The organism is Chryseobacterium sp. OSA05B (assembly GCF_019970065.1).
Taxonomy (GTDB): Bacteria; Bacteroidota; Bacteroidia; order Flavobacteriales; family Weeksellaceae; genus Chryseobacterium.
The window spans coordinates 115,344-173,014 of record NZ_JAHXYH010000005.1 but is presented as its reverse complement, the minus strand read 5'-3'; the positions used below and the strand labels follow the sequence as shown (position 1 = coordinate 173,014).

The 57,671-nt window shown below is 37.7% G+C and carries 43 protein-coding genes and 1 riboswitch (2 of these 44 cut by a window edge); of the genes, 32 read left to right on the top strand and 11 right to left on the bottom strand.

The window, feature by feature from the left end; genetic code table 11:
• Together LC419_RS18875 and LC419_RS18870 are read right to left on the bottom strand one after the other, a co-directional pair.
• A protein-coding gene (locus LC419_RS18875) for a TonB-dependent receptor (protein WP_223608814.1) crosses the window boundary here: on the bottom strand, nucleotides 1-1,910 show its 5' portion. The gene continues 346 nt to the left of window position 1, outside the view; 1,910 of the gene's 2,256 nt are visible here — the first part of the coding sequence; its start codon is at nucleotides 1,908-1,910; its stop codon lies beyond the left edge, outside the window.
• Between the two features lie 73 nt (nucleotides 1,911-1,983).
• Nucleotides 1,984-4,215: an outer membrane beta-barrel family protein gene (locus LC419_RS18870; protein WP_223608813.1), complete on the bottom strand. Its 2,232-nt coding sequence runs from the start codon at nucleotides 4,213-4,215 to the stop codon at nucleotides 1,984-1,986.
• A 330-nt stretch (nucleotides 4,216-4,545) separates the two neighbouring features.
• On the opposite strand from LC419_RS18870, the gene LC419_RS18865 reads away from it, so the two are divergent.
• From LC419_RS18865 to LC419_RS18850, 4 genes are all read left to right on the top strand, one after another.
• Entirely contained in the window at nucleotides 4,546-7,509 is a 2,964-nt protein-coding gene (locus LC419_RS18865) for a sensor histidine kinase (protein ID WP_223608812.1), read from the top strand.
• 49 nt (nucleotides 7,510-7,558) lie between these two features.
• On the top strand, nucleotides 7,559-8,179 hold the full coding sequence (locus LC419_RS18860) for a response regulator transcription factor (protein WP_223608811.1): 621 nt from the start codon (nucleotides 7,559-7,561) through the stop codon (nucleotides 8,177-8,179).
• Nucleotides 8,180-8,288: 109 nt separating this feature from the next.
• Nucleotides 8,289-9,974 carry a hypothetical protein gene (locus tag LC419_RS18855; RefSeq protein ID WP_223608810.1) on the top strand — a complete coding sequence of 562 codons (1,686 nt, stop codon included), beginning with the start codon at nucleotides 8,289-8,291 and terminating at the stop codon, nucleotides 9,972-9,974.
• A 201-nt stretch (nucleotides 9,975-10,175) separates the two neighbouring features.
• The gene (locus tag LC419_RS18850; protein ID WP_223608809.1) at nucleotides 10,176-11,954 is read left to right on the top strand and encodes a carboxypeptidase-like regulatory domain-containing protein; all 1,779 of its coding nucleotides are present in this window, start codon (nucleotides 10,176-10,178) and stop codon (nucleotides 11,952-11,954) included.
• A 59-nt stretch (nucleotides 11,955-12,013) separates the two neighbouring features.
• On the opposite strand, the gene LC419_RS18845 is transcribed toward LC419_RS18850, so the two are convergent.
• From LC419_RS18845 to recJ, 3 genes are all read right to left on the bottom strand, one after another.
• On the bottom strand, nucleotides 12,014-12,352 hold the full coding sequence (locus LC419_RS18845) for a DUF3817 domain-containing protein (protein WP_223608808.1): 339 nt from the start codon (nucleotides 12,350-12,352) through the stop codon (nucleotides 12,014-12,016).
• A gap of 90 nt (nucleotides 12,353-12,442) precedes the next feature.
• Nucleotides 12,443-13,027: a nicotinate (nicotinamide) nucleotide adenylyltransferase gene (gene nadD, locus LC419_RS18840; protein WP_223608807.1), complete on the bottom strand. Its 585-nt coding sequence runs from the start codon at nucleotides 13,025-13,027 to the stop codon at nucleotides 12,443-12,445.
• Between the two features lie 51 nt (nucleotides 13,028-13,078).
• Nucleotides 13,079-14,791, bottom strand: coding sequence for a single-stranded-DNA-specific exonuclease RecJ (gene recJ / locus LC419_RS18835; RefSeq protein WP_223608806.1), 1,713 nt, complete (start codon nucleotides 14,789-14,791; stop codon nucleotides 13,079-13,081).
• 110 nt (nucleotides 14,792-14,901) lie between these two features.
• Here recJ and LC419_RS18830 point away from each other — a divergent pair, with 110 nt between their 5' ends.
• Complete coding sequence (locus LC419_RS18830; protein WP_223608805.1) at nucleotides 14,902-15,714, top strand: M48 family metallopeptidase; 813 nt, start codon at nucleotides 14,902-14,904, stop codon at nucleotides 15,712-15,714.
• 87 nt (nucleotides 15,715-15,801) lie between these two features.
• Here LC419_RS18830 and LC419_RS18825 read toward each other — a convergent pair whose 3' ends face one another.
• Complete coding sequence (locus LC419_RS18825) at nucleotides 15,802-17,424, bottom strand: ABC-F family ATP-binding cassette domain-containing protein (protein WP_223608804.1); 1,623 nt, start codon at nucleotides 17,422-17,424, stop codon at nucleotides 15,802-15,804.
• Nucleotides 17,425-17,645: 221 nt separating this feature from the next.
• On the opposite strand from LC419_RS18825, the gene smpB reads away from it, so the two are divergent.
• From smpB to LC419_RS18800, 5 genes are all read left to right on the top strand, one after another.
• Nucleotides 17,646-18,104 (top strand): SsrA-binding protein SmpB, encoded by a 459-nt coding sequence (gene smpB / locus LC419_RS18820; protein WP_223608803.1) that lies wholly within the window; start codon nucleotides 17,646-17,648, stop codon nucleotides 18,102-18,104.
• 77 nt (nucleotides 18,105-18,181) lie between these two features.
• Nucleotides 18,182-19,684 carry an OmpA family protein gene (locus LC419_RS18815; protein WP_223608802.1) on the top strand — a complete coding sequence of 501 codons (1,503 nt, stop codon included), beginning with the start codon at nucleotides 18,182-18,184 and terminating at the stop codon, nucleotides 19,682-19,684.
• Nucleotides 19,685-19,778: 94 nt separating this feature from the next.
• Complete coding sequence (locus LC419_RS18810) at nucleotides 19,779-20,519, top strand: YebC/PmpR family DNA-binding transcriptional regulator (RefSeq protein WP_223608801.1); 741 nt, start codon at nucleotides 19,779-19,781, stop codon at nucleotides 20,517-20,519.
• 57 nt (nucleotides 20,520-20,576) lie between these two features.
• Nucleotides 20,577-21,404: a UDP-2,3-diacylglucosamine diphosphatase gene (locus LC419_RS18805; RefSeq protein ID WP_223608800.1), complete on the top strand. Its 828-nt coding sequence runs from the start codon at nucleotides 20,577-20,579 to the stop codon at nucleotides 21,402-21,404.
• Nucleotides 21,405-22,376 (top strand): glycosyltransferase family protein, encoded by a 972-nt coding sequence (locus LC419_RS18800; protein ID WP_223608799.1) that lies wholly within the window; start codon nucleotides 21,405-21,407, stop codon nucleotides 22,374-22,376.
• On the opposite strand, the gene LC419_RS18795 is transcribed toward LC419_RS18800, so the two are convergent.
• The gene (locus LC419_RS18795; protein ID WP_223608798.1) at nucleotides 22,365-22,655 is read right to left on the bottom strand and encodes a GNAT family N-acetyltransferase; all 291 of its coding nucleotides are present in this window, start codon (nucleotides 22,653-22,655) and stop codon (nucleotides 22,365-22,367) included. The two genes, LC419_RS18800 and LC419_RS18795, sit on opposite strands and share 12 nt — an antisense overlap.
• 228 nt (nucleotides 22,656-22,883) lie before the next feature.
• Entirely contained in the window at nucleotides 22,884-23,633 is a 750-nt protein-coding gene (locus LC419_RS18790; protein WP_223608797.1) for an RDD family protein, read from the bottom strand.
• Between the two features lie 27 nt (nucleotides 23,634-23,660).
• On the opposite strand from LC419_RS18790, the gene LC419_RS18785 reads away from it, so the two are divergent.
• From LC419_RS18785 to LC419_RS18755, 7 genes are all read left to right on the top strand, one after another.
• On the top strand, nucleotides 23,661-24,644 hold the full coding sequence (locus LC419_RS18785; RefSeq protein ID WP_223608796.1) for a stage II sporulation protein M: 984 nt from the start codon (nucleotides 23,661-23,663) through the stop codon (nucleotides 24,642-24,644).
• Nucleotides 24,628-25,590 carry a DUF4013 domain-containing protein gene (locus tag LC419_RS18780; protein WP_223608795.1) on the top strand — a complete coding sequence of 321 codons (963 nt, stop codon included), beginning with the start codon at nucleotides 24,628-24,630 and terminating at the stop codon, nucleotides 25,588-25,590. The genes LC419_RS18785 and LC419_RS18780 overlap by 17 nt, the downstream gene beginning before the upstream one ends.
• Nucleotides 25,583-26,380 (top strand): DUF4129 domain-containing protein, encoded by a 798-nt coding sequence (locus LC419_RS18775; protein WP_223608794.1) that lies wholly within the window; start codon nucleotides 25,583-25,585, stop codon nucleotides 26,378-26,380. Before LC419_RS18780 ends, LC419_RS18775 begins: the two co-directional genes overlap by 8 nt.
• A 14-nt stretch (nucleotides 26,381-26,394) precedes the next feature.
• Nucleotides 26,395-27,552 carry a hypothetical protein gene (locus LC419_RS18770; RefSeq protein WP_223608793.1) on the top strand — a complete coding sequence of 386 codons (1,158 nt, stop codon included), beginning with the start codon at nucleotides 26,395-26,397 and terminating at the stop codon, nucleotides 27,550-27,552.
• Between the two features lie 233 nt (nucleotides 27,553-27,785).
• Nucleotides 27,786-28,817: a MoxR family ATPase gene (locus tag LC419_RS18765; protein WP_223608792.1), complete on the top strand. Its 1,032-nt coding sequence runs from the start codon at nucleotides 27,786-27,788 to the stop codon at nucleotides 28,815-28,817.
• 91 nt (nucleotides 28,818-28,908) lie between these two features.
• Nucleotides 28,909-30,231, top strand: a complete 1,323-nt coding sequence (locus LC419_RS18760; protein ID WP_223608791.1) for a DUF58 domain-containing protein — start codon at nucleotides 28,909-28,911, stop codon at nucleotides 30,229-30,231.
• 74 nt (nucleotides 30,232-30,305) lie between these two features.
• The gene (locus tag LC419_RS18755; protein WP_223608790.1) at nucleotides 30,306-30,725 is read left to right on the top strand and encodes an OsmC family protein; all 420 of its coding nucleotides are present in this window, start codon (nucleotides 30,306-30,308) and stop codon (nucleotides 30,723-30,725) included.
• 53 nt (nucleotides 30,726-30,778) lie between these two features.
• Here the strand turns inward: LC419_RS18755 and LC419_RS18750 are convergent, their stop codons facing one another.
• Nucleotides 30,779-33,394, bottom strand: a complete 2,616-nt coding sequence (locus LC419_RS18750; RefSeq protein ID WP_223608789.1) for a glucosidase — start codon at nucleotides 33,392-33,394, stop codon at nucleotides 30,779-30,781.
• Between the two features lie 187 nt (nucleotides 33,395-33,581).
• A riboswitch (SAM riboswitch) is annotated at nucleotides 33,582-33,688 on the top strand.
• Nucleotides 33,689-33,749: 61 nt separating this feature from the next.
• Between LC419_RS18750 and LC419_RS18745 the strand changes: the two genes are divergently transcribed.
• The 6 genes from LC419_RS18745 (at nucleotide 33,750) to metF (ending at nucleotide 42,481) form a co-directional block, all read left to right on the top strand.
• Nucleotides 33,750-34,751 (top strand): alpha/beta fold hydrolase, encoded by a 1,002-nt coding sequence (locus LC419_RS18745; RefSeq protein WP_223608788.1) that lies wholly within the window; start codon nucleotides 33,750-33,752, stop codon nucleotides 34,749-34,751.
• On the top strand, nucleotides 34,748-36,286 hold the full coding sequence (locus LC419_RS18740; protein ID WP_223608787.1) for an NAD(P)-binding domain-containing protein: 1,539 nt from the start codon (nucleotides 34,748-34,750) through the stop codon (nucleotides 36,284-36,286). Before LC419_RS18745 ends, LC419_RS18740 begins: the two co-directional genes overlap by 4 nt.
• A gap of 84 nt (nucleotides 36,287-36,370) precedes the next feature.
• Nucleotides 36,371-37,531, top strand: coding sequence for an O-succinylhomoserine sulfhydrylase (locus LC419_RS18735; protein WP_223608786.1), 1,161 nt, complete (start codon nucleotides 36,371-36,373; stop codon nucleotides 37,529-37,531).
• A gap of 114 nt (nucleotides 37,532-37,645) precedes the next feature.
• A complete protein-coding gene (locus LC419_RS18730; protein ID WP_223608785.1) occupies nucleotides 37,646-38,656 on the top strand; it encodes a homocysteine S-methyltransferase family protein in 1,011 nt (336 codons plus the stop codon).
• Between the two features lie 140 nt (nucleotides 38,657-38,796).
• Complete coding sequence (metH, locus tag LC419_RS18725; protein ID WP_223608784.1) at nucleotides 38,797-41,454, top strand: methionine synthase; 2,658 nt, start codon at nucleotides 38,797-38,799, stop codon at nucleotides 41,452-41,454.
• A 67-nt stretch (nucleotides 41,455-41,521) separates the two neighbouring features.
• Nucleotides 41,522-42,481 carry a methylenetetrahydrofolate reductase [NAD(P)H] gene (gene metF / locus LC419_RS18720; protein WP_090025229.1) on the top strand — a complete coding sequence of 320 codons (960 nt, stop codon included), beginning with the start codon at nucleotides 41,522-41,524 and terminating at the stop codon, nucleotides 42,479-42,481.
• Between the two features lie 50 nt (nucleotides 42,482-42,531).
• Here metF and LC419_RS18715 read toward each other — a convergent pair whose 3' ends face one another.
• Nucleotides 42,532-43,686: a hypothetical protein gene (locus tag LC419_RS18715; RefSeq protein ID WP_223608783.1), complete on the bottom strand. Its 1,155-nt coding sequence runs from the start codon at nucleotides 43,684-43,686 to the stop codon at nucleotides 42,532-42,534.
• An 89-nt stretch (nucleotides 43,687-43,775) separates the two neighbouring features.
• Here LC419_RS18715 and folE point away from each other — a divergent pair, with 89 nt between their 5' ends.
• The 8 genes from folE to LC419_RS18675 all read left to right on the top strand — a co-directional run bounded on the left by folE (nucleotide 43,776) and on the right by LC419_RS18675 (nucleotide 53,375).
• Entirely contained in the window at nucleotides 43,776-44,444 is a 669-nt protein-coding gene (gene folE, locus LC419_RS18710) for a GTP cyclohydrolase I FolE (RefSeq protein ID WP_034725871.1), read from the top strand.
• Nucleotides 44,445-44,451: 7 nt separating this feature from the next.
• Nucleotides 44,452-44,883, top strand: coding sequence for a DinB family protein (locus LC419_RS18705; RefSeq protein WP_223608782.1), 432 nt, complete (start codon nucleotides 44,452-44,454; stop codon nucleotides 44,881-44,883).
• A gap of 121 nt (nucleotides 44,884-45,004) precedes the next feature.
• A complete protein-coding gene (gene cysS, locus LC419_RS18700; protein ID WP_223608781.1) occupies nucleotides 45,005-46,471 on the top strand; it encodes a cysteine--tRNA ligase in 1,467 nt (488 codons plus the stop codon).
• Between the two features lie 568 nt (nucleotides 46,472-47,039).
• The gene (locus LC419_RS18695) at nucleotides 47,040-48,206 is read left to right on the top strand and encodes a T9SS type A sorting domain-containing protein (protein WP_223608780.1); all 1,167 of its coding nucleotides are present in this window, start codon (nucleotides 47,040-47,042) and stop codon (nucleotides 48,204-48,206) included.
• 138 nt (nucleotides 48,207-48,344) lie between these two features.
• Nucleotides 48,345-50,999, top strand: a complete 2,655-nt coding sequence (locus tag LC419_RS18690) for a 4-alpha-glucanotransferase (protein ID WP_223608779.1) — start codon at nucleotides 48,345-48,347, stop codon at nucleotides 50,997-50,999.
• 139 nt (nucleotides 51,000-51,138) lie between these two features.
• Nucleotides 51,139-52,110, top strand: coding sequence for a hypothetical protein (locus LC419_RS18685; protein ID WP_223608778.1), 972 nt, complete (start codon nucleotides 51,139-51,141; stop codon nucleotides 52,108-52,110).
• 179 nt (nucleotides 52,111-52,289) lie between these two features.
• Nucleotides 52,290-52,739: a hypothetical protein gene (locus LC419_RS18680; protein ID WP_223608777.1), complete on the top strand. Its 450-nt coding sequence runs from the start codon at nucleotides 52,290-52,292 to the stop codon at nucleotides 52,737-52,739.
• 126 nt (nucleotides 52,740-52,865) lie between these two features.
• Nucleotides 52,866-53,375 (top strand): ferritin, encoded by a 510-nt coding sequence (locus tag LC419_RS18675; protein ID WP_034725863.1) that lies wholly within the window; start codon nucleotides 52,866-52,868, stop codon nucleotides 53,373-53,375.
• 249 nt (nucleotides 53,376-53,624) lie between these two features.
• Here the strand turns inward: LC419_RS18675 and LC419_RS18670 are convergent, their stop codons facing one another.
• Nucleotides 53,625-56,783 carry a UvrD-helicase domain-containing protein gene (locus tag LC419_RS18670; RefSeq protein WP_368734505.1) on the bottom strand — a complete coding sequence of 1,053 codons (3,159 nt, stop codon included), beginning with the start codon at nucleotides 56,781-56,783 and terminating at the stop codon, nucleotides 53,625-53,627.
• A gap of 168 nt (nucleotides 56,784-56,951) precedes the next feature.
• Between LC419_RS18670 and LC419_RS18665 the strand changes: the two genes are divergently transcribed.
• Nucleotides 56,952-57,671: the 5' portion of a carboxypeptidase-like regulatory domain-containing protein gene (locus LC419_RS18665; RefSeq protein ID WP_223608775.1), read on the top strand. It continues 27 nt past the right edge of the window; 720 of the gene's 747 nt are visible here — the first part of the coding sequence; it begins with the start codon at nucleotides 56,952-56,954; its stop codon lies beyond the right edge, outside the window.

Here is a 57,671-nt window from a genome sequence, read left to right as displayed (position 1 = left end):
GTATTGTTCGATTGAATCACCATACTCGTCGATTTGGTTTTATTGATATAGGTGTCAAAAACCTGTCCTGTCGTTGGATCTGTATTCAATGTTCCGTTATTGATGTTATGCTGAACACCGATATTAAAGTTCGTGGTCAGATACTGCTTGAAAAACGTTTTCTGCATTCCGACCATGGCAGACATTTCCTGCTTGTCACCGAAGTTGGTTCTGATATAAGCTAATTGTCTGTATTTTACATGATCTCTTTCGATCTCTCTCTGCAAAGGTACCTGAGTGATGATATCTTTGAAGTAAGAGTGGTTCAAGATCAGAAAGTATGAGCTTTTAAACATATACGTTAACTCCTGATTATAGGTTGAGGATGATTTTACAAATGGATTGTTCTGAGTATAATTATCCTGAGTAAGGATGTTCTTTACCGGATTTAGCTCCCAGAAGCTTGGTCTTCGCATTCTGCTTGAGAAGGCATATGAAATGTTGTTCTTGTCATTGATGGTATAATTGAAGCTTAAATAAGGCAGGAAGTTATTGTAATTCCTTTCTATTTCCTGATAAGGTGCTTCCGTATTCTGAGGATTGTCAGAGGTTCCTAAACTCTTCGTGATTTCATATCTTGCGCCTACTTTTCCTGAAAGTTTATCGGAAAACTTTTTTTCAAGAGTTACATACACCCCATAAATACTTTCATCATAAATAAAGTGATTGAAATCGGGTTTTGTAGTGATAAGATCTCCGTTTCCATTGTAGGAATAGTTGTAATTTTTGGTATCGTTATCTGTTTTCGTTTTATTAAAGTTCCCGCCAAGAGAAACAGTAAAATCATTTTTAAACTTTTGAATATAATCTACCGTCCCTGAAAAGTTATTGATGACCTGAGGAATGTCCTGGGTAATTTTTTGACGTAATAATGAGAAGTCATTTAAAGTTCCCGGAACTAAAGTCCTGTTATCGGAAAACTGAAACCTTCTGTAGTTGAGATAAGCAGCATTCACATTTAATTTACTTCCCAGAGAATCTGTTTTTAATTCATAGTTTAAGTTCAGGGAATTGTTGTAATAATGTGCATCTTCTCTGTTCTGAGACTTATTTTGTTCAGTCGATTTTAAACTTCCGTCCGTATTGTAATTCCTTAAGGTATTCAATAGATCTACCGTTGAATTATTACTTTTATTGTACCACGAATTCCAGGTAAGTGCTAAATTACTGTTATCCGTTAGCTGATAATCGAAATTTAAATATCCCCCAAGATTTTTATTGGGATCATTAATGTCACCCACAGATTCATTGGAAATTAAACTGGTTCCGTTTCTTAAAACATAAGACTGAGCCTGGATATTTTCTCCCGTAAAAACATTTCCACTGATTCCCAGTTTATCCTTTCTGTAATTCAGAGAAAGTGAAGCGCTGGAGCCATTGAATTTATTCTGCATATTACTCATCCTCATGTTTCCGTTCAGACCGTCACTCAGTTTTTTCTTCATCACGATGTTGATGATTCCATCTGAAGATTCTACCTGATATTCACTCCCAGGAACGGTAATGACTTCAATTTTCTGAATGTTTTCTGCCGGTGTACTTTTCAGAAGCTGTACGAGAGATTCTGCATCCATATTGGTTTTTCTTCCGTTGATATAGATCAGAGCATTGTTTTTTCCTGCAATCTTCAGTGTTTTATCGTCTGTTGAAGAAAGTAGGGGAGTTTGTTTCAACAGGTCGAAAGTGGTATTTCCTTTGGCCACCGGTGAAGCGGCAACATCATACACAAAACGGTCGCTTTGCTTTTTGAAAACCTGTTTTGTAAGCGTGATTCCTTCGATAGATTTTGCTTTTACCGTATCGGATTTCTTTTCCTGAGCAAAAGCTATGCTTCCTGATATAGCTGCTACCAGTATAATGATCTTTTTCATGATTATTCTTATTTAAGTGCCGTTGTGGCACGGGTGTGGTTTGTGGTTGTTTTTATTTTCGGTGGCTGCCTGATTAAGTCCTTGATTTGATAGCGTCGTTGGCAGATTTTATTTCTCTTGCCTTTTTCAGTTTCTGGTTTCCGAAATTGTAGGTCACTCCGATGTTGAGAATTCTTGGGTATTCGAAATTGATCACGTTATTGTAACTTCCGTTAGGTTGTATCCCCTGAATGCTGTTGTAATTTTGGTTAAAGACATCATATACTTCTGCTACAAATGTCCAGTTGCCCATGATTTTCTTTAGACTCACATCAAAGCTCTGTCTTACGCCCAGTGTTCCGCTTTCAATTTTCACTTTACTGCCGTAATAGTAATTCACTCCCAGGAACCAGTCTTTGTTCGAAGAAAGACGAATGTTGTTGTTGATATTCCCTGACATGTTGAAGTTTTTGAAATTGATTACGTAAGGTTCTACAACTTCTGTCTGGCCCTCAACAGGAACCGAGGTTGGATCTGCCGTTACCGATCCTTTATAAATATTGTATCCTAAATTCACAGAGTAGTTGGTTGTCCAGATTTCTTTGAACCATGATTTGTTCATCCCTAAGGTCAGTCCAAACTGTTTGTTGTCACCATAGTTGGTTCGGATATATCTTAAAAACTTCTTCGTGACCATTACCGGATTTCCGTTTTCATCATTTTCCGGACCGGTTACACTTCCCTGAAGCGGTATTTGGTTCGAAGCGTCTTTTACATAATTGAAACTTACATTGGCGAAAAATGCATTTTTGTACATATAACTGATTTCCTGATTGTAAAACTTAGAAGCCAGTACGAATGGATTATTCTGCGTATAATTATTAGGCGTGAAATAAGTTCTTGAAGGATTCAGTTCCCAGAACCTTGGTCTTCTGATCCTGCTGGAGAAACTGTACGTTAGATTATGATCAGAATTGATGGCATAGTTCAGGTTAAGATAAGGTAACAGGTTGTTGTAATTTCTGTCAAAACTTGTTTTTCCAAGAATTTCACCGCTGCTTCTTGTGAGCTCATATCGGGTTCCTATTTTCCCTGAAAATTTATCGCTTAGTTTTCTTTCATACGTAATATAGGCTCCCAGGATTCTTTCTTTATAAATGAAATGATTGGTCTGATTGGTGTCATTGATAATAGCGTTGTTAATAATCTTGTCCTGTCTCGTATCATTATCCGTATTCGTATGGTTGTAGCTTACTCCTAGTAACCAAGTGCTGCCTTTAGGTGTTTTTTTCAGATAGTCGATATTCGCGGCATAGTTATTAATGATCTGTGGAACCGATTGCTGTAATGCACTGTATTTATTGTCAGGATCAGTATTTAAAGGAAAACTTTCATTGGTACTCATTTTATCCCTGTTGAACCATAAATAAGAAACGTTAGAGGTAAGTTTGCTTCCTATAGAATCTGTTTTTATTTCGTAATTTAAATTGAAAGAGTGATTTCTTGTCTGTGCATTTTCATTGTTTACCGTTCTGTTGATAAGCGCTCCGTTTTCCCAGTTCGTTACATCAAGGATAGAGTTGAAACTCTTATTATATCTCATATTGTAGGTAAATCCTAAACTGTGATTTTTATTAAGCTCATAATCAATATTCACGCTTCCGCCCACATTTTTATTAGGATCAGAATTGAATCCGAAAGACTCATTTCTGAAAGTGGAATCTCCGTTGGATAAAGTATATCTTTCTCTGTCGGTCCAGCTTCCTGTATTGAAGTTTGAATTCACAGACCATTTATTTTTTCTGAAGTTGAACGAAGCTCCGGCAGAAGGGTTGTTGTAGTACGCCTGTTCATTATTCATTTTCAATGTTCCGTTGTAGCCGTCATTTTTCTTCTTTTTCATCACAATATTGATGACCCCTTCATTGGATTCTACCTGATATTCACTTCCGGGAGTTGTGATCACTTCTATTTTCTGGATATCTTCAGATGGAGTTCCTTTCAGCATTTCGATCAATGCTTCAGCATCCATATTGGATTTTTTATTGTTGATGTAAATGACCACATCAGATTTTCCCATGATCTTCAGAGATTTTCCGTCGATGCTGGAAATCATTGGAGTCTGTTTCAAAAGATTGAATGTATTGGTTCCCTTTGCAATCGGGGAAGAAGCTACATCATAAACGAAACGGTCACTTTGTTTTTTGAAAACCTGTTTCTTGATATTCACAGCTTCAATATTTTTTACTTTCAGGGTGTCTTTTGTTTGCTGGGCAGCTGCGAGTCCGCTGAAGAATAAGGCGGCAATTAGAATATGAGTTTTCATAATTATTTTGTTTTAGTTGTTTAATAGCTTGTATGGATGATTATTTAACATTACAAAGATATATAATAAAAACAGTATCATGCAATACAAAGTACTTAAAATGTTTTCAAATTATATTTAACTGTCTGTTTATCAGGTGCTAAAATTTTAAATTAAAAATTCAACTTGTTTTGACTTTCTAACTAATTAGACAATTGAGCAAACTTAAATGTTACATTCAAAGAAGAAATTTCTGAAATTATCAAAAAAAGACTAACTTTATTTAAACTACAAATCATGAATTTCCTACTCAAATTTTGCGTTGTCATCGCATTCTTTTGCTTCGCAAAAATGAGTTCACAAAATATGGGTAACTATTCTGTGACAAAGATTACACAAGATGAAGGACTCTCGCAGGGCTCTAATTATTTCTGGTTTGAAGACCGTAAAGGTTTTGTATGGCTGACGTGCAATGATGCCCTCAACCGCTATGACGGCTCATCTGTTAAAGTTTATAATCTCAATTACTTTTTCAAAAACTGTCCGGCGCTGCAACAGGGTTATGGTTTTGCAGAAGATGGAAATCATTTGTACATCGGAAGTACAAGAGGTTTGTATATCTACAATTATCAGTTGGATGAGTTTACCTTAGTCGATATTTATAAACCCTATTCAAAAAATAAAACTGCCATTCCCATTGGTTTTGAAGAAGGTAAGATCTGGATCTTTAATGAAACCTATCAATTGGTAAGTTTTGATGTCACTACCAAAAAGGTCACGCTCGAAGCTCAAATTCCAATACAACACTTAAAGTCAGTGCATATTTACGATAGCGACGGGAATGTCTTTTATTTCAGAATGCCTTTTTTGGATAAAAATCGCAACCTGTGTTTTATGGGAACAAAAGAAATCGTCACCTACAATCTGGATTCTAAAAAAATATCTTTTCCTTTTCACCAATTCCCCATAGATCCTTCCATGACACTTCAGTCTGCGGCATATGATAAAAAAAATGATGCCCTTTACCTTGGAACGGCTGATCATGGGATATTAATTTTTAAAAACCATTATCAGAATATAGAACATCATCAGAAATCTCTTAAGAGAATTGGCGGAATTACCGTTAACGATGATAAAGTTGTTTTTAAAAGTGGCAGTTCTCTTTTTATTTTTGACAAACAGCTAAGGAACAACACTGTTTTTCAAACAGGTTATGAAAGAGTTTTCAATTTTCAGTTCGATAAAATTGGAAGGCTTTGGATCTGTGATGATGGCCAGGGGGAGATTGTTATGGATTTTCGGGGGGCGATGCTTAAAAATACTGCTGATGGAACAGATCCTTTGATGCAGACGTTTAAACAGCGGGGAGTTTCAGATTTTGCAGAACTGCCCGATAAGAAAATCCTCATCAATTCATCTTTTGTTTTTGACCGTGAAAATTTTTCTGTTATCAGATTTGCATCAGATAGAAACAGCTATTATAACAATTCGAGAGGGAAAAGTTACAGCAATCCATACACTGGAGAGGTTTGGATGTTTGAAAATGGAATGAGAGGTAATCAATCTAAAATCGCAGTTTTTAATAAAGATTTAAAATTTAAAACCAGTTATTCTTTTGATCATATCGTAATGGGTAGGCTCCAGCACATGGTTAATTTTCCAGATCTACCTTCTGTATTTTCTTTTTCCACAGGCCTCTGTCTTTTAAATACAACAAATGGGAAATTCGAAAAAATAAACGGTATTCCGGACAAGAATCCTTTTTATATTAATATTTTGAGTGATAACAGAATTGCTGTAAGTTATCTGAATCGGGACATGATGTTGATAAAAATGGAAGGCGAGAAGAGGTATAAAACGATCGGAAAAATTCTTCCTAAAGTACAGAGTTTTTATGTACAGGAAGATGTAAAAAAAAAGCAGTATTGGGTAGGAACCAATCAGGGAGTTTATCTTTTGGATAAGGACTTTAAATCCATAAAAATATTTGACAGCAATAACAATCTGGCCGGAACCTATATTTATGGAATTCTGCTGGATGACTTTGGGAAGCTCTGGTGCAGCCATCAAAGAGGCTTGTCAAGTATCGATACAGAAACACATCTGATCTCTAATTATGATAAAGAAGACGGAATTCAGTATTGGGATTTTAATAACCGTGGTTTTCTTAAAACTTCAGATGGAATGCTGTATTTTGGAGGCGTAAAAGGATTTAATTATTTCAGACCTCCTTTAAAATTCAGTTCATTCTATAAACCTGAGATCTATTTCGATGAAATTTTGATTAATAATAAAAGATATGCCGCCCCAAAAGGAATTAATTTTTTGAAAGAACTTCATCTCAAACATGATGAAAACAACATTTCCATAAAAGCATTGATCAAAGATCTGGAACATGGCTCGCAGAGAAATATGATGTACAGGATTAAAAATATTGATCAGAGTTGGAAGAAACTCTCAAAAAAAACGCCGCTTAACCTTAACAGCTTAGCCCCCGGAAAATATGAAATAGAATTCGGGATCACGGATAAATTTACAGGTAAAGTTTTATCTCAAAAATTGATAACGCTCAATGTTGCCAAGGTTTTTTACCAGACTTTTGTGTTTTGGATTATTCTGGGAAGTTTATTTTCCGGTGTGCTGATTTTAGCGGTAAGTCGGTGGGAATTCATCAAGCAGAAAAATGAATTTAAGGGGAAAATGGCCCTTGAATCCCAAAGAAATAAAATTACAGCGGATTTGCATGACGATATTGGTTCCACCTTAAGCAGCTTGCAGATCAATTCTATGGTTGCCGGAAAACTGATTGAGAAACAAAGAATTGAAGAAGCCCAAAAAGTCCTGAGAAATATTGAAGATCAATCCCGGAAGCTTTCCGAAAATATGAGTGATATCGTCTGGAGCCTTAAACCCAATAATGATTCTCTGATGACACTCTCTACCCGAATAAGAAATATTGCCAGTGAAATTCTTGGGAATACAACTATTAATTATAAAATAGATATTGATGAAACCATTGATGCCGAAATTCTGGATTTTAGTATAAAGAAAAATATTATTCTCATTGCTAAAGAAGCTCTGAATAATATGGTAAAATATAGCAATGCCGATGAGGTTTTTATTAATCTTAAAAAAAATGAAGACAGTTATATTCTTGAGGTTAAAGATGACGGAATTGGTTTTGATCAGTTAAAGATAAAAGGAAATGGCATCGGAAATATGAAAAAAAGAACCCTGGAGATGAATGGTATTTTTGAATTGGAATCACAAAACGGAACGACCATCAAAATTCTAATCCCTAAATTTAGGGATTGATGAAAGCCCGGTAAGACGATAACTTTGAATACATCTAGCAGTACCCACCATGATTAAAATATTTGCCTACGACGACAGTCAGGAACGCCTGAACAGTATGAGAATTCTGATTGAACTTTCAGAGAATATGAAATATATCGGAGAAGCGCTGAATTGTGAACATGTAGAAGCAGAAATGGAAGCATATCAGCCGGACATCGTTCTGATGGATATCAATATGCCGGTGGTAGATGGAATTGCCGGTTTGAAAATCATTAAATCTAAATTTCCACATATTAATGTTCTCGTACAAACGGCTTTTGACGACAGCGAGAAGGTGTTCCGTTCTATTTCCAGTGGGGCAAGCGGCTACATTTTAAAAAGTGATAAACCGATGAGAATTCTCCAGGCTATCGAAGAAATCTATGAGGGCGGAGCATTTATGAACCCGGCGATTGCTAAACGGGTTTTGGAATATTTTCAGCCTACAGCGCAGCAAAAAATTCTGACCCAAAAAGAACATGAAGTCCTGAAATTATTGTCAGGCGGACTAAGCTACAAAATGATTGCAGACCAATTAGAGATAAGCTATTCAACAGTAAATACCCATATCAAACATATTTACAACAAACTTCATGTATCTTCTTTGGGCGAAGCGGTCTCATGGTATTTTAAAAATATAAAGGAATAAAAACGTTGAAAAATTCTGCATTCAGCTTTTGGAACGTCCCTATAATTAGGGATTTTTTTATGTTTTGTTTTAAATGAATTTTGAGAAACAATTCTAAAAACAAAATATTATGAAAAGCAAATTTACTTTTATGAGAAAGACGGCGGTCTTCTTATGGGTTTTACTTTTTGTGACGGCTGGAGCACAGGAAGAGAGACCGGGACAACCCATCAAAGGGGTTATTGTGAAAGGTGGGAAAAATCCCGGAGGAAATCTTCTGGTTTCTGTAGGTGGAGGTGGATTGTTTCCCGGAAATACGTATGGACAGGAGAGCCATGTTGGAAACGGATTTAATGGAAATATTAATCTGTACGTTCCTGTTTTTACATGGAATGGTTCGGCAGCAAATTATACCTCACTGGGGCTGAACGGAGGTGCCGGATTTTTCGGAATGAAAAAAGAATACAAACCTGAAGGACCTTTTTACAATATTGCAGGACAGTCTTCACCATCTTCATTTAAAGCGGAAATAGGTAATGGAAGCCGGCAGAATGGTTTCATAGGAGAAGTAGGGCTTCAGTCTAACTTTTCCTTTAACAAATTTACAATATCACCTATTGTGAATGCCGCCTATATCAGCTCAAAGGAAAGTCAGTTTACAGCTGTTCAGACCTCAAGTATCAACGGACAGACCCGAAGTTTTGAAACTTCGAAAAGAATAGTTTCGAAAACGGATGGCTTAGGAGTTATTCCAAAACTGAGGCTGTCTTATTTTCCCGGAAGAATTGGTTTTTTTGTAGAAGGAAGTTATCTGGCCGGGCCTGATATAAAAAGTAGTACAACGATCTTTAAACCCAACGGTGCTCCCAATAGTGAAGGCTTTTACAGCATTGATCAAATCATGGCCGGAAAATATGAAACTGTAGATACTAAAAATAGATTCAATGCACTTGGACTTAATGTAGGAATAGTCTTCAGTATTCTTTCGAAAAAAGAATATAACTACCCTAAGAACCCTGAAATTACTGATGAACCTCAGTCAAAAACAAATAGTAATTGTATATGTCTTGATTCGCCCACTGCTTCCGTACAGTTTCCTAATACAGGGGGACCGTCAATTAATCCCGGTGGTACTTTGACAATTCCGTATAACCCTGCAAATTCTTCAAAATTCTTAAGGGTTGAAGCATCACCGCATCCATACAATTCATTGAATACAGGAATCTGGTCTTCCATCATCACTATTTTCACCAATGGAAGTCCGAGTACAGTAAGTTCAGGCGGAAATCCATATACCCATAATACCGGGCAGAATTCTTCAGGAAGATTAATCCCTTTTTCGAGTCTGAATGTAGGAACAAATACCATTTGTGTTAATGTGAAATGTCCATCTTCTGGTACGACCTGCTCAATAGGCTGTTTTACGGTTATTGTAGAAGGTCCTCAGGCATCATCCTCAGGTACTGTTACAGCAACGCCTGTTTGTTGTACAAAATTTATTGTTGCGCCGGGAAATCCTCACAAAGAAGTACTCACAGGACAAGTCAGTTTTAAAATGGCAGGAACGGTAGTCAATGCAAAATTGAAAATAGTATCAGCCGGAGGAAATATTGCGTATGAAAACTTTGTGCAGAACGGTTTTACAGGATGCTACACCATGCCGGTAGATATTTCGGTAGTCAGCACTGCCAATCTGCCGGTACCTTCCTCTACTGTAAATAGTTTACCTGTTTATAAATATTCAAACAAATTTGCCTGTAAAGAACTGGGACCAAAATTACCTGTAAAGATACTACCAGGTATAAAATTTCCATAATAGGGCTATCTGAAATAATGATGGGGGAAGTGAGGCAGCCATGTCTCACTTCTTTACTGCTCTCAGTCTTTTTGGCTAAAAACTTTTCACTTCAGAGATTGAAAATTCGTGAGACTTAAAAAAATTAAAATGAAAAATCGAATAAAAGATGGATGTATCCATTTTATGATTAATTTAGTATAAACTAAAAATTAATAGCATATGAGAAAATTTTACCCTCTGTTGTTGTTATTATTGTTAATATTTTCATGTAAAAGTGAAACCTATTTAGACATTGATGACAACAACTCAACCCCTGAATCTAATTTCAATTTTGGAAACACAGTACAAAGAAACTTTCAGGGAATAGTACTTGATACCGACGGAAATCCTGTCAGCGGAGCCACCGTAACCATCGGAACAAATACGGCTCAAACCAATTTCAAAGGTTTTTTTATTTTTAAAAATGCAGAGGTAAAGGAAAACTTTGCCCTTGTGAAAGTGACGAAATCCGGATTTGTAGATGGTTCAAGAGTAATGGTTCCTACAAGTGGGGTCAACCGTGTAAATATAATGATGATCCCCGCAACCACCACTGCAAGTATCAATTCGGGAGCAACTTCTACGGTTTCCTTACCTAACGGAACTAAAGTGAAATTCGACGGAAGTTTCAAAGATGCAAGCGGAAACGCATACAGCGGAAGCGTGAATGTTGCATTGTATAATTTAACATCTTCCAATCAGTATCTGACTGAATTGATGCCCGGTTCTCTGCTGGCAACCAACTCCGGTGGAAACGCAAGAATTATGGAAACCTTTGGAATGGTGCATGTTCAGCTTACAGGAAGCTCAGGACAAAAATTACAGATTGCAAACGGACATACCGCAGAAATGACGGTTCCGATTGATGCTTCACAAACTTCAATGTCTCCGAATATAATTCCGTTGTGGTCATATGATGAAAATACGGGAATGTGGAAGGAAGAAGGCTCTGCAACAAAGATTGGGAATACGTATGTAGGAACCGTAAGTCATTTCTCCTGGTGGAATTGTGATGCTCAGTTTCCACAGGCCATCCTGAAAGTAACGGTGAAGAATCCTGCAGGCTTACCAATGGTGAATACAAAGGTGAGTTTAAAAAGAAGCAGCCAGGCCTATGAAACCTACGGAATGACAGATAATCTGGGTACCGTTTCAGGAATTATTCCAGCGAATGAAACTCTGGTTCTTAAAGTATATGATGTATGTAATACGGTGGTTTATACATCCAATGTAGCACCTGTAACAGCAGGAACTACCATGGTATTACCTGATATTACAGTAACCTCGACAGGGAATCAGTATGTGATACAAGGGAATTTGAAAACCTGTGCCAACACGGATGTTACGGATGGCTATGTGCTTTTAAGACCGGCTGCGGGTACCAATTATTTTCAGTATACATCAGTGCCGGTAAGCAGTACAGGCAGCTTTTCATTTAATGTATACTCATGTACAGCGAATCCACAGTTTATTTTGGAAGGATATGATTATACCAATTTGCAGACTTCAGGAGAAATTCCTTTCACAGCTAATTTACCGGTGATGAATTTTAATAATCTTTCGGTTTGTAATTCAGTCAGTGAATTTATCAGTTATAAAATAGATAATCAGAATGTGAAATACGTTTTGGGAAGTATGTATGCTCAATGGTCAGGACTTACGCCAACATCTCCCAATATGCCTGCCAAACAATTAAGAATTAATTCTACATCACCTGCCGGGAATTCTTTCTTTATGATTCAAAATAATATGCTTGGAACTCCGGGTAGCTTTACTACAGATTATACTTTTGAATTCTCGGGAGGATTTTTCACTCCTTCTACAGGAAACGTAGCGGTTCAGATAACCAATTTCGGAGCAGTAGGAGCATATATAGATTTTACTGTAAACGGAACGTATACGGATACGAACGGAAACCATACTTTTACAGCGAATGGGCATGTACTCAGAGATCTTTAATCGTTATAAATAGCTTAAATAAAAAAGGACCGAAATGGTCCTTTTTTTATATCATATTTTTATTCTCTGTCGAAGCGGGCTAATTTTTTGTCTATCCAAATCGTGGCAAAAGGAAAAAATGCTGAAATTAAAGCAAAGACACTGTCTTCGTCATCCCAGGTAAATATTTTTCTTATCGCAGGGAGAAAGATGAGATACAGTGTAAAAAATAATCCGTGAATACTGCCAATAGTACTGATGTATACAATCGGGACAATACCTTCCGGATCAACGCGTATCCAGATCATCGCTGTGAATAGGAAAAACCATGAAACAGCTTCTGCCAGACAGATTTGTCTAAACCATCTGATAACTTTTTCCTGAGGATATTTTGAGAAAATTTTTTCGATAAATTCCATGTTGTGGGTATAAGTGATGAATTAAAAGTTCACTGCAGTCTTACAGCATCTAACTTCTAATTTCTAGCCTCTAATTTCTGATTTGTAAAATTACTTATAAAAACTGCTTCCGTCCAAATATTCAAAGACTTCCGGTGGAAGCATAGGACGTACATTTTTTCCTTCTTTGATCATATTCCTGATCTCTGTAGCAGAAAGTTCAATAACGGGCGCCTTGATCATGGAAATGTTCTCATGCTGCAAATATTCCGAATCTTTCTTTTCCCCTTCAAATACCCGTGGATACACAATGATATGATGATTTTTGATCAGCAATTCAGAGTTTTTCCATTTATGAAGACTGCTCAGATTATCTTCACCCATGATCAGACTGAAAGAATAATCCGGATATTTTTCATGAAGATAAGTCAGTGTGTCAATGGTATAACTCGGTTTGGGAAGTGAAAACTCTACATTGGAAGCTCTCATTTTAGGATAGCTTTTCACGGCGACCTGAACCATATCCAGCCTGTTGTGATCTTTAAGAAGTGATTTTTTATCTTTAAAAGGGTTCTGCGGGCTTACTACAAACCATAATTCATCCATATCGGTATGCTCCAGAATGTAATTAGCCAGAATTAAATGTCCGATGTGTATCGGATTGAAAGAACCGAAAAATAAGCCGATTTTTTTCATGAGTTGGTAGATCGAAGATGATAGGTAAAAGGTTGCAGATAGCAGCAGCTCCTAATCCCTGAATTTAACATCTCTAATATTCAAATAATGAGTTACATTTCCTTTCCAGTGGTTTTCTTCTAAGGTGAAAGCAAGGTCGAAGTTTTTGTTTTTAAAATCTTCCGCATGCTGTCCGAGTTTGAAGCCTACACACTCTATATTTCTTCCCGTAGATTCCTGTTTGATGTAAAACTTCAGGTGATTGTTGTCTTTCCCCATTGTCTTCACATAGCCGGAAAGCTTCTGGTTGGTGAGTGTAAGGATCGGTTTCATATTGTGAGGCCCGAAAGGAGCCAGTTTTCTGTGGAAATTGATAAACTCACGGTTGATCTCATCCACCTTAATCTCGGAATCAATGGTAACAGAAGGTTCCTGCTGATGTTCCTGGATTTTTTCTGAAACAATCTGTTCAAATTTGATCTTGAAAGCTTCAAACTTATCCTTTTCCATGGAAAGTCCTGCAGCAGCATGGTGACCACCGAATTTCAGGAAATATTCAGAACACATATCAAGCGCTTCATGAACATCAAAATCAGAGACAGATCTGGCTGAAGCCACCATTTCTCCGTTGTTACCATCTGTGAAGACCAAAGTCGGTTTGTAATAAGTTTCGATAAGCCTTGAGGCTACAATACCAATCACGCCCTTGTTCCAGTCCGGATGGTAAACGATGGTGGAATGTTTGCTCTGTTGCTGGGATTCGATGATCTGGTTCAATGCCGAAAGTGTAGAATTCATATCGAGCTCACGTCTTTCATCATTCAAATTCATAATGTCACCCACAATCTGATTCGCATGTTTCAGGTTGTCGGAAACCATAAGCTCTACAGCTGCTTTTCCGTGAGAAATTCTTCCCGCCGCATTGATCTTCGGAGCAATTTCAAAAACAATATTTGAAATTTCAAAGTGCGACAGTTTATCTTCCGGAATTAATAATCTTAATCCAAGGTTTCTTGTTTTTCTGAGAACCTTAAGTCCCATTTTCGCAAATACCCTGTTTTCGCCGGTCATGGAAACAATATCCGCAGCGATGGAAATAGCCAGAAGGTCGGTAAGCTCAAATAACTCGGCCTCCGGAATTTTATAGATGGTATTCAGTCCCTGGCACAGCTTAAAGCCTACACCACATCCTGAAAGTTCTTTAAAAGGATATCTGCAGTCGGTTCTCTTCGGATCCAGAACTGCCGCAGCATTCGGAATCTCGTCACCCGGAAGGTGATGGTCGCAGATAATAAAATCTATTCCCTTTTCCTGAGCATAGTTGATCATGTCAATGGCTTTGATACCGCAGTCCAAAGCGATGATCAGTGAAAAGCCGTTTTCTTTGGCAAAATCAATACCTTCAGTAGAAATTCCGTATCCTTCGGAATTCCTGTCAGGGATATAATAATCTAAGTATTTTTTCTCAACAATTTTGCTGAGGTAAAGGTACATGACGGCAACAGCAGTGGTTCCGTCTACATCATAATCTCCGTAAACCAGTATTTTTTCTCCGTTTTCAATGGCGGTAGCAATGCGCTCTACAGCTTTCTGCATATCTGCCATTAAGAATGGACTGTGTATATCGTTGAGGTTAGGTTTGAAGAATTCTCTGGCCTTTTGATAATTGTCAATTCCCCTTAAAACGAGGAGTTTAGATTCAAAAGTACCAAAACCAAGTGACGAACTTAATCTGTCCACAACTTCCTCATCGGGTTCGGGCTTGTAAATCCATTTCTGACTCATTTCACAAAAATAAGGAAAAAAAACAGCATTTTGAAATGATTAAGGATGAACTTGACTTACTGAATGTTAAAAAAAATTATCTATCTTCGCGGTCCAAATTAAAAATGATTATGAAAAAAATGACTCTCTGCCTTTTATTCTTAGGGGCTATGAATGCTGTATCAGCACAGAAAATCAATCTTGGAAAAGCTGCAGGTATTGTTTCGAAAGGAGCAAAGGCGCTTACTTTTACCAATGAAGACGCAGTAAAACTGTCTAAGGAATCTGTGGATTGGATGGACAAAAACAACGAGGTTGCGGGTCCAAAAGATCCTTATACTGTAAGACTTAACAAACTTTTCGGAAAACACAAATCTCAGGACGGACTTACCCTGAACTACAAGGTTTATAAAGTGAAGGATATCAATGCTTTTGCTTGTGCAGACGGAAGTGTACGTGTATTTTCTTCGTTAATGGATATCATGACGGATGAAGAACTGTTGGCAGTAATCGGACACGAGATCGGGCATGTGAAAAACCAGGACACTAAAGATGCTATTAAATCTGCTTATTTAAAGGCAGCGGCACTAGATGCGGCATCATCAGCATCAGGAACGGTAGCAGCACTTAGTGAAAGCCAGGTAGGAAAAATGGCCAATGAATTCCTGGATGCTTCTCACAGCAAAAAACAGGAATCTGAAGCAGATACATATTCTTATGACTTTATGAAAGCGAATAGCTATAATGTAGTGGGAGCGTATTCAGCATTCAAGAAACTGGCTCTGCTTTCTGAAGGAAGTACTCAGACCGGTTTTCAAAAAATGTTCAACTCTCACCCTGACAGTGAAAAAAGAGCTCAGGCTATTAAGAAGAGAGCAGAAAAAGACGGTTTATGGAAAGACCCGGGAACGATAGCTCTTCCTAAAACGAAGCTTACCAAATAATTAATTCAATCTTCATTTAAATAGAAATTCCTCAAAGTTGTCTTTGAGGAATTTTCTTTATGGGGAGTTGAACGTAATCTTAAAAAATTAAGAATACATTTTTTCTCTGATTTCTTTTACTTTTTTGTCAGCAAGATATTCATCGTAAGTCATTTCTCTGTCAATGATTCCTGTAGGAGTCAACTCGATGATTCTGTTACAGACCGTCTGAAGCATTTCGTGGTCATGAGAGGCTAACAGAAGATTTCCTTTGAAGTTAGACAATGAGTTGTTCAATGTTGTGATACTTTCAAGGTCTAAGTGGTTGGTAGGTTCGTCTAATAAAAGAACGTTGGCTTTCTGAAGCATCATTCTACTGAACATACATCTCATTTTCTCACCTCCTGAAAGTACTTTACAAGATTTTAAAGCTTCATCACCTGAGAAAAGCATTCTTCCTAAGAATCCTCTTACGAACTCCTCGTGACGCTCTTCGTCGTTTTTAGTGAATTGTCTCAACCAATCTACCAGGCTGATATCATCTTGGAAGAATTTTGTATTATCCAATGGCATATGAGATTGGTTTGTAGTCACTCCCCAAGCAACTGTTCCCTGATCTGCCTGAACATTTCCGGCAAGAATTTCGAAAAATTCTGTGATGGCTAAAGAGCTTTTAGAAAGAACAGCAACTTTATCTCCTTTTTTAAGGTTTAAGTCGATGTTTGAGAATAACAATTCTCCATCTTTTGTTTTTTCAAGACCTTTTACATCTAAGATTTGATCTCCGGCTTCTCTTTCCATTTCGAAAATAATAGCAGGGTATCTTCTTGAAGATGGTTTAATATCATCGATGTTTAATTTATCGATCATTTTTTTTCTTGCTGTGGCCTGTTTAGCTTTTGCAACGTTGGAGCTGAATCTTGCGATGAAGTCCTGAAGTTCTTTCTTCTTTTCCTCTGCTTTTTTATTAGCCTGAGCTCTTTGTCTTGTTGCAAGCTGAGAAGCCTGATACCAGAAAGTATAGTTACCTGTGTAAAGGTTAAGTTTCGCGTAATCTAAATCTCCGATGTGTGTACAAACCGTATCTAAGAAGTGACGGTCGTGAGAAACCACGATCACTGTGTTTTCATAATCTGCAAGGAAATTTTCTAACCAGGCGATAGTTTCAATATCAAGGTCATTCGTAGGTTCATCCAGAATCAGTACATCAGGATTTCCAAAAAGAGCCTGTGCCAAAAGAACTTTTACTTTGTCCTGATTTTCAAGCTCGCTCATCATCTGCCAGTGCATACCGTCTTTTATCCCAACGTTTGAAAGCATCGTCTGTGCATCAGATTCTGCAGTCCATCCGCCCATCTCATCATAGATTACCCCAAGCTCACCCGCTTTAATTCCATCTTCATCAGAGAAGTCTTCTTTAGCATATAAAGAATCCATCTCTTCTTTTATTTCGTATAATTTTTTATTACCTCTTAAAACAGCCTCAAGAACAGTAAATTGATCGTAAGCAAAGTGATCCTGCTCCAAAACTGACATTCTTTTTCCCGGCTCCAAAGATACATGCCCCGTAGTTGGATCCTGCTTTCCTGTTAATATTTTAAGGAATGTAGATTTCCCCGCACCGTTTGCTCCGATAATCCCGTAGCAGTTTCCTTTGGTAAACATAATATTTACCTCGTCAAAAAGAATTCTTTTCCCGAATTGTAAAGATAAGTTAGATACTGTTAACATATAGTTTTGTAAATTTGGCGCAAAATTACGAAAAGAATTTGGGTATTTCGTAATAATGTAATAGTCAAGTTTTTAAATATGAGGTATTTTTTCTATATTTCATTAATGAAATAATACACGAAGAGTCCCGAAGGAATGATTTAATGAAGAATGGGACAACCCAATGAATTAATCACGTAATATATTATACAAATATATCACGGTAACTACGAATTTTTAAAATGAAGATCGAGAAAACAGTCAGTATATTAAACAGAAGAGCCCGTTTTGAATATGAAATCCTTGAAGAGTATGAAGCCGGGATGGTTTTGACGGGAACAGAAATAAAATCTTTACGTTCATCCAAAGCATCTATCACAGAATCCTTTTGTCAGTTTATTGATGGGGAGTTATACATTATTAATATGATGATTGACGAGTATAAACTGGGAACTTTTTACAATCACAAAACAAAAAGGGAACGGAAATTGCTGTTGCACAAAAAAGAATTGCAGAAGCTTGAGAAAAAGTTAAAGGATGCAGGGAACACAATTATACCTCTTAAATTATATATCACAGATAAGGGGAAAGCAAAAGTCTTGATTTCGCTTGCCAGAGGGAAAAAACTCTTTGATAAAAGGGAAGCGATAAAAGATAGAGAAAATAAACGTAACCTGGATAGAATATTAAAGAAAAGTTAAAAATCATTCAAAAAACTTTGTATATAAAGAAAAATTATATTTATTTTGCATTATCAATTATTTAATCATTTAATTCTATGAAAAATCTAAAATTAGGAATTTCAGCATTGGCGCTTACTGTAGCCTCTACTGTGTTCGCTCAGACTACCAACAATCCGTGGTTAATCGGGGTTGGTGCTCATGCGGAAAACCACAAGGCAGCACAGACAGGATTCAGTAACACGTTCTCTGCTAATAATTTAACGAAGACGATGTTCAATTTGAACAACTTCTCTATTACACCTCCATTATCTAAATTAACAGTTGCTAGAAACATCGGTAAAGGTTTAGTTATCGACTGGCAGACTTCTGTAGGTAATGTAGATAACAAGAGATTCAACATGGGGAAAGAATTTTTCCTTATGACAGGTCTTGGTTTCCAGGCTAAAGCAGCTGGTCTTTTATGGAATGAAGAATCTTGGTTCGATCCATATTTAAGAGTTGGTGCTAACTACCTGAGACATGATTACACTGCACTTACTTTCCCAAGAAACGATTACAAAGGTGAATCTGTTCCTAACGGAGACGGTGGTAACGAAAACGGTAAAGCTAACCACTTTGCAGTTTCTACAGGTGCTGGTGTTAACTTCTGGGTAACTAAGAACTTCGGTCTTGGTGTACAAGGTGACTATGTGTCAACTCCAGGGGATAAATCTACAGTTGCTAACTTCTGGCAAGCTTCTGCATCGATCTTATTCAGATTCGGTAACAGAGACAGAGATAAGGATGGTATCCTAGATAAAGACGATCTTTGTCCAGATACTCCAGGTCTTCCAGAATTCCAGGGATGTCCTGATACTGACGGTGACGGAGTTCCAGATAAAGACGATCAATGTCCAGAAGTAGCTGGTCCAGTTGAAAACAACGGTTGTCCTTGGCCAGATACAGATGGTGATGGTGTTATCGACAAAGATGATGCTTGTCCTACAGTTGCAGGTCCTGCAGAAAACAACGGTTGTCCTTGGCCAGATACAGACGGTGACGGAATCTTAGATAAAGATGACGCTTGTCCTACTGTTCCAGGTCTTCCAGAATACAACGGATGTCCTAAACCAAAAGAAGTAACAGCTACTGATGTTGAAAAGAATCTTAAGAGTGTATACTTTGATTTCAACAAAGCTACAATCAGACCTGAATCTAAAGGAGCTTTAGATACTGCTTCTGAAATCATTAAGAAAGATGGAGGTAGATTCCTATTAGTTGGAGAAACTGACAAAAAAGGAAGTGATGCTTACAACTTGAAATTATCTAAAGAAAGAGCTGCTTCTGTAGTTGCTGCTTTAGATGCGAGAGGTGTAGATGTTAACGCATTAAAATCAGTTGGTATTGGAGAGCAAAATGCTAAAATTGCAGAATCTGCATCTGATGCTGAAAGACAAGCTGATAGAAAAGTAACTGTTAGATACATTGGTGATGACAGTGAATGGAACAAATATCAAAAATCTGATGTTGTTGCTCCAGCAAAAAAAGCTACTAAAAAAGTTGCAAAAAAAGGAGGTAAGAAGGCTCCTGCTAAAAAAGTAGTTAAAAAGAAAAAATAATTAATTTTTCTAAATAATAAATACCTCCAATTTTTTGGGGGTATTTTTTTTTTGTAGACTTTTAGTTAATTTTGTTGAAAATTTAAAAATTAAAATGGGAAGAGCATTTGAATATAGAAAAGCTTCTAAAATGGCCAGATGGGATAAAATGGCCAAAACTTTTTCTAAGATAGGTAAAGACATTGCATTGGCTGTAAAAGCCGGAGGAACAGATCCTGAAGCCAACCCGGCTTTAAGAAGATGTATCCAAAATGCTAAGGGTGCAAACATGCCTAAAGACAACGTAGAAAGAGCCATCAAAAAAGCAGGTGGTGCTGATGCTGAAAACTATGAAGAAATTACCTATGAAGGATACGGACAAGGTGGAGTAGCATTCTTTGTGGAATGTACAACCAATAATCCAACAAGAACCGTAGCCAACGTAAGAGCGATCTTCAATAAATTTGATGGTAACTTGGGTAAAAATGGAGAACTGGCTTTTATCTTCGACAGAAAAGGTATTTTCAACCTTGATTTATCTCAGATCAAAATGGATTGGGATGATTTCGAAATGGAAATGATTGACGGAGGTGCAGAAGATGTGGAAAAAGATGAAGAGGAAGTAATGATTACGACAGCTTTTGAAGACTTTGGTTCATTGTCACATAAACTGGATGAATTGAAAATTGAAGCAAAAAGCGCAGAACTTCAGAGAATTCCAAACAATATCAAAGAAGTAAATGCAGAACAGTTCAAAGCGAATATGAAAATGCTGGAGCGTTTCGAAGATGATGACGATGTGCAGAACGTGTATCACAATATGGAAATCACAGAAGAGTTGATGAACTCACTGTAAAAAATAATATAGCATTCATATACAGTTAACTTTCAATTAGTTTCTTTGTATAAAACTATGAAAAGAAACGTTGAGTTGGTTGTCATATCGGATGTTCATTTGGGAACTTATGGATGTAAGGCTAAAGAGCTGTTACGGTATCTCAATTCTATCCAGCCAAAAACATTAGTTTTGAACGGTGATATTATCGATATCTGGCAGTTTAAAAAGTCTTACTTCCCTAAACCTCATTTGAAAGTGATTAAAAAGATCCTTTCATTTGCTACCAATAAAAATACACAGGTCTACTACATTACGGGTAACCATGATGAGATGTTCCGGAAGTTTACGGATTTCGAACTGGGAAAACTGAAGGTATGCAATAAGATCTGTCTTGATATCGATCAAAAGAAAACCTGGATATTTCACGGCGATGTTTTCGATGCATCGGTACAGCATTCTAAATGGATTGCAAAGCTGGGTGGAAAAGGCTATGATCTCCTGATTGTCATCAATAACGTTGTCAATTGGTTTCTGGAGAAAATGGGCAGAGAAAAATATTCATTTTCCAAAAAGATCAAAAACAATGTAAAGAAAGCAGTAAAGTATATCGGAGATTTTGAACTGACTGCTTCCGAACTGGCCATCGACAACCACTATGATTATGTAATCTGCGGACATATCCATCAGCCTCAGATCCGTGAAGTTATCAATAAAAAAGGATCATGTACCTATCTGAATTCCGGAGACTGGATCGAAAACCTTTCGGCTCTTGAATACCACGATAAGGAATGGAAAATCTTTTATTACGACGATCACAAAGATTCACTTAAAGATGACGAAGCAGAAGAAATCCAGGATATGGACAGCTCCGAACTTCTGAAAATAGTAACTAATTTTTCTTAAATGAAGGTTTTGTATGCATTTCAAGGAACAGGGAACGGTCATGTTGCCAGAGCACAGGAAATTATTCCTATCCTCAAAAAATATGCTTCGGTAGATACGTTGATCAGTGGCCATCAGTCGCAATTAAAGGCCGATTTTGACATTAATTATCAATACAGAGGCATTTCTCTTCTTTACAACAAAACAGGCGGTTTATCCTATCGCAAAACGTTTACAGAGAATAAATTTCTTGAAGCGGCAAAAACAATTAGGGAATTGGAGCTTTCACAATATGATCTGATCATCAATGATTATGAACCGCTTACCGGATGGGCAGGGAAATTAAAAAAGCTGCCGATGATCGAACTGAGTCATCAGGCTTCCATGAGTTTTGCTGAAACACCGAAGCCAAAACATAAAGATTTTCTGGGTGAACTGATCCTGAAATACTATGTTCCGAGCGAAAGAAAAATAGGTTTCCACTTTGAGAATTATCATCCGCAGATCAAAAAACCTGTGATCAGACATAAAATCCGCAACCTTAATCCTGAGAAAAAAGGCTATTATCTCGTTTATCTTCCAAGTTTTGCAGACGAAAATATCATCAAGGTTCTGAAACAGATTCCGGTACAATGGAAAGTATTTTCAAAACACAGCAAAGTACAGGTGAAGGTGAAAAACGTAGAAGTTTTCCCTATCGACGAGATGCAGTATCTGAAATATTTTGAAAGCTGTGACGGAATCCTTTGCAATGCAGGTTTTGAAACTCCCGCAGAAGCCCTTTTCATGGATAAAAAACTCTTTGTGATCCCGATTCATAACCAATATGAGCAGGAATGCAACGCCTGTGCTCTGGATCTGATGGGTATTCCGAATTCCAAAGCATTAAAACTTCAGGAAATTATGGAATGGGTTGCTTCAGATCATCACTTACAGGTAGATTATCCGGATGATATTGAGGAGATTCTGGTGAAAGATGTTTTAGCTCTTTAAAAAAATATCATCTACATCACTCATCCTGGTCATTACGGCTCGTGCATAAGAACAGTGAGGATAAACCTTCCAGTTGTTTTCTCTTGCAAATTTTATCGCCTCTTCTACCAGATACTTTCCCATTCCACGACCTTCAAATTCAGGGTGTACGAGTACGAATGAAATAATAAATTTACTGTCCTCAGGGAAAATAGTATACGTCAATCTTCCTACTTCTTTGGTTTCGTTATTCAGCATAAATACGCCACCATTTCCTGATTTATTGTTCTCAAATTTCATAATGTTAAGGTTTATATTTAAAGATACAAAAATTGCACCGACAGGGATTTTGGGGATAAGTAATGAATAATAGGTAATGAGTAATGGGGGAAAGTCAATTGTGAATTGTGAATTTGCTTCGCAGTCAATTTTTAACTCGATTAAACTCAAGAACTAATTTTTCTGTAATATTATTAATTGACTATTGACCATTCACTCGCGCACCGAAATTGACTATTGACATTCTCATCAGTTCTCCTTCCCCGTATAGTAATTATAATCCTTGATCACCACATTGATAAACTGTCTTTCCGTCATCTTCTTCGAATCAATTTCCAGTTTTAAAATCCCTTTGATTTTATCCGAAAGTTTGCTGATGATCTGGCGGTCGTCTACTTTCAGCGCTTTGGTGTAATTATCTTTAATAATCCTCATATCATTGTCGCTTAGGGCAATGACCTGAGGGAACGATGGAATATAATCTTCAGTAATATTTTCCAGGATCGTGTGAGAAATATTGATGTTGTTCTTAAGAGAAATCACAGCGGTACCGGAAGCAATATCACCCAGACGCTGATTATTTTTAGAAACAATCATTGAGATTAAACCTACGACACCGGCAGCAGTTGTATCGATCAGGCGGAACATCCATCGGATCAGATAGTCCCCAAAGCTGGCCTGATAGCCGTCAATTTTCACAACGCGGATCTTCATCAGTTTTTTTCCGGGAGTCTGTCCCTCCATAAGGCTTTCCAGAACTACAGGATAAATGTAAACCGGAAAAGTAAGCATAATGTAAACAGCCATGATGGACCATTGATCCAGCCCATCCAATAAATACCCAAGATCAAAAATGTTGAAGAAAAGGTAGAGGACAATAATGACATAAGCCACCTTGATCAGGAAATCGATAATGAAGGCAAGCATTCTTTCTCCGACACTTGCAATATTAAAGTTAATATTTACATTTTGTGAGGTATTTATCGCAATTTGAGACATAATTTTTATTATTTTAGCCTTACAATTATGAGAGAAGTTTATTTCATTAAACAAAATAAAGAAAAATGGTTGGGAATTGAACAGGTTATTCAAGGGAAAGTAAAAAAAAATCCTGATGACCTGTCTTCGCTGTACATCAACCTGATCAATGATCTTTCATTTGCTCAGTCCTATTATCCTAAAAGCAATACTACGGTTTATCTGAATCATTTGTCCTCGCAGATGTTCCAGAAAATTTACAAAACCAAAAGAGTAGAGGAGAACAGGCTGATTTATTTCTTCAAAACAGAAGTTCCCTTGCTGGTCCATCAGTACAGAAGATATCTTTTGTATGCTTTTCTGTTTTTCATTCTTTTTACGGCGATAGGAGTGCTTTCCGGAGCGTACGATAAAGATTTTGCCAATATTATTCTTGGTGAGGAATATGTGAACGAAACCATAGAAAATATTAAAAAAGGAAATGCTGTAGGCGTTTATCAGAGCGGTTCCACATGGGGAAGTACCATTGGGATCATTTTCAATAATATCAGAGTTGGTGCCAGATTATACATTTATGGAGTCACGGGAGGAGTGGGGACATTGTATGCGTTGCTTTCGAACAGTGTCATGCTAGGTTCTTTCCAGTATTTTTTCTATGATTACGGAGCTTTGAAAGACAGTGCAAGAGGAATATGGCTTCACGGTGTTTTTGAGATCTTTGCGATGGTGGTTGAAGCAATGTGCGGATTGATTCTTGGAGCAAGTATCCTGTTTCCGAGAACGTTTTCAAGATTTAATTCTTTTAAAACAGGTTTTAAAGATTCGTTTAAAATTTTCCTGAGTACCATTCCGTTTACCATTTGCGCGGGAATTATTGAAGGGTATGTCACAAGACATGCTTTAAGAATGCCATTGGTTGTCAATTTAACAATAATCATCACCTCACTGGCCATTATAGGATTTTACTATTTCGTTTATCCTTCACTGGTTTATAAAAAAATTAATACCCACACCAATGATGCAGTTTTATAAAAAAAGAGAATTTGGAGCTTTCATCAGTGACAGCTTTAATTTTTTCAAACTATACGGAAAAAATTATTTTAAGAATTATATCCTGATCAACGGGCTGCTGTTAATCTTGACAATCGCTGTGGTGATTTTTGGGTTCAGAGAAATTTTCGGACAATTGATTGGGGGTAATCTCAGTGGTGAAAGTTATTACTTTGAGAAATATTTTTCAGATAATGCCGGAATGCTTACGATAGTGGGAATATTGGTTTTTGTGCTTTTTGTCCTTCTGGGGATTGTCAATTACCTGTATCCTGTTTTTTATATGAAAAGAATCGCTGAAGGAGCTCAAAAGGTAAAAACAGATGAGATCCTTAGTGATTTCAAAACCAATGCAGGACGAATCTTCAAAATGAGCCTCGGAATGCTGTTGATCGTGCTTCCGGTGATTATGATTGTCCTTGGATTTTCTTATCTGCTGCTGCTGATCTTTATAGGATTTTTCCTGATTCTGCTTGTGTATCCTACGGCATTCAATGTTTCGGCATTTTTGATGTACGATTATTTCAATACAAAACGGGGCTTTTTTGAAAGCTTAAGTTATTCCATAAGATCCCAGTTTTCCTATCCGAATGGAAATGAAAAATCTCCCTACTGGAAGTATTGGGGAGCATCCATTATTATGTTCATCATTATGTACATGATAACGTCTGTATTTACATTTGTTCCAATAATATTTATGTACGGGTCCATTCTCACCTCTGCTCCAGATGGGAATTTTGAAGAGAATCCTTTTACGGGAGCAATGGGGATTTTATTATTTTTATTTTATGGGATTTCTATATTGGCAACATTCATACTTTACAATCTGATGTTCATCAATGCGGGGCTGATGTATTATGACAGCAGAACAGACCTTCACACAAAAATTGAACTTGAAGAGATAGAAACTATCGGTATTAATGAATAAATTCCTACTTTTTCTGCTGATCTTTTTCTCCATTTGTCCTGTTTATGCACAGGATGAGGATGGAGGTGAAACGGTGGAAGATTATATCATAGATTCCTTAGGAACGGGACATTACAGGAATATGCTCCGTGCAGATTCTGTGCTGATCCTGAAACCGGTTTCAGAAAATACCCTCTACCCGAAAAAGTTCAAGGAAAATATTCAGTCCAGATATAAAGGAAATGAATTTGATTATTCGGTATCCAAACCGAAAGAGTCTTTCTTCCAAAAGCTGATGCGCAGGATTGACCGGTTTTTACAAAGCATTTTCGGAGAAACCGTTTTTAATAATTCCGCAAAAATAACCACAGTTTTGATCCGCCTGTTTGCCATTATTCTGGTAGGATTTCTTCTTTATTTTATCATTAAATTTCTTCTTGGGAAAGATGGAAATCTGTTCTTCGGAAAGAAAAATAAAAAAATACACATCAATGCGGAAGAGCTTCATGAGAACATCCATGAAATCAATTTCCCGGAAAGTATAACCCAATTTGAAAGGAAAGGAGATCACCGTTCGGCAGTCCGTTATCAGTTTCTGTTTATCCTTAAAAAACTGAGTGATAAAAAACAAATCAACTGGAATCCCGAAAAGACCAATAAAGACTATGTTGCGGAACTGAAAGACGGCAATTTGAAAAGTAAATTTTCAGACCTTTCTTACATCTTTGATTATGTTTGGTACGGAGAATTCAGTATTGATGAAGAAAGCTATCTGAAATTTAAAAACCAGTATCAGGCATTTAAGCCTTAATTAAACTATTAATCATGAAAAAAACCTTCAAAATATATGCTGTGATATTCATCGTTGTGATGGTTATTCTGGCGTTGCTTGAAGTCAATAAAACAGAAAGAATAAGCTGGCGTAAGAATTTCAACATCAATGAGAAATCTCCTTTCGGTCTGTTCGTTTTTAATAATGAGGCCAAAGACCTTTTTAAAAATAACCTGAGAAAAATAGAAGAAGCACCTTACGACTATTACAGCAGGAACAAAAAAGAAGTGCACAATATCGTGGTCATTGAAAAGGAACTGGATAAGCAGTCTTGGAAAAAAATCCTGGATCAGGTGTCAAACGGTTCGGATGCAATGATTCTTGTGAGCCGTGTTCCGAAAGATATTTCAGACACCATCGGCTACCATAGCGCGGATATTTCTTTTGCAGAGGAAAATGTATTGAAGCTTACGGATAAGGAATATCAGAACGATTTTATTAAACTGGATAAATTTCCATCCGGCAGAGGATTTTCATACATCAAACCTAAAGTGGAAGTACTGGGTAAAACCGTGGAAAAAGATAATTCATATCAGGCTAATTTTATTAAAATCAGCTTTGGAAAAGGAACAATCTATGTGCACAGTGAACCGCTATTCCTTACTAATTATTACCTGTTGAAACCGGGAAGTGTAAAATACACTCAGGATGTTTTTTCGTATCTTCAGGATAGGGAAACCATCTGGTTTGTGGAAAATGACACCAAAGTTTCACGCTTCTTTATGAGGTTTGTACTTTCCAATCCGGCATTGAAGTATGCCTGGTGGGTGCTTTTGGGAGGGCTTGTCCTGTTCATTTTCTTTAATGCCAAAAGAAAACAACGGATCGTACCTGTTGTAGAGCCACTGAAAAATACTTCCCTGGATTTTGTAAAAAGCATTGGAAATCTTTACCTTCAGGAAGGAGATTTTCACGATATGATGGCTAAGAAAGGCCAATATTTCCTGAATAAAGTAAGAATGGATTTCCTGATCGATACCCAATATCTGGATGAAGAATTTGCTAAAAAACTTCACCTGAAAACAGGGAAAACACTGGAAATGATCAATGAAGCCATAGCCCTAATTAAAAAAGGTCAGGATCCTTATGCCAACGTCATGAAAGAAGACCTAGCCAGGATGAACAAGCTTCTTGATGACATTTTGAAGTAGTGTAACAATTTAACAATTTAACAATGTAACAATGTAACAATGTAACAATGTAACAATGTAACAATGTAACAATGTAACAATGCATATTGGTAAACTGCCAGACTGATACATTGTTAGATTATAAAAGAAGTAAGAGTCCCAACAGGACGATTTAACAAAAAATCGGATGAAGTCCGATAGATTAAACCCAGATAGATTAGACCTCATAGACTAAAAACCACAGATAGAAAATTATGGAAAACCTTGAAAATCAAAACTTAGAAAATCAAAGTTCTATAAATCTAAATAAAAAAGAAGATCAGTTTCAGTCGAGAATTGATATGATTGAGCTTCGTGCCAGCTTAGAAAAAGTAAAAGCTGAAATAGCGAAAGTAATTGTCGGTCAGGAAAGCATGATCGAGCATCTTATTGCGGCGCTTCTATCAAACGGGCATGTCCTGATTGAAGGAGTTCCGGGAGTGGCGAAGACCATTACGGCAAAGCTACTTGCCAAAACAATAGATGTAGGCTTCAGCAGAATCCAGTTTACACCGGATCTTATGCCTTCTGATATTTTGGGAACTTCAGTTTTCAGTGTAAAAAACTCTGAATTTGAATTTAAAAAAGGCCCGATCTTTTCCAGTTTTATATTAATTGACGAGATCAACAGATCCCCGGCGAAAACTCAGGCAGCTTTGTTTGAGGTCATGGAAGAAAGACAGATCACAATGGATGGAATCCGCTATATAATGGATGAGCCATTCCTGGTAGTGGCTACCCAAAACCCAATAGAGCATGAAGGAACTTACAGGCTTCCCGAAGCCCAGCTGGATCGTTTTCTGTTCAAAATCAATGTAGGATATCCGAATCTTGAACAGGAGATCGCCATCATCAGAAATCAGCACGAAATTGGAAAAGAAGACAAAACAGAAGGAGTAAACCGTGTTATTACTGCAGAGCAATTAAAAAGCTATCAGAATCTGGTAAAAGAGATTATTGTAGAAGCCCAGCTGATGGAATATATTGCGAAAATCATCGTCAATACAAGAGAAAACCAATTTCTGTATCTGGGAGCTTCTCCAAGAGCTTCCCTGGCATTGCTTACAGCTTCAAAATCGTTCGCAGCCATGAGAGGAAGAGACTTTGTAACCCCTGAAGATATCAAAGAAGCAAGCTACGCAGTATTAAGACACAGAGTAATCGTTTCTCCTGAACGCGAAATGGAAGGCTTAACGGCAGATGAAATTATACGTCAGATCTTAGAGGGAATAGAGATTCCCAGGTAGATCGTAGGGATTAGGGTTTAGGTCAAACAGGTATTATTTATCGGAGTTGAGTCCCTAGTTCCTAAATCCTATCCCCTAATCCCTTAAAAAAATGAAAAACCTATACATCAATACACGATTTTTCTTTTCGCTCATTGGAGTGGGGGTACTGTATGTCCTTGCTTTTTTCTTTCCGGTTCTGATGTGGGCAGCGCATATTATGCTTCTCATCTGCGTTCTGGCCGCAATGATCGATTATCTTTTGTTGTTTAATCAGAAAAAAGGAGTACTTGCCCAGAGAATACTTCCGGAAAAACTATCGAACGGGGATGAAAATTTTGTGAAGATTGATATTAAAAATAATTACAGTTTTAAGATCAGCACAAAGATTATCGATGAGATTCCGTTTCAGTTTCAGAAAAGGGATTTTTTAATTAAAAAAAACATAGAACCCGGTAGAAATACCTATTTCCAGTACAGTCTGGAACCCAAAGAAAGGGGAGAGTACAGTTTCGGAAACCTGAATGTGTATGTTTCTTCACCATTAGGATTCGTTTCAAAGAGATTTAATTTCCAGAAAGATGCAATCCTGCCCTCTTATCCGTCTTTTGTACACCTCAGAAAATATGAACTGATGGCACTGCAGAGTGAATTTATGCTTGGTGGAATCAAGAAGATCAGAAAATTGGGGCATACTATGGAATTTGAGCAGATCAAAGAATATGTTCCCGGAGATGATATAAGAACCATCAATTGGAAAGCTACGTCTAAGACCAACCGATTAATGGTGAATCAGTTTCAGGATGAAAGATCACAGCGAATTTTTATCCTGATCGATAAAGGGAGGACCATGAAAATGCCTTTCAACGGGCTGAGCCTGCTGGATTATTCTATTAATGCTGCCATGGCTCTGTCTCATATTATCCTTAAGAAAGGGGACCGTGCCGGAATGATGACCTTCTCTAAAAAGACAGAAAATAAAGTCGCTGCGGAAAATAAATCGGGGCAGCTGAGAAAGATCTCAGAAGCTTTGTATAACATTAAAACAGACTTTTTTGAAAGTGATTTCAACCGCCTTTATCAGGATGTGAAATATTCTCTGAACCAGCGAAGTCTTGTCCTGCTGTTTACCAATTTTGAAACGCTTGATGGATTAAACCGTCAGTTGAAATACCTCCGCGGAATAGCCAAAAACCATCTTTTGGTGGTTGTATTTTTCAAAAACTCAGAACTGCAGACCCTTATTCAGAAAAATCCTGAAAATATGCAGGAGATTTACGATGAAATCGTGGCAGAAAAATTTGAGTTTGAAAAGAAGCTGATCATTCAGGAACTAAGGAAATATGGGATTTACACGGTGTATACCTTACCTGAGAATTTAAATATCGACGTTATCAATAAATATCTTGAGATAAAAGCGCGGGGAATTTTATAATTTTGCATTGATCATAAATCTAATCACTCCGGTTCTGTTCAGAGAGCCGAAGAATCTTACAACAAAATTCGAAAATGAAAATAACACTAAACAGAATTAACGACGATTTTTTATTTGAGTGTACCAATTCACAGGGAAATTCAATTCTCTTAGACAATACCTCACAGCCCGGAGCTAAAGGCGTTTCTCCGATGGAAAGCGTGTTGATGGCTGTTGCCGGCTGCAGCGGAATAGATGTTGTAGCTATCCTGAAAAAACAACGTCAGGAAATCACAGGTTTTCAGGCAGAAGTGGAAGGGGAGAGAGTTCCGGTAGAAGATGCAAAACCTTTTAAATCTATTAAGGTGAGGTTTCTTCTGGAAGGAAATATTGACCCTAAAAAAGCATTAAAAGCTGCTCAGTTATCTTTTGAGAAATACTGTTCCGTGTCAAAAACTTTAGAACCGAATGTAGAAATCGGATACGAAGTTCTTGTGAACGGAGAGAAAGTTTAAATATTTTTTTAATTGATTATAAGCGGCCGGCCCATTCGGGCCGGCCGCTGCCTTTATACTGTTAATCTTGGTTTCATAAGTTTGGCTACCGTTGCCGTCCACCCTGTCTGATGGGAAGCGCCTACGCCACGGCCGTTGTCTCCATGGAAATATTCAAAGAAGGTGATATAGTCCCTGAAATGTTCATCGTAATTAAACTTGGCATTTCCTCCATTAAAAGGTCTTTGTCCGTCTTCATCTTTTAAAAATAACGAACAGAGTCTGCGGCTGATATTCTGAGCCACTTCATCAAGATTCTTTTTCTCACCGCTTCCCGTCGGGAATTCAACTTTTAAGCTGTTGCCATAATAAAAATGGAAACGCTGTAAACTTTCCACAATCAGGAAATTGATCGGGAACCAAATGGGGCCGCGCCAGTTACTGTTTCCTCCGAACATTCGGCTGTCGCTTTCTGCAGGAGTATAATAAACCACATTTTCTGTACCGTGAACTGAGAATACGAACGGATTTTCCTCATATACTTTTGACATAGCCCGGATTCCGTAAGAACTCAAAAATTCATTTTCATCAAGCATTCTCCTCAACACCTTCGTCAATCTGTTCTTACGCAGAATACTCATCAGGTGTTTTCTGCCCTGCCCTTCCTCGTCCCAGTGGGAAACAAGCTTTGTAAGCTCAGGTTTATTCTTTAAAACCCATTCCATTCTTGCCTGAAAATTGGGCATCTTATCCAGTAATTTGTGATCTATGATTTCAACGGCAAACATAGGAATCAGCCCTACAATACTTCTTAATTTCAGAGAAACGCTTTCTCCGTTACCAAGCTGCAGCACATCATAGAAAAAGCCGTCTTCCTCATTCCATAAGCCGTCTTTGCCATCTCCCAGATTCTCCATGGCTTCCGCGATATACAGATAATGCTCAAAAAACTTGATCGCCATATCCTCATACACCTGATAATACTGCGCAAGTTCCATGGCAATTCGCATCATATTAAGCGCGTACATAGCCATCCAGCTGGTTCCGTCGGCTTGTTCCAGATGCTGGCCATCTTTCAGTTCCATATTCCGGTCGAAAGCTCCGATATTATCCAGTCCAAGGAAACCGCCGCCAAAAATATTATTACCGCTTTGGTCCTTTCGGTTCACCCACCATGTGAAATTCAGGAGAAGTTTCTGGAAAACTTTCTCGAGAAATAAAAGGTCAGGTTTACCATTCTGCTTTTCATCAATTTTAAAAACCCTGAAGCAAGACCATGCATGGACCGGCGGATTCACATCGCTCAGATTCCATTCATAGGCAGGAAGCTGGCCGTTAGGGTGCATATACCATTCTTTCGTTAACAGTAGAAGCTGTCCCTTTGCAAATTCACCGTCAATGATGGAAAAAGGCACGCAGTGAAATGCCAGATCCCAGGTTGCATACCATGGATACTCCCATTTATCGGGCATAGAGATGATATCTTTATTGTGAAGATGATTCCATTCCGTGTTTCTTACATAATCATTGAAATTTCTCGGAGCCTGATGATTGGGATCACCTTTCAGCCATTTTCCAACGTTATAGTGATAAAACTGCTTATTCCATAAAAGCCCTGCAAAAGCCTGTCTCTGTACATTTCTTTCATCTTCGTTGGTGGTTTCACTCTGAATTTCTTTGTAAAACTCATTGGTTTCGGCAGTTCTTGCTGCGAAAATTTCGTCAAATTTTTCAAAAGGTTCATCAAGCTCATCTGGGCATAATCTGAAATCAAAAGTTTTTGACTGTCCTGCTCCGATGACCTCATCAATAATAAATGAAGCCTTAGTCCCTCTTTTTTCCGGATTCACCGTATTGCTTCCGTAAATAATATGATCATTGATTCCATCCTTAAAATAAGTATTCCCGGTGTACGGCGTACCATATAATTTCGGTGTGTTTGTTTCATTTTCGCAGAAAGCACTTTTGGCAGCCAGATTTCTTGAATACAGCTTTTTGATCGAAATACTGTCGTGATTGATATCAATGCATCCGTCGTACGAAGCATTCAATTGGGCTTTGTAGGTATTATAACCCCATTTCCAGTTATTCCTGAACCATGCTGTCGGAGCAATCACGATCGGAGCCTCCTGACGGCTTCTGTTATGAACCGTTACCCTTGCCAGAATATCATTGTGATCTGCCTTACAGTATTCAATGAAAATATCGAAATACTCATCATTGTCGAAAATTCCCGTATCAAAAATTTCATATTCAGGTTCCTTTTTGCTGCGTCTGCCGTTTTCAGCAACGAGATCATCATAAGGAAATGCATTGATCGGATATTTATACACCATCTTCATATAGCTGTGAGTAGGTGTATTATCCAGGTAATAAAAGATTTCTTTAATATCTTCTCCGTGATTCCCCTGAGGATTGCTCAGTCCGAAGAAACGTTCTTTTACTATTTTATCTTTTTTGTTCCAGAATGCAAAAGCAAAACAGAAAATCTGCTTCACATCAGAGATTCCTGCGATACCTTCTTCTCCCCATCGGTAAGCGTAGCTTTCGGCATTATTGTGATTCGCGTAGTGCCAGGCATTTCCGTTCGGGCTGTAGTCTTCACGAACATTTCCCCACTGGCGGTTACTGACGTATGGGCCCCAGTTTTTCCATTGGGTATCTTGTAATCTTTCTTTTTCAACAGTCATATTTCATCATTTTTTCAATACGAAGTTAGTTTTTTTGAAAAATAATTCCAATTCCTTTCATCTGAAGAATTCTTAACACAGCCTTGAAACAGTTATGGTTAGAGACTTTTTAAATATTAAATATTTTTTCTTTTTTAATTTAAAAGAAAAGACATATCTTTGCAGAGCGTTCATTCAAATATTGAAAATGTTATCAAGAAAGGTTGAGGGATTAGACCCTATGAAACCTTAGCAACCCTTTGTGCAAACAGAGAAGGTGCTACGTTCTACCAATTTATTTTGGACAGATAACTTACTGAAGTTCTTTTCAGCCATTTCCTGTGGCATTTTCAATTGTATTAAAATAATAATAGAATTGAAAACAGAACTAAACTATATAAATCTTTCGTATCAGACTTATTCCCAAAAGGAATACCATATCCCGTTGACTTATCAGATCTTCGGGAAAGACCTGTTTACAGCACCTGTTATATTGATCAATCATGCCTTAACCGGGAATTCAAATGTTTCCGGAGAAAAAGGATGGTGGAAACAACTGATTGGTGAAAATCAGGTGATCGATACGAATCAATACACAGTTCTCTGTTTCAATATTCCCGGAAACGGATTTGATCATTTTTTAATTGACGACTACGAAGACTTCACGCCTTCAGATATTGCTGAAATATTTCTGAAAGGACTCGAAGCTTTACATATCAAAAATTTATATGCCATTATTGGAGGCTCTCTCGGAGGAGGAATCGCCTGGGAAATGCTTGCCAAGAAGCCAGAGCTTGCAGAGGTTTTTATCCCGATTGCCTGCGACTTCAGAACCCACGACTGGCTTCACGCGCAGTGCTTGATTCAGAAATTTCTATTAAACGGAAACGATGAACCCCTGCAGAAAGCGAGAATACACGCCATGTTGTGTTACAGAACTCCACAGTCCCTAAACGACAGATTTCAAAACAGATACCATCAGGAAAGCAAGCGATTGGAGTCAGAAGACTGGCTCATTTATCACGGAAATTCATTAAACGATAGATTTAGTTTAAAATCTTACAAGCTGATGAACCATCTCCTTATGAATATCAATACCTATGAAAACCAGCTGGAAAAAATCAGCGCACGAATGCACCTGATCGCTGTAGATACAGATTTATTTTTTCCGGCTTCAGAAATTCGAATGTGCTTTGAACAGTTGAAAGAGAAAAATAAAGAGGTTTTCTATCATGAAATACAGTCAATTCACGGGCATGATGCCTTCTTAATGGAATACGAACAATTAAATAATATCATCAACAATATTTTCAGAATGAACAGAAGCGAAAGCGAAATTCCATCTGATAATAACAAACAAAAAGTAAAGAACAGATGAAAAATGCGAACGAAATAAAGTTTTTAAAAAACAGATCGATCATCAAGTTTGAAGGAGAAGATTTCCTAGGGGAAATAGGAATCGACGGAAGAATTTTTAAAGCGCTTACGTTAGCGCGAATCAGTGTAGGAGTAATCTCCCAGCAGGCTATTGAAAACGGGCTTTCTATTCTGGTCAATGAAGCTGATGCAGAAAAAGCAGTGGCCTGCCTGATTGATGAATTTGAAGCAGAAAGAAAATCAGGAAAAGTTTCTCAGATCTATAGCATTAATAATGTTTCCGTCCTTGGTTTTGTAGCGGAAGATTTCAATAAAGTTTTAACAGAACTGGCAAGAAACAATGTTTTCCCGCTTTTATTAAATCAAGTTGCAGGAGAAAACAGAGTCAATATCGTAGTGACCTCTTCACAGGATGAGAAGACCAAGAATGTTATCGAATCCGAAATTTTCAAAAAGCCAAAAACTGTTCATCTGGCGATTATTGGTCACGGAAATGTAGGAAAGACTTTAATAGAACAGGTTTTACGGTCTTCGGAAGAAATTAAAAGACGTAAAAAGATAGATCTTAAAGTAGTTGCAGTAGCAAATTCAAGAAAAATTGCATTCAATAAAAAAGGTTTTGATGCAAATTGGAATGATGAAGTTTTAACGGCAGAACACCCTTCAAATGTTGAAGAACTGATCAACTTCTCAAAAGAAAATCAGCTGGAAAATCTTATCGTAGTAGACAACACAGCGAGCAAAGATTTTGTGAAAAACTATCACGCGCTGGCTGAAAATGGGTTTGACCTTGTTTCTTCTAACAAAATTTTCAACACTCTTCCAATAGAAGAATACCGTAAACTAAGATATACGTTGAGCAAAAATAACAGACGCTATCTGTATGAAACCAATGTAGGAGCGGGACTTCCATTAATTGATACCATCAAATTATTACACCTCTCAGGAGAAAATATTACCCGAATCAAAGGAGTATTCTCCGGTTCATTAAGCTATATCTTCAATAATTTCTCTGTGAGAAACGATAAGTTTTCAACCATTATCGGAGAAGCAATGGAAAAAGGATATACAGAACCGGATCCACGTGAAGACCTTTCCGGAAACGATGTAGCAAGAAAGCTTCTGATTCTCGCCAGAGAATTAGACCTGATCAATGAATTCCAGGATATCAACATTCAGAATTTAATTCCCGAAGACCTTTTGGCTGTTGATAAAAATGAATTTATCTCAAGACTGGATGAACTGGATGAAGAATATAAGAAAATCAAAGAAGAGCAGGAACCGGGCCACGTGCTTCGTTATGTAGGAGATCTTCATGGAGATCTTCAGAAAGAGAAAGGCCAGCTGGATGTAAAACTGGTTTCCGTACCGGGAAGTTCTGCTTTAGGACAGCTGAAAGGCTCAGATTCCATCTTTGAAATCTACACAGAAAGTTATGGTGAAAACCCAATTGTCATCATGGGAGCCGGTGCCGGAGCTCAGGTAACCGCAAGAGGCGTTTTCGGTGATATCTTAAGAGTAAGTGAAACTAAATAATATTAATAATGTAAAAATATAGCAATGTAACAGTCTAGCAATCATTGGTACATTGTTATATTGATTCATTGATAATTAAACTATATGGAAAATTTTGAAACCTCAGCAATAAGAACCCAAACTGAAAGAACGCAGTTTGACGAACATTCCACACCATTATATCTTACATCCAGCTTTATTTTCCAGGATGCGGAAGATATGAGAGCGAGCTTTGCTGAAGAGAAATCTAAAAACCTGTACAGCCGTTTTTCTAACCCGAATGTAACGGAATTCACAGATAAAATCGTAAAAATGGAAGGCGCAGAAGCAGGATATGCATTTGCAACAGGAATGGCGGCTATTTATTCTACGTTTGCCACTTTACTGGATGCGGGCGATCATATTGTAAGCTGCCAGTCGGTTTTTGGTTCTACTCATACCTTATTTACGAAATATTTCCCGAAATGGAATATCGAAACAACGTATTTCAAAGCAGAGGATGCGGAAAATGTTGAACAGTATATTAAACCCAATACTAAAATCTTATATCTTGAAACGCCTACCAATCCGGCTATTGAAATCCTGGATCTTGAGTTTTTCGGGAAAATCGCGAAAAAACATAATCTTATATTTATTGTAGATAACTGTTTTGCAACACCTTATCTGCAACAGCCGATAAAATATGGTGCAGATGTTGTTGTACATTCTGCAACGAAATTAATTGACGGACAGGGTAGAGTATTAGGAGGTGTAGCTGTAGGAAAAGAGGATCTGATCAGAGAAATTTATCTTTTTGCAAGAAATACGGGACCCGCGATGTCACCTTTCAATGCATGGGTTTTATCGAAAAGTCTGGAGACACTGGCTATCCGTGTGGAAAAACACTGTGAAAATGCTTTGAAGGTTGCTGAGTTTTTGGAAAGTCATCCGAATGTAGAATTGGTAAAATATCCTTTCCTGAAATCCCATCCGAGTTATGAGATTGCGAAAAAGCAGATGAAGCTGGGCGGAAACATCGTAGCCTTTGAAATTAAAGGAGGGATAGAAGGCGGAAGAAACTTCCTGGACAAAATAAAGATGTGTTCCCTTTCTGCCAATTTGGGAGATACGAGAACCATCGTTACGCATCCTGCATCCACAACCCATTCAAAGCTGACCGAGGATGAAAGAAATGAAGTGGGCATTACAGCAGGTCTTGTCCGTTGTTCAGTAGGTCTGGAATTTATAGACGATATCATTACAGATCTGAAACAGGCTTTAGATTAATTTGTAGAAATATTTTAGCCGGTTCAGATTATTTGTTTGAAATAAATCAACGAGTCCCAAAGGGACGATTTAACAAAGGATAGGACATCGTCCTATTTATCATATCAAAAACATATGAAAAATTCAGAGCAATTATATAAAGCAATATCAGAGAGAATTTTAATTCTCGATGGCGCAATGGGAACCATGCTTCAGCGCTACAAATTTGAGGAAGAAGACTACCGAGGAGAACGTTTCAAAAACTGGGAACATCCGGTAAAAGGAAATAATGACCTTCTTTCCCTGACACAGCCTCAGGCAATCGAAGAAGTTCACAGGAAATATCTGGAAGCCGGAGCAGACATTCTCGAAACCAATACATTTTCGGGAACCACCATTGCAATGGCAGATTATCACATGGAAGAACTGGTATACGAACTGAACTATGAGTCTGCGAAGATTGCCAGAAAAGTATGTGATGAATTTACCGCTCAAAATCCGGATAAACCGAGATTTGTGGCTGGCTCCATCGGACCTACCAACAGAACGGCAAGTTTAAGTCCGGACGTTAATGATCCTGGATATAGAGCAATTACTTTTGAAGAATTGAGAGTGGCTTATAAACAACAGTGTGAAGCTTTACTGGACGGAGGTTCAGACATTCTTTTGGTCGAAACCATTTTCGATACCCTGAATGCAAAAGCAGCTTTGTTTGCCATTGATGAACTTCAGGATGAAAGAAATATAGAAATTCCAATCATGGTTTCAGGAACCATTACCGATGCTTCAGGAAGAACATTGAGCGGGCAGACGGCAGAAGCTTTTCTGATCTCAGTTTCACATCTGAATTTATTAAGTGTAGGATTTAACTGTGCCTTAGGTGCGGATCAGCTTACTCCTTATCTGGAAACCCTGGCTCATAATTCAGAGTTTTATGTTTCCGCTTATCCGAATGCCGGACTTCCGAATGCTTTCGGGAAATATGATGAAACTCCGGAAGATATGGCCAGACAGATCAAAGAATATGTAGAGAAAGGATTGATCAATATTATTGGGGGATGTTGCGGAACGACTCCGGATCATATCAAAGCGATTTCAGATCTGGTGGCACAATATCCGCCAAGAAAAACGAAAGAGTTTGTATAATCAGGTAGTTTTTAATTAAAATAAGAAATAGAAGCTGGTTTATAAAAAGTTTCCGCTGTTTACAACTTGAAGCAGAGCTATAGATCTGCCGGGACAGAACACAAACAGGGCCTATTATAATTTAGCAGAATAAAAAATTAATGAAATATTTAAGATTATCAGGCCTTGAGCCTCTTATCATAACGCCGGAAAGTAATTTCATCAATGTTGGTGAAAGGACAAACGTTGCCGGTTCCAAAAAGTTTTTAAGACTCATAAAAGAGGAGAAATTCTCTGAAGCACTTGATATTGCCCGAAATCAGGTAGACGGAGGGGCACAGATCCTTGATGTCAACTTCGATGATGGATTGATCGATGGAAAAGCATCGATGATCAAATTCCTGAATTTAATAGCCTCAGAACCGGATATTGCAAGGATTCCGGTGATGATAGATTCGTCCAAATGGGAGATTCTGGAAGCCGGACTTCAGGTGGCACAGGGTAAATGTGTAGTGAATTCCATCAGTTTAAAAGGAGGTGAAGAAGAATTCATCAAACAGGCCAAAGCAGTCAAAAGATATGGTGCTGCGGTTATCGTAATGGCATTTGACGAAACAGGTCAGGCCGACAATTATGATCGTAGACTTGAGATTTCAAAACGGTCGTATGATATTTTGGTTAATCAGGTTGGTTTCCCGGCAGAAGATATTATTTTCGACTTAAATATTTTCCCTGTAGCAACGGGAATGGATGAGCACAGAAGAAATGCTATTGATTTTATTGAAGCTACAAGATGGGTAAGACAAAATCTTCCTTATGCATCCGTGAGTGGTGGTGTCAGCAATGTTTCCTTCTCTTTCCGTGGAAATGATACGGTGAGAGAAGCGATGCACTCCGTATTCCTTTACCATGCTATTCAGGCTGGGATGAATATCGGAATCGTCAACCCTTCCATGTTGGAGGTTTATGATGAGATCAACAAAGAACTTTTAGGTCTTGTCGAAGATGTGATCCTTGATAAAAGAGAGGATGCCACAGAAAGACTTCTGGATTATTCCGAAAAGCATAAATCTGTCAAGAAAGAAATAGTTGAAGATTTAGAATGGCGGACAAGGCCTCTGCAGGAGAGGATTACCCATGCTTTGGTAAAAGGAATCGACCGTTTTATTGAAGAGGATGTTGAGGAAGCGAGACAACAGGCAGCAAGACCGCTTCACGTCATTGAAATTAACCTGATGACCGGAATGGGCGTTGTCGGAGATCTTTTCGGGAGCGGAAAAATGTTCCTTCCACAGGTGGTAAAATCCGCGAGGGTAATGAAAAAAGCCGTTGCTTATCTGCAACCTTATATTGAAGCTGAAAAAGACGGTGCGAGACCAGCTAATGGAAAAATTCTGATGGCAACAGTGAAAGGTGACGTTCACGATATCGGAAAAAATATTGTGAGTGTTGTTTTGGGTTGTAATAATTATGAGATTGTGGATCTTGGAGTAATGGTCCCGGCTGAAAAAATTATTCAGGCTGCCATAGAACATAAGGTTGATGTCATTGGTTTGAGCGGATTGATTACACCAAGTTTGGACGAAATGGTGTACATCGCTTCTGAATTAGAAAGACAAAATCTCAATTTTCCATTATTAATCGGTGGTGCAACAACTTCAAAAGCACATACCGCTGTGAAAATTGATTTAAAATATAAAAATGCAGTTGTTCACGTTAATGATGCCTCCAGAGCTGTGAATGTGGTAAGCTCGCTACTAGGTGACAGAAATAAAGAATATGTTTCAGAACTGAAAGACGAATATTCCGATTTCCGTGAAAAATTCCTGAACAGACAGGTGGACAAAGACTACGTTACTATTGAAGAAGCAAGAGCAAGCCACTTCAATATCGATTGGGAAAACGAAGAGATCTTTACACCGAATAATCTAGGCGTAACCGTACTGGAAGATCAGGATCTGAGAGAATTGCTTCCGTTTATCGACTGGTCTCCGTTCTTCAGAAGCTGGGATCTGCACGGGAAATACCCGAATATCCTGGAAGATGAGGTTGTGGGAGCGCAGGCTAAAGAATTGTTTAAGGATGCCCAGGTTATTTTAAAGAGAATTCTTGATGAGAAATTACTGAAGGCAAAAGCCATCTTCGGAATTTTCAAAGCCAATTCAAATGAAACGGATGATATCCTGATTTTTGACGAAAATAATGAAGAACAGGCTAGATTTCTGACCTTAAGACAGCAGGCACAACGATCCAAAGGAAAAGAATATTTAGCGTTAAGTGATTTTATAGCACCTCAGAGTTCAGGAAAAACTGATTATGTTGGGGCTTTTTGTGTCTGTACCGGATTCGGAACAGATGAACTTTCGGATGAATATGAAAAAGCCAACGATGATTACAATGCCATCATGGTCAAAGCCCTTGCCGACAGATTCGCGGAAGCTTACGCTGAATTTTTACACAAAAAAGTTAGAACAGAATATTGGGGTTATGCCAATCAGGAAAACCTGAGCAACGAAGACCTGATCGCCGAAAAATACAAAGGAGTCCGTCCTGCACCGGGTTATCCGGCATGTCCTGACCATTTGGAAAAGAAAACCATCTGGGATCTTTTAAAAGTAGAAGAAAATACAGGCGTTTTCCTGACAGAAAGCTTAGCCATGTTCCCGACGGCAGCAGTTTCCGGATATTATTTCGGAAGTCCACACGCAAAATATTTTGGACTTGGGAAAATTACAGAAGATCAGCTGAAGGATTATGCAAAAAGGAGAGGATGCTCTATTGATGAAGCAAGAAGATGGTTATCTCCGAATTTAGCTTAAAAAGTTAATGATTGTAAGTCACAACCTATAAGCCATCAACAAAAGATAAAAATAACTAAACTATAAAATGAAGATCACTGAACACATTAAAAACGCCAATGGGAAGACCTTATTCTCCTTAGAGGTAGTTCCGCCCCAGAAGGGAATCGGAATTGAAGATCTGTATACCAATATAGATCCGCTTATGGAGTTTAAGCCGCCTTTTATTGATGTAACCACTTCGAGAGAAGAATATATTTATCTTGATAAAGGAAACGGGTTGATGGAGCGCCGTATCACCAGAATGCGTCCCGGAACCTTAGGGATTTGTTCTGCAATCCAGCATAAATATAATGTAGACACTGTTCCCCATCTTCTTTGCGGAGGTTTTACCAAAGAAGAAACAGAATACCTTCTCGTAGACTGTATGTATCTGGGAATAGAAAATATAATGGCTTTGAGAGGTGATGCTATGAAAGGGCATCAATATTTCGAGCCTACCCCGGGAGGTCATGCCAGTGCGATGGATCTCGTTCATCAGATCAATGATTTAGGAAGAGGGAAATACCTTCATAATGATGAGGAAGCCTGTGATGAGCTTAACAAATTCTGTGTAGGAGTAGCCGGATATCCTGAAAAACATATGGAAGCACCTTCCATGAATTATGATCTGAAATGGCTTAAGCAAAAAGTAGATGCCGGAGCAGATTATATCGTCACACAGATGTTTTTTGACAATAAACGGTTTATTGAATTTGTGACAAAGGCAAGAGAAATGGGGATTACAGTACCTATTATCCCAGGTATCAAACCTATTGCAACCAAAAAGCATTTAAAAATTCTTCCGCAAATATTCAAGATTGATCTTCCTGAAGAGCTGATCAATGAAGTGGAAAAAGCCAAAAACAACGAGGCTGTCAAGCAGATCGGTGTAGAATGGGCCATTAACCAATGCAGGGAACTGCTGGATTTCGGAGTTCCTGTGCTGCACTTTTACTCCATGGGGAAAAGTGATAATATTAAAAAAGTAGCCGGTGAGCTATTCTAATAGAGTATCTAATGAAAGGAGCCCTGTCATTCAATGGCAGGGTTTTTTATTTAAAGGATAGGATGTCTTTCAAATTCTTTATTTCGGTCAAATAAATACCGGTACGTAGCTAGTTTTCTGGTCACAGTGGTATTAAGACTTTCTGCAATTTTTATCATTTTAGGATTAAAATCTCCGATCCACTGAAGTTCCGTCGTCTTGAAATCCGTATGTTTTCTCAGGTGCTGCGTTCCTTCCCAGATCATGTACCCATCAATACCTTTCTTCTGCCATTCCGGAATAACGCCGAAAACCAGACCTACCATTTTTTCGTTCTTCGTGAATTGTTTTATCCACAAAAATTTGAGTTTTTCCACAATCCCAAATCGGCCGTTCAGATATTTGAACCACTGGTTTACATCCGGAAGATTCATCCACATCGCAATTGGTTTTTCATTTTCATACACAAACCAGGAAATATGTTCATTGATGATGGGTTTCATGGTATTAAACATTTTCAGAACTTTTGCTTCCTCCAGCTGCTTACCTTCTCCGTGACACGCCCATGCCTGATTGTAAATTTCCGTAAAATCTTTAGCGAATTTAGGAAGATCATTCTTTTTCATCGGTCTTGCAGAGATGGCGGGATTTCTGCTGTGCTTGGTATGCATGAGCGTAAAAATCCTTGAAACTTCTGCGAAAATGGGTCTTGAAAAACAAAGCTGTTCGAAATATATTTTAAAACCGTAATTCTCAAACAGATCTTTATAGTAAGGGAAATTATAATTCATTCCGAAGAGAGGCTCGGCAAAACCTTCCGTTAAAAGTCCCCAGAATTTATCCCGTTCGCCAAAATTAATCGGGCCGTCCATGGCTTCCATACCTCTTTCCTGGAGCCACATTTTGCAGTGATCGAAAATGAAATCAGCGGTTTTCTGATCATGAATACTGTCGAAAAACCCGATGCCTCCTGTAGGCTGCTTCTGCTCGTAAGGAGTTGAGATGAAAACGGCCACTTTTCCCACCATTTCATTCTGTTTGTTCTTAAATAAAAAGCGGGCACATTCTCCTTCTTTGAAAGATTTGTTTTTTTCAGGATCAAAAATCTCTTCGATGTCCTGATTTCGGGGTCTTATATAGTGTTTGTCGTGCCGGTAAAGTTGGGCGGGAAATTCTAAAAAGTCCTTTTTTTGTTTTTCGTTCTGTACTTCTTCGACAATAATCATAGGCTAAGTTGAGAATGGACAATGTTTTTCGTTCAAATTGAAATCGATGAACAGATTTTATCCGTATTTTTGTTGCAAATTAAATAAAAATGGTTGATTTTACCGATAACGACGATGATATTTTCACTGGAAAAGAACATACGCCTATTAGGAAAGATGCATTTGATAAATCGCCACAGGAAAAAATAGAAAAAATTACCGAACTTTTCGGTGAAATTATGGAAACACTGGGGATGGATATGACGGATGATTCTTTAAAGGATTCTCCGAAGCGTGTTGCCAAAATGTATGTGAATGAAATTTTTGGAGGTCTTCTTCCCGAAAACAAACCGGGAATTTCAACATTTTCCAATAAATATAAATACCGCCAGATGCTGGTGGAAAAGGATATTACCGTGTATTCTTTCTGTGAACATCACTTTCTGCCGATCATCGGAAGAGCCCACGTAGCCTATATTTCAAACGGCGAAGTGATTGGCCTTTCCAAGATCAACAGGATTGTGGATTATTATGCAAAAAGACCGCAGGTTCAGGAAAGACTGACGATGCAGATTGTAGATGCTTTGAAAGAAGCATTAGGTACCAAAGATGTGGCATGTATTATTGATGCAAAACATTTGTGTGTGAACTGCAGAGGAATAAAAGATACGGCAAGTTCTACAATCACGGCGGAATTGAGTGGTATTTTCAGAACGAATCCTATCACGAGACAGGAATTCCTTCATTATGTGGGAAGTCATGCGAAATTAGATTATTAGTAAACAGATGAACTATCAGATCCTTAAAAATATTGTGAATGCCGGGCTTCAGAGATTTGAAACTATTTCTGAAGAAGATTGGAATTATAAGATTTCACCTGAAAAATGGTCGAAAAAAGAAATTTTAGGCCATCTTTGTGATAGCGCACTCAGCAATATCAGACGATTTGTAGTCACCCAATACAAGGAAAATGATAATATAGTATATGATCAGGATTTTTGGGTAAAAGCACAGAATTATCAGAATATTCCTGTTCAGGAGATCATCGGTCTTTGGAAATCGTTGAATTTTCAGATTGTGTATACCGTAGAAAATATCCCGGATGAAGCTTTGCAAAGAACCTGTGATACTACAAAAACAGTTCCTCAGACCTTTACACTGGAATATATTATTCAAGATTACATTGATCATCTTCAATATCACTTAAAAGCAATTTAATAATGGTCATATTTAAAAAAGTTTCAAATAAAATTTTTCTCACAACAATTATTTGTTGTGGATAGAATTATTTTAACTAATTTTTAAATCCTTTAATCATTGAATCTTTTAACATAAAAAAATGCAATTAAAATTATATAACTCTCTTACCGGAGAAAAAGAAATATTTAAACCCATTCTAGAAGGAAACGTAGGAATGTATGTCTGCGGACCTACCGTGTACAGCAATGTGCATTTGGGAAATGTAAGAACTTTCCTTTCCTTTGATTTTATCTACCGTACCCTGATCCATTTAGGGTATAAAGTAAGATACGTAAGAAATATCACCGATGCAGGTCACCTTACAGACGATGGAAATGTAGAAAACGACAGATTCGTAAAACAAACCCGTTTGGAAAAGCTTGAACCTATGGAAATCGTACAGAAATATACGGTAGATTTTCATAAAGTTCTGGAAATGTTCAACCTGCTTCCTCCGAATATCGAACCTACCGCGACAGGCCATATCGTAGAACAGATTGAGCTTACACAGAAACTTATCGAAAGAGGTTTTGCCTACGAAAGCAATGGTTCTGTATACTTCGATGTTTTGGAATACAATAACAGAGGACTGAATTACGGTGAACTTTCAAAACGTAACATCGAAGAACTTTTTGCCAACACCCGTGATCTGGACGGACAGGGTGAAAAGAAAAATCCACAGGATTTTGCCCTGTGGAAAAAAGCATCTCCTGCGCATATTATGAGATGGAATTCCCCGTGGGGCGAAGGTTTCCCGGGATGGCACCTTGAATGTACTGCCATGAGTACAAAATATCTTGGTGAAAAATTTGATATCCACGGCGGAGGAATGGACCTGAAATTCCCACACCACGAATGTGAAATTGCACAGGGAAAAGCCTGCAATGATACTGCTCCGGTGAATTACTGGATGCATGCCAATATGCTGACGATGAATTCCCAGCGTATGAGTAAATCTACAGGGAACTATATCCTTCCTATGCAGTTGGTAACAGGTGAAAACGATTTCTTTGAAAAACCTTTCCATCCTACCATCGTACGTTTCTGCTTCCTGCAGGCGCACTACAGAAGTGTTTTGGATATTTCCAATGATGCGATGATTGCGAGCGAAAAAGGTTTTATCAGACTAATGGAAGCCATTAAAGTATTAAACTCGATCACTCCGGATAATGAAAAACAATCTGGTTTTGATCTTAAAGAGTGGAAAACTAAAGCGTATGATGCCTTAAATGATGATTTTAATTCTCCGATTCTGATCGCTCACTTATTTGAAGCTGTAAAATATATTTTCGCTTTAAATGATGAGAAAGAAACGATTTCTTCTGAAGATCTTGAAGACTTAAAAACAACGATGAATGCTTTTGTATTCGATGTGTTGGGACTTCAGAATGTTGAAGAAAATAATAATGAGAAGCTTGATCAGACTCTAAAAGTTTTAATTGAACTGAGAAATCAGGCCAGAAAATCAAAAAACTTTGACCTTTCAGACCAGATCAGAGACAAACTGCTTGCTGAAGGTATCGAATTAAAAGACGGAAGAGACGGAACGACCTACGTTCTGAATTAACCTCAAAAAATAAATAGTACAACTCCCGCAGCTCGTGTGGATTCTGCAGATCATATCATAAAAATCTGTTGTAATCTGTGTGATCTGCGGGATTTTTTTATGCTCATTTGTAAGTAATTTCTTACTTTTTGTCATCTCTCGCAGATGTAGCGCATACAGCATATTTAATCCGAAAACCTTACTCATGTTGGCGGAGCGAACAATCTTTGCATTTAAAAAACACAAATTCCACTAATCTTTTTTCACGAATAACACGAATTTTACTGTCTTTCAATAGTGATCTTGGTGAACACATTTGTGCTATTTGTGTTTAAATCGAAGTTTAAAAAACACAAATTCCACTAATCTTTTTTCACGAATAACACGAATGTTAGAGTCTTTCAATAGTAGCATTTGTGAAAAAATTTGTTCCATTTGTGTTTGAAAAAATAATAATTTATCGAAATATCAACGTTTACATTAAATGATTGTAAATGTTATGTAAATACTGCTATTTTTTTATGATTTCATTTTTAAATTGTGTAACTTAGTCATACTAAAATCATTACGAATCTAAATTCTACATTGTATGAAAAAACATTTATTCCCTCTTTTCCTGCTTGTGTTGGGTACCAACGCCTATGCACAACAGGATTTTTTCGCGATTGCCGGAAAAGATACTTCCAGTATTGTTTTCAGTGATTTCCGCGTGATGGATGCTGCCAATGGTACTTCCGGAGATAAACTTTTCTCGGCTGATGCTGTGACACAGGTATTTTCTCAGGAAAGAAAAGGTAATGTGTCGGAAGATAAAAATTCTTACAACCATTCACAGTCGACTACCATGGCGGCTCTGGCTTATGACCCGATGAATAATAACCTTGTGTATATGCCGATGTTTTCGTCCAATATTTATATTTTGAATGCGAAGACAAAGGAAATTACGCTAGTTGAAAATACGGTGACTAAAGTAACGTCGTGCGATATCAATTCCCATATCACAAGAATGACAGCGGGGTATGACGGAAATATTTATGCCCTGAACAATGCAGGATCACAGCTTTTGCAGATCAGCAGAAAAGGCAGCCATTACACTGTTAATGATCTTGGGATTATTAAAGATGATGCTGCCAATGGAAAGAATTCATTCACAGCTATTGAAACAGGCTTTGGAGGAGATATGATCGCAGATGCTGAAAATAATTTCTATGTCTTCTCAGCTTCCGGAAATGTCTTTAAAGTGGTAGCTAAAGAACTGAAAGCAAAATTTGTGGGTAAGATATCAGGTCTTCCGGAAAATTATTCAGTCAACGGATCTGCAGTCAATGCCAGTGGAAAAGTAGTTATTGCGAGCGCTAAAGGAGACGGTTTGTATGAAGTAGATTTAAATACGCTTCAGGCAAAAGCACTTCCTGGTGGAGAAAAACCACATATTTATGACCTGGCGAGTAAATATTTTGCTAATGACAGAGCGACTTCAGTCAATGCATTGGCTAATATCGATATCTATCCGACAAAAGTGGATGAACATTTCATTAACATCAACGTCAATGATCAAAAAATAAAAGGAAATATTCTCCTGAATGTTTTCGATATTTCCGGAAAAAATGTGATGAAACAGAAGTTGTCTGTAAAAGACGGCTCGCTCAATCAGCAGGTCCATTTGAAAAGCCTAGTCAATGGAGCTTATATCGTTAACATTACAGATGAATCCGGTAAAGCTTTATTAAACAAAAAAATTCTGGTAACGGAATAATAAAGACAGAGATTTCATTAAACTCTATTAAAATTTAAAACCTTTTCAACTTATTTTGGAAAGGTTTTTTAATGATTATTTGATCTTCAATAAGTTTTATTTTTCGATATTAAAATGTATTTTTATAAAAAAATATAGATGAAGTTATACTTTAATGTAGGATATAATGCAAAGGCCGGGCAGAATCTGCAGCTATTGATTGTAGATAACAAAGGCGCTGCTGTCCAGACTCATACCTTATTTTATGCAGAAAACGGCATTTGGAAATGTGAGGTAGATTATTTCTCAAAATCAGTTTCATATAAATACCAGGTTTCAGACGAAAAAGGAAATGTTCTGAGAGAAGAATTTGTTCTGCATCATCTTAATTTTCCTCATAACTACAAGGAGTTTATTATTTTTGATGAATGGAGCAATAAGAATTTCCCTGAAAACTATTTAAACAATAAAATTCTTTATAATAAGCTCAACCAGTTTGTTCCTGAAAAAGCGACAGTTTTAAAAAAGCATACCCATTTATTCAGAATAGAAGCGCCCGTCTATAATCCGGACTGGAAAATTGTACTCTTCGGCAGTACGGCTTCTTTAGGAAACTGGAATTACGAAAAAGTGATCCATCTTTCGCAGACCGATTTTGGAATCTGGGAAGCTTCCGTTGAAATTCCGGAGAACGAGTTTATCCAGTTTAAATATTGTCTTTACGATACAAAAGAAGGAAGAGTGATTGATGTGGAAACCGGTGAAAACAGATTCACTCTGGCTAATCCGCTTCCGGATGTTCTGCAGATCGTTTCCAATCAATATTTTAAATTCAGGTCTTATCAGATGTATCATGATGCAGGAGTAGCGGTTCCTGTTTTTTCTTTGAGAAGTAAAAACGGTTTCGGAGTTGGAGAATTTTCAGATCTTAAGAACCTTGCCGACTGGACCAGTGAAACCAATCTTGGAATTATCCAGATCCTTCCGATTAACGATACCACGGCCAATTATTCCTGGACGGATTCTTACCCTTACGCAGCAGTTTCTGTTTATGCACTGCATCCGCAGTATATTTCACTAGAAAACCTTGATTTTGATTTACCGAAAGAATTAGTTTCTGAATATCAGTCTGAGAAAGAGGCTTTAAACGCTTTGGATCTGATTGATTATGAAAAAGTAATTGCCGGCAAATGGAAATTTTTAAAAGCAGTTTTCAATGCTGAAAAAGAAAAGATTTATAAGGACAGAGGCTTTAAAAAGTTTATAAAAGACAATGAGCACTGGCTGGTTCCTTATGCTGCATTCTGCGTTCTGAGGGACAAGTATAAAACCCCGAACTTCAACGATTGGAAAACCCATAAGAAGTATATTGCAGGAAAAATTTCACAGTTCTTTGCTGTAAAAAGTAAAGATTATGATGCTTCCATGCTTCATGCCTGGGTGCAGTATCAGCTACATGTACAACTGAAAGATGCTGTAGATTATACCCACAGTTTAGGGGTTTCATTAAAAGGTGACCTTCCGATCGGTATTTACAGGCATTCTGTGGAAGCCTGGACGGAACCTGAACTTTTCGGAATGGATTTTCAGGCCGGAGCACCGCCGGATCAGTTTACAGAACTGGGGCAGAACTGGGAATTCCCGACATACAACTGGGAAGCGATGAAGGAAGACGACTACCGATGGTGGAAAAACAGATTCAAAGCATTGGAGCAGTATTTCGATGCGATGAGAATCGATCATATATTAGGTTTTTTCAGGATATGGAGAATGCCGATATCTGCCACCCAAGGGATTTTGGGGTATTTTTATCCTGCAGTTCCGATTGTTGTGGATGAATTCAAAGCCAGGCATATCCCGTTTGATTTTAACCGCTATTGCAGGCCTTTCATTAATGATAAAATTCTGTGGAAATATTTTGGGGAAGAGCATCATGCTGCACTTGAATTTATTAACAATAATAATGATGGGACTTATACTTTTAAAGAAGAATTTGATACTCAGAGAAAGTTAACCGACTTTTTCAAGAAGAACCCGAAAGGTGCTATTGAAGACAAACTGGTTTCACTGTGCGCAAACGTTTTGTTCCTGACTGAAGAGAGGAATGGGGAAACAGTTTATCATCCAAGATTTAATGTTTACAGTACAGATTCTTATAAATACCTTCCTGAATGGGAGCAAAAAGCAATCTATGACCTATACCATGACTATTTCTTCAGAAGACAGGATCACCTGTGGTATGAAAAAGCCATGGAGAAACTTCCGGTTATTCTGAATGCCACAAAAATGCTGATCTGTGGTGAAGACCTAGGAATGGTTCCGGCTTGCGTGCCTATAGCGATGGACGAACTGGCAATTATCGCGTTAAAAGTTCAGCGTATGCCTTCTGATAATATTCCTTTTTATAATCCTAAAAATGCGGATTATATGAATGTAGTCACGGCTTCTTCTCATGACAGTTCTACGCTGAGACAGTGGTGGAAAGAAGATCCGGCTTTGACTCAGAAGTATTTTAACCAGCAGCTGATCCAATATGGAAAAGCTCCTGAGGAAATGGATTCTCACTTAGCTGAAATTATCATGAAACAGCATCTTTACAATGATGCGATGCTGGCTATTTTCCCGATTCAGGAGTTCCTGGCAACTGATCCGGAACTTACCAACCCTAATATGGATAACGAAAGGATCAATAATCCTGCGGTTTTTCCACATTACTGGCGATACAGGATGCATCTGAATCTTGAGGATCTGAAAGAAAAGAAAGAATTCAATGAAAAAATAGCTTATTGGATAAAAGATAGTGGAAGAGTGTAAATTTAACATTTGATTATCAATCAGTTAATGATAAATTAAAAGAAGTTTGATCTTAGGATTTAACTTCTTTTTTTTATTTACATCCAAAAGATAGAATAGAGATATTCTGCTATATACTAACCAATTAACGACTATAGAGATGAAAAAAATACTTTTGGGATTTGCCCTGGGACTGGCAGCTTTGTCTTCCGCCCAGCAGTATCCAAATAACGGATGGGGAGATGACGGGTATTACCAGAACGGAGGTTATACCGATGAAGATGACAGAAATTATTTCCCGGACGATTATTATTACAACTATCCGCAGGACTATTATCCAAGCGATTACTATCAGGGATATTACAATGATTACAGAAACAGTATCACGAATATCAACTGGAATGTCTTCTTCAGAGAAAACAGGCTGAACCGCTGGCAGATGGATCAGATCATGAGTCTGAATAATTTGTATGTAAGTTTCTCTACATGGGATAATTTTTACAGATATAATCCGGACAGGTGGTACTATGACAGATTCTACGCACTGGAAAGAATTTTAGGACCAAGGGTGTTTGTTGTTTTTCAAAACAATTATTACCGTGGATCAAGCCCAATCGTTTACTTCCAAAATTACAGAAGAACGTATTATGTGCCGAGATACGCCGTAATGCCGAGATACAGAAATGTAAATATCAATGTTTACAGGGTAGACAGAGCAAGATTCAGAAGAATGGATAACCCAACCTTCAATGTGATCCGAACCAGCGACAGACCAAATAACGGATTCAGAGGACCTGTAAGAGATGGCAGTAATACAGGAGGTTTCAGAAATCAGGCTGGAAATAATGACAGAAGATCTGAAAACTCTGGAGGTTTCCGTAACGAAACCAATAGAGAAAGAAATAACGGTGGTTTCAGAGGAAGTTCTGAAAATAGAGGAACAAGAGGATTCGGAAATAATGGAGGCTTCAGAGGAAGCGGTGAAGTAAAAAGAGAAAGTGCTCCTCGAAGAGAAAATAACAGTGGAGGATTCAGAGGAAATGGAGGAAGCTCCAGATCTGAAAGTCAACCTTCAAGATCACAAAACAGCAATGGAGGTGGTTTTAGAGGTAGTCTAGTAAGCAGTAAATAATTTTCATATATTATATTTAAGTGGTGTGAAGGACAGGTTTTAGGATCTGTCCTTTTTTTTATTTTCAATTTTATTATTTTGATATTATAATTTAACATTTTTTATGAATATTTTGATTTAACTTATCTTTTAACTAATAATCAAAGATATGTATAACAATTAATTAAATATTTTTTAAGATGAAAAAATTAGTTTTAGCAATAGCATTTATCGGAATAGGAGGTCTTGCCATGGCGCAACAGACAACAACTCCACAGGACAAAGAAGCAAGAAGAACAGAGATGCACCAGAAAATGGAGCAGAAGCATCAGAAGCACCTTGATGAGATGAAAAAAGATCTGAATCTGAACGATTCTCAGGTTGCACAGATAAAAAGCCTTCATGAAAAAAGAAAGTCTGAAATGAAAGCCGACTTCGATAAGAATAAAGAAGCAAGACAGGCCAAAATGGAAGACATGAAAGCCAAAAGAGCGCAGATGGATGCTGATATGAAGAAGATTCTTACCCCTGATCAGTATGATAAATGGCAGGCCGACAGAAAAGCTAAAATGGAGCAGAGAAAGACCGCAATGAAGGATAGAAAAATGATGAAGAAGCCTATGAATACTGCAGCTCCGGAAGCTAAATAACAGTTCATAATTTTGATTTTTTAATGTGAGAAGGGCGGGTTTTTTCCCGTCCTTTTTGTATTAAATTTCATTAAAACTTTTGATGTCGGGCTTTTATTCCTTATTTTTGAATATAAATTTATACTTATGATCAGCGAAAAAATTGCAACGTTAATTAACGAACAGATAGCTCACGAACAATATGCCGCACAATATTACCTTTCCATGTCTGCCTGGTTCTCAGGAAAAGATCTTGACGGTATTGCGAACTATTTCAGAGTTCAGAGCAAAGAAGAATTGATGCATGCAGATAAAATGTTTGACTTTTTAAATGATGTAGGCGGAGAAATCATCATCGGAGAAATTGCAAAACCTCCCCATGAATTCGAAAATGCAACGGATATCTTCGAAAAAGCATTAGAGCATGAGAAAAAAGTAACTAGAAGCATCTTCAACATCGTTAAAAATGCAAACGACGAAGGTGATTTTGCAACGACTTCTTTCATGCAATGGTTCATCAACGAGCAGGTAGAGGAAGAAGCCAGCGCTTCACAGTACGTTACAAAAATCAAGATGGTTTGCGATAACCCATCTGCATTATATCTTTTTGACCAGGAGTTGTCTCAAAGAGTTTTTGTACCGGCTACAACAGCTTAAGTACATAATAAGATTAAAACTGCCCGGCCGTTCGAAGAACGGCCGGGCAGTTTTGTTTTTATTGAACCTCAAATTGTGGATAATGTTGATAAAATGCAAAGTTATCCACAGTGATTTTCAGGATTTCCCCACAGTTATGAAGAATGTATTTTCTTTTTTCTAAATATATTTGTTTGTTAATCAGTATATTGATTGACGATTTTGAAGTTATCAACACTGTATTGTGGAAAACTTTGTGGAAAATCTTTTCTAGAGATAAATAAGCTGCGTCTTTAAAACCTTTCTTCCCAGACTTTCCAGAATGTTTTTATACCTTTCGATCTGGTGTTCGTTTTTTTCCGTTTGTTCACCGGTTTTAAAATCGACAATGATATACCCTTCCTCACTCTTTAGAATACGGTCCGGTCTGAAAATATGACTTTGGCCTCTGTCTGAGATCATAATGTCTTTTTCGTTGATCACTTCCCATTTCTCGTCAAAAAACTCCGCATATTTATGAATGATCTGAATCAGGGTTTCCTGAATCTCATCTTTCTCCTCCCGCGTGATTTGCCCGTCCAGTACATAGCTCTCCAGTACTTTGGCTGTATCTTTCTCTGTATTGATTTTCGACAGTAATTCATGCACGAAAAGACCGATCCTTACCTTTTCATTTCGTACCTGATAGTTTTTGGATGGAGTAGCGATTTTTATAGAAGATCTGTTTTCATTAATATTTTTAAGGTTTTGAATATCCTTGGTTTTAAATAATGATGTTTTGTCCTTTGACTGTTTTTTCAGCATCTCCGGACGAACTTCATACAGATCGAATTCATCAGCTTCTTCCGTATTTTTTCCGTTAAAGAATTCCAGCAGTTCAAGATTATTGGACGTTTTATTCGCTTTCTGCAGATAGAAAAACAGCTGTTCTACAGGACGTGTCGTAGCCACATACTGAAGGCATAATCTGTCGATGAGGTTTTTGTAGGAATTCTTTTTGTTGAAGGCCTCGATTTCCTGATCATACACTTCAAGGTTTTTACTAAACTGATTGATGTTGACCGATTTCAAAGCATCATCATTATTATTGGTGTCAAACCAGTTCGTAAATTCACTGTCCCGGTTCTTATTCATCATCGGGATAAATACAATCGGAAATTCCAGTCCCTTTGATTTGTGGATCGTCATGATCTGAACGGCATCAATGTTTTCTGAAGCCTGAATGGTGTATGCTGAAGCCTCTTCATCCCAATATTTCAGAAATTCTTTCGTACTGGCTCCTGCATTTTGTGTAAAATTGAAAAGCATTTCCAGGAAGTTTAGAAGGAAATCCGTTTCCTTATTATCCACCGCGAATTCATTGATATAATATTCCACAAAATTGTACAGGTTGAACCTTGGGAAATTTTCCTGTTTCAGTTTTAGGGAATATTTGCTCTGGATGAACTGAAGAATTTCCTCATGCGTTTCAAGTTCCAGAACTTCCTTCATTTCCAGCGTAAAATCTGCCATATGAATTCTTCCCAACGTATTCAGATAATACATCATCATGATCAGATTGGGCTTGTTCTTTGGATTAATTTCCCATCGCAGAAATTCAATGACTGCTTTCAACGTGTTGGAAAGCTCAAGCGTCAGACCTTTGTCGGAAATTGTTTTGATATTGGTTTCTTCTCCGCGGTATTTTACTTTCAGATTTCCCAGCTTTTGAGAATAACTGAAAATATCAAAATTACCCCGGCATAAAATCGTAATGTCTGAAAATTTAAAACCGTTATCCAGACTTTCCTGAATATCATTCCGCATTTTCTCCGAAGTGTCGTTATAAAAATCCTCATTGGTGAGATTTTCGATCAGACTTACTTTTACACGTCCGTCAATCTGGGATCTTGGACTTTGTTCAGCATCTTCCCCGAAAATATTGCGGTGTTCTTCTTCGAGGTTTAACGAATGGTAACGATACAACTCATTATTGAACTGTACAATGTTTTTGGCACTCCGCCAGTTATCTTTTAAAACAAGAAGACTTGCCTGTTTGGGCGAAAATTCCTTTTTGTTGATAATGTCCAGCATCAGTTTGCTCTCTCCACCACGGAATCGGTAAATACTTTGCTTTGGGTCACCTACCAATGTAAAAGATGTATATTCCGAGGAAACACTGTGGTCCCGAAGCGGAACAAAATTCTGCCACTGCAATTCTGAGGTATCCTGAAATTCATCAAAGAAAAAATGCTGAAACTGTGCACCTACCTTCTCATAAATAAAGGCTGATGGCTCATTTTTAAGATTTTCATTGATCAGTATATTAAATTTCGAAAGCAGAACCAGATCGTTCTCTTCCTCAATCTTTTTTAATTCATCCTGAATATCTTTGTTCACCTTCAAAGGGAGAAGAGCAGATAAAATCTTTTCTTTCTTTTGAGTCTCAATATAAAGAAGAATCAGCTGCATCCTGTTGTCCAGAAGCTGATCAAGTATTTCCAGTATTTCGGGTTCTTTACTTTTGGATTTAGTAGCCGCTCCCTTTCTGTAATTGTTGACTACAGATTCTTCCTGCGTGGTAGGAAACGGAAAACCAGGCCTTTTCTGGTTATAAAAATCCTGAACCTTCGTGAAAAATCCTCCGATTCCATTTTTACCCTGAGCGAAATCTTCAATCTCAATATTTCTGGACCGGAAGAGTTCCACCGAGGCTGTGGCAAGTTCTGCAGATTTCTTTTTATTCTGTACGATTTCTTTTCTGAGCGTATTTTTTATATTCTCATAATTCGTATCATCAAAGCTTTTATTGCTTTTCAGATGTTCGTAGTGAATATCTTTGACGAATTCCTTGGCGGAATCATAAAGACTTTTATTGAGATTGATCCTTTCATTGTTTTCCAGACTGTAATCCACATAATCCATGAAGGAATTGGAGATGTTGTCATTTTCACCGATCTGGTCCAGCATTTTATCCACAGCTTCGATCAGAAACGGCTCTGCATCGATCTCAAGATTAAAATTTTTCGCTAAACCCAATTCATAGGAGAAACTTCTTACCAGCCTTGAATTGAAACGGTCAATCGTTCCGATATTCAGGGTTGAATAATTATGAAGAACGTAATCCAAAAGTTTTTTTGAACGGTTGTGAAGCTCATCAATTGTGATTTTTAAACCATCAGCTTCAAAAGCTTTCTGAATGTTTTTCAAGTCTCCGTTTTCTGCAAAATTGTCCGCGGAAAAATTCCCCAGCCACGACAGTATTCTCTCCTTCATCTCGTTGGCTGCCTTATTGGTGAACGTAAGCGCGAGAATATTCCTGATCGACTGCTGCTGATTGGGATACCGGAGACAGATCATCAAAAGCCTCTGGACAAGGGCGTATGTTTTCCCCGACCCGGCTGAAGCATTGATCACTGTGTAAGAATTTTGCATTGCTGAATTTAGAATTGAGACTGCAAGTTAGCTAATTTTTAAGTGAAATTTTAACAATTCAGAGCATCGATTTAACAGTTTAATCCGCAAAAATCAAAAAGAAATCCCAAAACGCGTTAACTGTGGTTAAACTTGTAAATTAATTTAAAAATAATTTTAGATTTGCTCTATAAAAAACTGTCCGTGAAACTTAAACTACTCTTTTTTTTAACCACCCTTTTTTTCATTAACATCAATGCCCAGAATTACATTTTCGGAAAAGTGATTTCTGAAGACAGTGCAGAGATTCAGGATGTAACGGTCATCAATATCAGAACGGATGAAAGAACGGTAACCAACCGGGATGGTCACTTTATGGTTTCAGGAAGGGCAGGGGATGAACTCCGCTTTATTAAGGCTGGTTATGAACGTATCGTCCAAAAGATTTCCAAAGAGATTATATATGCACCCATCAATATTACTTTAAAGAGAGAAACCATATTAATCCCGGAAGTGGAAATCAAACAGGGACTTACAGGTGATCTGAAAATTGATGCTAAAAACCTTAACCGCCCTAAAAAAGTAGAAAAACTCATCAAAGACATTGATCGATACATCGCTCAGAAATCAGATCCGAGGATACTGGCAGCGAGACCGGGAGAATTTGTACAGCCGAAAGGACAAGGCTTCTCCATTGGAAAAGTGAAGAACAAATGGGATGATATTGATCTGATGAAGTACCTGCATTCCGCACTGGGAGATGAATATTTTATCAGTCTTAAGATAGAAAAACCTCAGATTGAACATTTTATCAGCTATGTTATTGCCGGTGGTTTTGAGCGGAAAAGTATTCTGAAGTACGGGTTTTGCAGCGATGCAGATCTGTATAGATTTCAAAGATTTGTCCTGACAAGAATTTCTTCC

Bases quoted from the DNA above. Each gene is read 5' to 3' on its own strand.
- LC419_RS18870 (WP_223608813.1), bottom strand. From the start codon at position 4,215: ATGAAAACTCATATTCTAATTGCCGCCTTATTCTTCAGCGGACTCGCA.
- LC419_RS18865 (WP_223608812.1), top strand. From the start codon at position 4,546: ATGAGTTCACAAAATATGGGTAACTATTCTGTGACAAAGATTACACAA.
- LC419_RS18860 (WP_223608811.1), top strand. From the start codon at position 7,559: ATGATTAAAATATTTGCCTACGACGACAGTCAGGAACGCCTGAACAGT.
- LC419_RS18855 (WP_223608810.1), top strand. From the start codon at position 8,289: ATGAAAAGCAAATTTACTTTTATGAGAAAGACGGCGGTCTTCTTATGG.
- LC419_RS18850 (WP_223608809.1), top strand. From the start codon at position 10,176: ATGAGAAAATTTTACCCTCTGTTGTTGTTATTATTGTTAATATTTTCA.
- LC419_RS18845 (WP_223608808.1), bottom strand. From the start codon at position 12,352: ATGGAATTTATCGAAAAAATTTTCTCAAAATATCCTCAGGAAAAAGTT.
- nadD (WP_223608807.1), bottom strand. From the start codon at position 13,027: ATGAAAAAAATCGGCTTATTTTTCGGTTCTTTCAATCCGATACACATC.
- recJ (WP_223608806.1), bottom strand. From the start codon at position 14,791: ATGAGTCAGAAATGGATTTACAAGCCCGAACCCGATGAGGAAGTTGTG.
- LC419_RS18830 (WP_223608805.1), top strand. From the start codon at position 14,902: ATGAAAAAAATGACTCTCTGCCTTTTATTCTTAGGGGCTATGAATGCT.
- LC419_RS18825 (WP_223608804.1), bottom strand. From the start codon at position 17,424: ATGTTAACAGTATCTAACTTATCTTTACAATTCGGGAAAAGAATTCTT.
- smpB (WP_223608803.1), top strand. From the start codon at position 17,646: ATGAAGATCGAGAAAACAGTCAGTATATTAAACAGAAGAGCCCGTTTT.
- LC419_RS18815 (WP_223608802.1), top strand. From the start codon at position 18,182: ATGAAAAATCTAAAATTAGGAATTTCAGCATTGGCGCTTACTGTAGCC.
- LC419_RS18810 (WP_223608801.1), top strand. From the start codon at position 19,779: ATGGGAAGAGCATTTGAATATAGAAAAGCTTCTAAAATGGCCAGATGG.
- LC419_RS18805 (WP_223608800.1), top strand. From the start codon at position 20,577: ATGAAAAGAAACGTTGAGTTGGTTGTCATATCGGATGTTCATTTGGGA.
- LC419_RS18800 (WP_223608799.1), top strand. From the start codon at position 21,405: ATGAAGGTTTTGTATGCATTTCAAGGAACAGGGAACGGTCATGTTGCC.
- LC419_RS18795 (WP_223608798.1), bottom strand. From the start codon at position 22,655: ATGAAATTTGAGAACAATAAATCAGGAAATGGTGGCGTATTTATGCTG.
- LC419_RS18790 (WP_223608797.1), bottom strand. From the start codon at position 23,633: ATGTCTCAAATTGCGATAAATACCTCACAAAATGTAAATATTAACTTT.
- LC419_RS18785 (WP_223608796.1), top strand. From the start codon at position 23,661: ATGAGAGAAGTTTATTTCATTAAACAAAATAAAGAAAAATGGTTGGGA.
- LC419_RS18780 (WP_223608795.1), top strand. From the start codon at position 24,628: ATGATGCAGTTTTATAAAAAAAGAGAATTTGGAGCTTTCATCAGTGAC.
- LC419_RS18775 (WP_223608794.1), top strand. From the start codon at position 25,583: ATGAATAAATTCCTACTTTTTCTGCTGATCTTTTTCTCCATTTGTCCT.
- LC419_RS18770 (WP_223608793.1), top strand. From the start codon at position 26,395: ATGAAAAAAACCTTCAAAATATATGCTGTGATATTCATCGTTGTGATG.
- LC419_RS18765 (WP_223608792.1), top strand. From the start codon at position 27,786: ATGGAAAACCTTGAAAATCAAAACTTAGAAAATCAAAGTTCTATAAAT.
- LC419_RS18760 (WP_223608791.1), top strand. From the start codon at position 28,909: ATGAAAAACCTATACATCAATACACGATTTTTCTTTTCGCTCATTGGA.
- LC419_RS18755 (WP_223608790.1), top strand. From the start codon at position 30,306: ATGAAAATAACACTAAACAGAATTAACGACGATTTTTTATTTGAGTGT.
- LC419_RS18750 (WP_223608789.1), bottom strand. From the start codon at position 33,394: ATGACTGTTGAAAAAGAAAGATTACAAGATACCCAATGGAAAAACTGG.
- LC419_RS18740 (WP_223608787.1), top strand. From the start codon at position 34,748: ATGAAAAATGCGAACGAAATAAAGTTTTTAAAAAACAGATCGATCATC.
- LC419_RS18735 (WP_223608786.1), top strand. From the start codon at position 36,371: ATGGAAAATTTTGAAACCTCAGCAATAAGAACCCAAACTGAAAGAACG.
- LC419_RS18730 (WP_223608785.1), top strand. From the start codon at position 37,646: ATGAAAAATTCAGAGCAATTATATAAAGCAATATCAGAGAGAATTTTA.
- metH (WP_223608784.1), top strand. From the start codon at position 38,797: ATGAAATATTTAAGATTATCAGGCCTTGAGCCTCTTATCATAACGCCG.
- metF (WP_090025229.1), top strand. From the start codon at position 41,522: ATGAAGATCACTGAACACATTAAAAACGCCAATGGGAAGACCTTATTC.
- LC419_RS18715 (WP_223608783.1), bottom strand. From the start codon at position 43,686: ATGATTATTGTCGAAGAAGTACAGAACGAAAAACAAAAAAAGGACTTT.
- folE (WP_034725871.1), top strand. From the start codon at position 43,776: ATGGTTGATTTTACCGATAACGACGATGATATTTTCACTGGAAAAGAA.
- LC419_RS18705 (WP_223608782.1), top strand. From the start codon at position 44,452: ATGAACTATCAGATCCTTAAAAATATTGTGAATGCCGGGCTTCAGAGA.
- cysS (WP_223608781.1), top strand. From the start codon at position 45,005: ATGCAATTAAAATTATATAACTCTCTTACCGGAGAAAAAGAAATATTT.
- LC419_RS18695 (WP_223608780.1), top strand. From the start codon at position 47,040: ATGAAAAAACATTTATTCCCTCTTTTCCTGCTTGTGTTGGGTACCAAC.
- LC419_RS18690 (WP_223608779.1), top strand. From the start codon at position 48,345: ATGAAGTTATACTTTAATGTAGGATATAATGCAAAGGCCGGGCAGAAT.
- LC419_RS18685 (WP_223608778.1), top strand. From the start codon at position 51,139: ATGAAAAAAATACTTTTGGGATTTGCCCTGGGACTGGCAGCTTTGTCT.
- LC419_RS18680 (WP_223608777.1), top strand. From the start codon at position 52,290: ATGAAAAAATTAGTTTTAGCAATAGCATTTATCGGAATAGGAGGTCTT.
- LC419_RS18675 (WP_034725863.1), top strand. From the start codon at position 52,866: ATGATCAGCGAAAAAATTGCAACGTTAATTAACGAACAGATAGCTCAC.